Source organism: Flammeovirga agarivorans (assembly GCF_012641475.1).
GTDB classification, from domain to species: Bacteria; Bacteroidota; Bacteroidia; order Cytophagales; family Flammeovirgaceae; genus Flammeovirga; species Flammeovirga agarivorans.
The window spans coordinates 57,672-115,342 of sequence record NZ_JABAIL010000006.1; the positions used below are offsets into that span (position 1 = coordinate 57,672).

Consider the following 57,671-nt stretch of genomic DNA (forward strand, 5'->3'; position numbering starts at 1 on the left):
TATAACACCGGCAACTGAAATGCCAGGTACTACGACAATTGTTGTAGAAGCACAAAGTGGTGATCAGAAAACTTATACGGTAAACTTCGATTGGACGCCTGCTTCTGATGTCAACTTATTATCGGAAATTTATTTAAATGGTAATTCTATTGGTGGCTTCTCATCAAATAAAGATACTTATGAAGTAATGAGAAATTATGGTGTGACAGGGCTTCCAGGAGTTTCAGCAGATGCGTTAGATCCTTTTGCGACAGTAGGAGAACCTGTTACAGAAATAGAGTGGGAGTCAAACCAAAGAGCTATCGTATCTATTACGGTCACTCCTGAGGATGAAACAGCACCAAAGAAAACATATCAAGTAATTTTCAAATGGGAAGCACCAAATCAAGATGCTTCATTAAGTAGTTTAACAGTAGATTCAGAGTTGGTTACAGATTTTGATCCATCTGTAACGTCATATACTTTAACGTACCCATATGGGACAACCGATATTCCAACAATTGCAGGAGAAGTGAATGATGCGACAGCGAGTATCACATCGACAACTCAGGCAGAATCTTGGGGAGCAACAGCAACGATTGTAGTTCAAGCACAAGATCCAGATTTAGCAGCAACAACGTATTCGGTTACATTCAATCAAGAAGCACCAAATCAAGATGCTTCGTTAAGTAGTTTAACTGTAGATTCAGAGTTGATTACAGATTTTGATCCATCTGTAACGTCATATACTTTAACGTACCCATATGGGACAACCGATATTCCAACAATTGCAGGAGAAGTGAATGATGCGACAGCGAGTATCACATCGACAACTCAGGCAGAATCTTGGGGAGCAACAGCAACGATTGTAGTTCAAGCACAAGACCCAGATTTAGCAGCTACAACGTATTCAGTTACATTCAATCAAGAAGCACCGTCAACAGATGCTACTTTATCGACTCTAACTGTCAATGGTGAAGAGGTAACAGGTTTTGATCCTACTGTACATGAATATTCTATTGAATATGATTATAACACTACAGAAATTCCTACGTTAGCAGGTGTTGCCAATGATGATGAATCCCTTTCAGTTGAGATAGAACAAGCTACTGAAATGCCAGGTGTGGCTACAGTTACAGTTACGGCTCAGGACGGTACAACAGTAATAAGTTATACTGTAAATTATATATGGACTGCAGCTTCAACAGATGCCACATTAAGTGGAATTAGTGTTAATGAAGAGGCATTAGTAGGATTTGCTGTAGATAAGTTCGATTATGAAATGGTCTTACCTGTTGGTACTACAGAAGCACCAATTGTATCTGCAAACGTCAGTGACAGCAACGCTTCTATCGAAATTACTCAGGTAGATGGCACAGAGGGTGATGCCACTATTGTGGTTATAGCAGAAGATGCGACGACAACTAGTACATATACGATTAGCTTCTCTGTAGAAGAGGTAAAATCAGACAATGCTTCTTTAACAGCGATTATGATCGACGGAGAGGAAATATCAGATTTCTCTTCTGATGTATTTGAGTATGTAATTACATTAAATAACCTTCCTGAGATCACAGTGATTACTGAAGATGTTAATGCTACGGTAGAAGTTGAACAACCGGATAATTTTGGAGATATTGTAACTATAACGGTTACAGCGGAAGACGAGGTAACTCAATTAGTTTATACTTTACTAATTAACGAATTAATACCAACTTCAATTATTAATCTGGAGAACGAAATCAATGCTTATTCTAGTGCTTCAAATACACTGACTTTAAAATTTGCAAGAGGCTTTAATAATGATCTAGTAAGAGTAATACACTTAAACGGTCAAATTGCCTTCCAGCAAAAAGTTTCAGGGACATCGGCAAATATCACCAACCTTAAACAGGGTATTTATGTGGTACAAATAGCTGTAGGTAATGAAGTTTTTGTTAGAAAAGTGAAGATATAATAAATAGCGGGAGACGTTATTTATAGCGTCTCCCTACTTTTTTAAAACGGAAGTAACTAAACAAAAAAGATGAAAGATTTTTTTACTGATTTCAAAATAACCTGGATTACATTACTGACGTTATTGTCAATTAATGTATTCGGACAATCCAACTATCTCTACTTACAAAATTCACAAGTAGGTATTGGTAGCATCACAGAGACAGAAGGAGGTTTCTTATACCCCGAAAGCAGTGATCCATTAGGAGGAATCTGTCATAGTTTAATTGAGTTTAAAAGGAATAATGCTAATTTTAGCTATGTAAAAATTGATCTGAATGGTACTATCGATTTTTCATCTTCTAAGACTATCGATTTAAACCTATTAGTAAGTCAACCCAACACATCATTAACGAACAACACTTTAGTATGTGTACTTAGAAATAGCGGAGATACAGATACTGAAGTATTAACTTCTTCTCAAATTGGAGTGTTCAATGAATGGGAATCACACACTTTTGATTTTACAGATAAAGAACTACTGACTGATTATAATGAAGTTTATTTATACTTTATTTTTAACAGTGAAAACAATGAAGGTGATCAGCTAAGCTTTTATATCGGAGAAGTTAATGGACCAAGAGTTGAGCAAGATTTTCTTTCAACTACAGCAACTTCTTCTGAATCTGGAGATAGGGTTACTATCCATTTTAATGGTCATGATGGCATAGATAAAATTTACAATCCAACTTTTAAATTGTTTGATGCTTCTGACCAAGAATTATCCATCAAGCAAACACTAATTCATGATGATGCAATTGATTTATACTTAGAATCACCGATTGCATTTGGAGAAGATGTTACGTACAGTTTCACACAAGGTACAGTCATTACAACAGAAGGAGTGAAATTGTCATCATTTGAAGGAAAATCGGTTATCAATAACTCCGAATATGTTCCTGTTATCAACCTACTTTATAAGTTTGGAGAACCTTCTTTATTGACGATACCAAATCCGAATGGATTTACGTTAGACAAGAACTCAATAAATCCAGAAAACTCTTCTGAAAAGGTAGGTAAGTTTGTTAGAGGAGGGAACCCATGGGTCAATTTGGAATGGACAATTCCACAAGATTATCATTTTGACTTTTCTGAAACTAAACAATTTAGCATTGACTATTACTTCGAGGATATCAATAAGCCAGATTTAAACAAAGAAGTTACGTTAGGTTTTAGACTATACGATGAAGCGGGAGATAAAGTAGGTGAAATACGATTGGCTTCACAGACTGTAACATGCTTTGGGAATTGGGCTACATATACTTTTGATGTTTCTGTACTTTCAGAGGAGGTACGTAATCAAATCAAAGACTTACAATTCTATTTATCTCCGGGTGATGTAAATGGAGAGGGATTAACAGGTTATGTAAATAATGTGAGAGGTCCTAGAATTGTGGCCACGAATATCTTTACGGAAGTATCAACAGATAATAACGGAGAAGCAATATATTTAGATATGTACTCATCGGGTGCGATACAAACGATCACTAATCCAGATTTTACAGTAACGGCAGATGGAGAAGAGCAGACAATTGCTTCGATCTCGAATACCGATCATCAAATTGTTATTGAATTAGATAACCCTCTAGATCTAACAAAAGAGGTGCTTTTATCTTTTGATAATACGGCGGAAGCGATTACAGATAGCGATGGCTTGGAGTTAAATTCTTTTACAGGTGTTTCTGTGGAGGTACCAGAGGTAAATGTACCTATCATCGAGAATGATGTATTCTATTATTTTGATGACACCAATAATGATTTATTTAACCCGTTCAACACTAGTAACTTTACAAAAGAAGTAGTGGATAATCCCTACATTAATGATGTAGTACCAGATGCAAGAGTTACGAAAATTACAAGGGCAAAAGTATCTCATGGGAACACTAACTTTTATACTGTAAATAATGCATATATCAGAGGAGACCGAAATTTAGTCTTCAAAATGATGGTATACCAAGAAGATGATCTTCCAGAATTATCTTACAATGCTATTGGACTTGAATTATTGAATAGAACTGATAATTATGGTATCAAGGTAGAACCAAAAATCACAGCAAGAGGTCAGTGGATAGAATTAGTATTTGACTATTCTCAAATTACGGAAAATAGAGATTACAAAAATGATCCTGATAATCCAGCACCACCAGTAAGTGAATCTATTTACAATCGTTTCTCTATTACTTTCGGAGTGGATAATAATGACGATGAAAATAAAATTGATGGAGTGGTATATTACCTTACTAATTTCTATGGACCTCATGTACATTCAGAAAGTGATCCATCATTGTATGCATTATTTGCGGATGGTGAGTTGTTAGAAGGTTTATCAGATGGAATCAAAGAGTTTTCTGTTGAAGTACCTTCAGGAAGTGATGTTCCAGAAATAGAAGCAGTAGCCAATCATATGGATGCAAAAGTAGTGATTACTCCTGCGGCGGATTTATCTGGAGAAACAATAATTGATGTTATCGCACAAGATGGAACCACTACTGAACAATACAAAGTGAGCTTTGTGGAAGGACCTGCTTCTACGAATACAAATCTAAGTGAGATTAGTATCAATGACTTTGTTTTAACAACATTCGACCCTTCAATCAAAGAATACACTTTTACTTATCCTATTGAAACATCAATAGTACCAACCGTAGAAGCAACTGCAGAAGACAAAAATGCATCGTTTGTAATTGATCAACCTACTGAATTACCAGGAGTTACTGAGATTGTAGTGACAGCACAAGATGGGACTACTGAAGATACCTATACATTGAACTTTAATCTTCTACCGGCCTCAGATATTGCTACATTAAGTTCATTATCTTCAGGTGATTTGATTACAGATTTTGATCCCAACACTTTTGTCTATAATGTAGAACTACCATATGGTACGGAGGATATTCCTGAGTTAAACTCAGAAAAAGAAGATGATTTTGCAACAATAGTGATCCACCAAGCAACAGAACTTCCTGGAAGTGCTACTGTAGAGGTTACTGCTCAAAATGGAACGGAGAAAACATATACTGTAAACTTTTCAGTTGCTTTACCATCAACAGATGTATCAGTAGTAAGTATCGTATACTTAGGTTATGAATTTGAAGATTATAAGGAAGGGGTAGATAGTTATACATTATCATTACCTCATGGAAGTACTGAAGTACCAGAAATCACAGTTTTACCAAATTCTGAGGTAGCTACTTTGGTTACTGAAGTGGCCTCTTCTTTAGAAGAAACATCTACTTTTACAATTACAGCACAAGATGGAATCACTAAAAAAGTATTGACTTTTGATTTTGAGGTATTACCGCCAGCTTCTCAAGATGGTACATTGTCTTCAATTATGGTGAATGGTGAAGAAATCGAAAATTTTGATCCTTCAGTAACAGAATACGATGTAGTATTGGAATTAGGAACTACAGATGCTCCTGTTGTTTCTGGTCTTTTAAATGATGAAAAAGGATCCCTTACCATTGTACAGTCATCTACAGTAGATGGTCAATCTACACTAACGGTTCAACCTGAAGATATCTTCGTTGATGAAACGGTGTATACTATTCACTTTAGTGTACGACCTCCTTCAACAAATACCAATCTTGCGTCTATCACCTTAGATGGTGAACTGTTAGGAGACTTTTCAGTGGACATTTTTGATTATGTGATCGAGAGTGAAGATAATACAGTTCCTGAAGTTGAAGTTACTTTGGAAGATGAAAGAGGAAGCTACATTATTGTACAAGCTGGTAAAGCAGGAGCACCTGCAATTATTACAGTTACAGCAGAAGATCAAATTACACAGCAGACCTATACTGTATTTATTAAAAAATCAGCGGTCACTTCTACAGCTTTAAATTTTGAAAATGATGTGCAATTAGTAAGGCTATCTGCAACAAGTTTTGAAGTAGTATCACAGAAAAGCTTATCGGGTTGTCAGCTATTTATCCATGATCTTCAAGGTAAAGTTATTTATGCAGGAGAAATGGACGGACTACAAAAAGTGATTACCGATCTTCCATCAGCTATCCTTATTGTTAGGATTGTCAACCAAGATGGAGTATGGTTCAAGAAAATCAAGCTTTAATTGAAAAGAAGCATTAAAAAAATTATTCCGATGCAGTGAATACGGCTCATGTATGGAATATAGCTTAGAGAATAAATGGCGTACCATGTACTTGGTACGTCTTTTTTGTTTCCCACATTTCAGAATTAATATAAAAGCAACCTTTTGATATATTAAGAATACGGTCGAATTAAGTAAGATGATGATCTTGTTGAGGAATACACAATTCTATGCAAACAACTTAATTTTTTATGATAATGAAATGGGTGAAAAAAACGGTATTTCTTTGTATCGTTTTAGCATTAACAACAAATCTTCATGCTCAAACTTATGAGCAAATGGTATCGACCAAAAAAGAAGCATTAGATCACTTTAATGATGATAAGTTTGGTATGTTTATCCATTGGGGTATTTATTCAATTTTGGGCGGCGTTTACAAAGGTGAGAAGATAGACGATATGAAAAGCCCTGATCCTAAAGATGGAGCTTGGATACAGGCGACTGGAGAAATACCAAGAGCAGAATATGATCAATTAGTTAAGCAATTTAACCCTATCTTATTTGATGCAGATGAATACGTACAATTGATTAAAAATGCAGGCATGAAGTATTTAGTCATTACGGCTAAACATCATGATGGTTTTGCCTTATGGGATTCTAAAGTGAGTACATTTGATATGGGGAGTACCCCTTCTAAAAGAGATCTATTACAAGAACTTTATGATGCTTGTCAAAAGTATGGGGTAGACTTTGGATTATATTACTCTCACAATATTGACTGGCATGATGCATATGACTGTAACATTAAGCAATACTTGGATTTTAAAGGAGAAGTATGGCCAGAACCAGCAGATTTTACAGGAAAGAAAAGACGCACTATGGGTGCTAATTTATGGGATCCCAGTCCAAATACTTTCGATGATTATCTGTATAAAAAAGCCTACCCTCAAGTAGAAGAGTTGTTGACGAAATTCCCCAACTTGAAAATCATCTGGTACGACTTTGCCCACTTCTTAACTGCAGATCAAAGTTTTAAATTTTATCAGATGGTCTACAAACTAAATCCTAATGTGATAGTAACGGACAGGGTCGGAAATAATTTTGGCGATTTTAGAATACCGGGAGATAACAAAATTCCTTCAATAAAAGAAATGGGAGGAAAACCTTGGGAAACAGTAGGGACATTCAATAATTCTTGGGGTTATAAGTCATATGATAACGATTGGAAGTCTCCATATGAGTTAATTTATTGGATTACTGCAATCTCAAGCAGGGGAGGAAACTATATGTTGAATATTGGTCCCAAAGGTGATGGTACCATTCCAGAACAAAATGTAAAAATCCTTCATGCTATTGGCGAATGGATGAGCGTGAATGGAACAGCGATATATGGTACAAAAAGGTGGAAGGTAAGTAGAGAAGGAACAGCAGCAAAAAAGATGTTAGGAACAGGGCACCGAGAGACACATGGCTTCACTCAAAAGTTTACAACATCAGATTTCTGGTTTACAGCCAAAGGGAATAAAGTATATGTTATTGCTTTGGAAAGAGGAAAAGAGGCCCTAATCAAGAGTTTTGCAGAGGAAAATATACAACAGGTAAAACTGTTAGGACATCACAAAAAGTTCAGATGGAAACAGACAGAAGAAGGTCTTTCTATCGTACTTCCAAAAAACAAGAACAAACAAATTGGATATGCATTAGAAGTGACGCTTACTCAAGATGCAAAGCAAAAAGAACTAAAATAAAACAACTATACTTTAAGTAAACTATTGACTATGAAATTATTAATCACTCTTTTTATAACTGTTATTTCTGTGCATCTACTTAATGCACAGGATACTATTTATTATGATATCAATCTCCAACCTTTGAGTGGAAATAGTCAAAAGTCTACCTACTATTCCTTTCATAATGGAAAGAAGGTAGGTAACTTTTATCGTCATAACTTTTATTACCTAGACGGTTCATTATATCAGACTTGTTTTACAAAATCTCAGAAGGAAAAGTCGCCAAAAGAAGGTCAGTTTCAGTCATTCTACCCATCAGGAAATGTTCTTGAAGAAGGAATGTATGTAAAAGGGAAGAAGTACCTAAAATGGGCCAAATTTTTTAAAAATGGACAACCAGCTTTAGTTTATTCCATCAATTATGATGATAAAAAAGAAGACAATGGTTGGATAGAATATCATAGAGTTTGGGATAAAGAAGGTAATGAAACTGTAAAAAATGGAAAAGGTAATGCCAAGTTGTATAATGCTCAAGGTCAATTAATTGAGGAAGGTAAAATTACTCAATTGAAAAAAAGTGGGTTATGGGTAGGGTATTATCCTAATGGACAAAAGAAGTATGAAGAGATCTATAAAAAAGGAATTTTACAGCAAGGAACCTTTTGGGAATTAACTGGAAAAAGTGAAGTTTATGATGATCTAGCTTTTATTAAAAATAAGAGTATTCAATCAGAGAATAAAAAATATTATACCAAATACTTCAATGAAGTTCCTGTATACCATGAACATGTTTTTTGTTATTCTACCGTAGATAAGGAGAAAGCAGGGAAACTTACAAAAAATGAATTCTTCTATTTAGATGGAACAGTATATACACTCTTTTATTCTATCGAAAACACTTTCGAAGGACAATACCGTATGTATTATCCATCGGGTCAGTTAAAGGTAGAAGGCTTATATGAAAAAGGGAAAAAAGTAAATATTTGGAAGAGGTATTATCCTAATGGTCAAATTTATCAAGAGTACTCTATGAACTACAAAGATTATAAAGTACGTTTTCATAATGTATGGGAGGCTAGTGGAGTACAAACGGTAAAGGCAGGGGAAGGTCATGTCAAATTAATAAATGATGATGGGGTTTTGTATGAAGAAGGAGATGTTTCTAAGAAAAATAAACATGGTGTTTGGACGGGGTATTATGGCAATGGTGACAAATATTTTGTTGAAAAATACGACAATGGAAAGTTTCTCACTGGAGAATCATGGGATGAAAAAGGGAAACATTATTTGTATGATCAGTTATACGCTCTACCATCACCAAAAATTACTATGAAAGGATTGTATAAACGAATAGGTCAAGTGATGAAATACCCTTATATCGCAAAAATGAAAAACATTCAAGGTAAGGTGTATATAGAAATTTCTATTTCTTATGCTGGGGTAATGACAAATGCAAGAATAAAAAAAGGTATTCATCCTTCCTTAGATCAAGCAGCGTTAAGAACCATTAAAGAAATTAATGAAGATATAGAATGGTATCCAGGAATGAAAAAAGGAATTATTGAGAGCGAAAGTAAAATTGTCCTTCCGATCTCATTTAAACTAGGTGGTCATGTCAATTAATATATAACCACTCTAATAAAGACTAATAATAAAAAGCGAGAGGAACACCATCCTCTCGCTTTTTATGCACATTGTTTAATGATGTTTCAGGATATTAATTGTCGATTTTATGAGCACTGAATAGGCTAAAAGTGATAATGAAAGATTAGAACAAAGAAAAGAAACACCACTTGTACCACATTAATCAGAATATTAAGAGTATTGTAAACACAACAGAAATGAATGGTTATTGATTAATGATCTTTTGTGATATGAAATTTTTTTTATCTACTTTATTTTTACTACCCTTCTTGGCCTTTGCTCAAAAAGGTGAAGAGTCTATCTGGGATTTAAAAGCACTTTACAAAGCACCAGAGTTTGAAGAAACAACTTTAAAAAGTAAACCTAATGTCAAGAGTATTTTTTACAAAAGTATCAATTACGAAGGGCAGCCAACGAAGGTATATGCTTATTATGGCCTTCCAAAAACGGAAAAGCCAAAGAATGGTTATCCTGCTATAGTATTAATCCATGGCGGTGGAGGTACAGCAATGGAAGAATGGGTAGAAATTTGGAATAAGAAAGGATATGCTGCGATATCAATGGATTTAGAAGGGCATTTACCCTCTTTTCATCACAAAGATAGAGTAGGATTTGAAGGTAACGGCCCAAGTAGGGTTGGAGTGTTTCATGATAATGATAAACCATTAAAAGATCAGTGGTATTATCAAGCCGTTGCTCAAGTGATTATCGCAAATTCATTTTTAAGGAATTTAGACGATGTAGATGCCAATAAAATTGGAGTAACTGGAGTAAGTTGGGGAGGTATGTTAACCAGTACTGTAGCAGGTGTTGATCATCGGTTCAAATTTGCCATTCCAATTTATGGATGTGGCTTTCTAAATGGAACAGATGGCCATATGGGAAATCATTTTAGAAATGGAAATGATGCTTATAGAGAAAACCTCCTTAAGAATTTTGAAGGGCAGAAGTATTTACCGAAAGCAGAGATGCCAATACTGTTTATTAATGGATCCAATGATGCACATTTCCCAATTCCTGCTTCTGTTGCTTCATATAAAGCACCAAAATCAGATGCTTATTTGTATATTGTAGATGGATTAGGACATGGTCATCCGCCTGCTTGGAAAGTTCCAGAGTCTTATACTTTTGCTGATGCAATTGTAAATAATAAACCTTTTATGAAAATCCAGAAGACACAGTGGGATAATGGTATCATTACTGCTTCTGTAAAAAGTGCAGATATAGCCAATGTGATGGTTTATTATACGGAAGATACAGGAAAGTGGGGGGATAGAAAGTGGACAAAACTTCCAGCGAAATTTTCTGGTAAAAAAATCAAAGGAGAATTACCTTCTACAGCACAAGCGGCCTATTTTTTAGTTACTGACACTAACGGAATAACTTTAACATCTGAAGTAAAGATGAAGGAGTTAGAGAACTAAATAAATGACTTTTTAAACACTATTCGAAATGAACTACATAAGAAAAATACTACTCGTTATATTTACCCTCTTTATAGGAGGAAGTGTTTGGGGGCAATTACCCACACCTCAAGACCTTTGGAAAGATTTCGACCCCGACCAAGGTGATTTTAAAGAAGAAATTATCTACGAAGGAGTAAGAGAAGGAATATATTATAAGGATGCTTACATTTCTGCTTATGTAAATGGGGAGGAAGTTAGAGTGTATTGTAAATATGCAGTAAAAGACGGATTGAAAAAGGCACCTGCTCTATTAGATGTTCATGGATGGATGTCTCAACCACACATTGATATGAATTATGTCAATGATGGATGGGCGGTATTAGCACATGACTATTGTGGAAAAACAGGTGATAGACCTCACTATACAAAATACCCTGAGTCATTAAAGTATGGTAATATTGATAATAAAGAAGGTTATAGAATAAAAAATAAACTACCTGATGGTTCTTTAATCACAGACCCTAAGCAAACAGACGATTACTTATGGTATGTATTGCAGAGAAGAGCTTTAAGTTATTTGTATCAACAAAAAGAAATTGATACTGATAAAATTGGTGCCAAAGGTTACTCATATGGAGGAACCCTAATGTGGAACTTAGGTATGGACAAAAGAATTAAAGCTTTTGTAGCGTATTTTGGAATTGGTTATCTGCAATATTGGAGAAATAAGCAGGTGTGGCTCTACAATAATCCATATAAAGAACCAAGTAAGGATGCTGGAGATGAATTGTATTTATCAAGTATAGCACCACAGGCACATGCACCTTATATTCAAGCTCCTGCACTTTGGTTAAGTGGTACGAATGATCACCATGGAGGACATGAAAGAAGTGAGCAGATATTTAAATCTTTTCAAAAAGATATCCCTTGGGATTTTGCTTTACAGGCTAGAGGACATCACAATACTGAAAAGTTAGGTGATGATGCTAAAGTTTGGTTAGAAAAGTATGTAATGGGAACAAAACACTTTTGGCCAAAACGTCCAACTTCAAAAATAACATTGGATGATAAAGGTGTGCCTCAGTATACGATCACTCCATCAGATATAGAAAAAGTAAAAAACGTAAAAATATATTATGCGTTAAAAGATCCAGTAAGCTATACGAGGTCTTGGAGAGATACAGAAGCAAAGAAAGTTGGTAATTCTTGGGTAGCATCCTTACCCGTTTTAAATATCGATGATTATGTTTTTGCTTATTCGAACATTCATTACCAAGGTAATATTGTAATATCAGGTGACTTTGAAGCTGCAATTCCTTCAAAACTAGGAAACGCTATCGCTACAGATGAGTTATCTACTACAATGGAAGAGGAAGCTTGGACAAAAGTCGCTCAAGTAGAAGGTGTTGGTGGTATTATGGCGATAAGACCTTATGATAATAATCAAGGTACTGTCAATGAGAATTTCACTGATCCAAAATATGTTGCTCCTAAAGATGCCAATCTTAACTTCTTATTTTATTGTACTCAACCACAAAGTTTAAGTTTGGTAGTAAATGATCATTACAAATATGATTTGGAAATAACAGCATCAAACGAATGGCAACAAATCGAAGTTTTGGCATCTGATGTTCGTTATGGTGGGCAACCGTTAGGACAATGGTCAAAAACAAAGAAAATTGCGATTAGACCAAAAGAAGGGTCAGACCTTACTAAAGTATTATTCTCTAACTTTTCTTGGGAGAAGAAGACTATTGAAGAAATAAAAGCAGAAGCTAAGAAACAAGCAGAGGCCAATCAGATAAAAGGAAAACGTTTATACTTGACATCTAAAAATGCTGCCGAAAAAGATACTTATTGGAGGATTCTAGATGGTAAATCTGTCGATGGACAAGATCTGATGTGTAAAGGAAAACGTTATGATGAGGGATTAGGCGTACATGCACCATCTAAATTAACCTATGAAATTAAAGAAGGTTATAAGCATTTTTATGTAACACCATTAGCTTCAGAATCACACCATGGTAAACTGACGATGAAGATATATGTAGATGGTAATGAGGTATATAATAGTGGAGTAATTACTTCAACAAATCAAGAAATAGAAAAGTTTGATATTGATGTCAAAGGAAGTAAGTCTCTAACATTGGTTGTAGAAGAGGGAGAAAATAAAGGAGGAGACCACGCGAATTGGATTGAGCCGTTCTTTATTGTAGATGAAAGTGTTGAGATTGAATCCGCTGTGACAGAAAAAAAGTCTGAGACAAAAGTTGCGATATCTACTGTTGTAACTACTTCGGCAGCAAAAACAAGTATTGCCACTGAAGTTGAAAAGGGAACCCGTGTTTACCTGACGCAGGAAACAATGAAACCTGAAAGTACATCTTACTGGAAGGTAAATAATAACATGTCTGTTCGTGGTGAAAAACTAACAATGAATGGTAAAGTCTATGAAAAAGGCCTTGGTGTTCATGCTCCTTCTAAGATATCTTATGCTATTCCTTCTAAATCAAAGTATTTCTATGTAACACCTGGTGCAGACGATGCCCATACAGGAAGTGTTAGAATGCGTATTGAAGTAGATGGGAAAGAGATGTACAATTCAGGGTTGATTTCAACAAGAAAACAAGATCCAAAAATGCAGGCAATCGAAGTGGCTGGAGGACATACTTTAACATTGATTGTTGAAGACGATGGTGATAGAGGAGGAGACCATGCAGATTGGGCAGATGCTTTCTTTGTTGAAGGCAAAAAAGAATATCCTAAAAAGAAAATAGCAATCGTTCCTGAAACAGATAAAACAAGTAATGTGAAAGGGGATAAAGTATTTCTTACAAAAGAAATGGCGACTTCAACAGAATCTTTTTGGAGAGTGATGAATGATTTATCTATTGTTGGAAAGAAGATAAGTATTAATGGAGAAACCTATGAGAAAGGATTGGGTGTTCACTCTGACTCAAAAATTGTTTTTCCAATTAAGGACTCTTATAAATCGTTTGTTGTAACACCTGGTGCTAATGATTCACACCATGGTCTAATCCGTATGAGAATTCTTGTCGATGGTAATGAAGTATATAATAGTGGTCCTTTAAAAAGCAGTGACCAATCGCCTAAAGAGTTATTGCTTGATGTGAAAGGACGAAAAGAACTTACACTTATCGTTGATAAAGAAGATGACAATAATGGAGGAGATCATGCAAGTTGGGGTAATGCCTTTTTCCTTTTAACAGGAGGAGCAAAGTAATTACATCAAATACTAATAAATTTTGTTGACTACTTAATGAGCTAGCCTAAGTTTTAGGCTGGCTTTTTTTGTACAACATTTTATATCAGCTTCCTCTATCTTTAAATAGCACCTAACATAATACTACTATTAGTTGTGTTCTTATAATAATTATAAAATAGCATTACGCTCAGTTGTGAAGGTTGCTGATTAGTTGATTTACACTGAAATGCTTGTCATTTTGTTAATTAACCGCCTTATGTAAGATAAGAGCAAAAGAAAGATATACGCAAAGTAGCTTGGTAGGTTAAAAAAATGCAATTTACAATCGTTTAGAACGGGTTTTTTAATATCAACCTATTTTTTAGAGTAATAAACGACAAAGAAAAATGAACAGATTTATTCTACTTTTTATACTTCTTTGCTTTCAGATATCAGTCTTTGGAACTATAAAAAATACAAGATTCGACAGATTGTATGATATCCATGGATTGAACCAAAATACTGTTGCTTCATTACATCAAGATAAATCAGGATTTATTTGGATCGGTACACCTAATGGGTTGTTCAGATACAATGGGAATGAATTTAAATCATATATACATCAACCTGAAGATGACAATACATTAATTAGTAGTAGTGTCACCAATATATTCGAAGATAAGAACGAGCATTTATGGTTAATCACATCCAGTGGTTTATCTATTTTTGACTTAAATAAAGAGAAGTTTTATAACCCTGAAGATTTTAATAACTCGTTAAGACCAAAAGAAGAAATTTTAAAAATAGAACCACTGAACAAAGAGGAGTTATACTTATTATCTTCTGATAAATTATATCATATTACTATCAAGGAAGATTATAAATTAGAGTGGAAAGAAATTGCAGAGCTACAACGACCACATTTACAGTTCAGAAATTTTGCAGTAAATAAGGGGAAAGTCTATTTACAAACTCCTATCACTTTAGAAGTATATGATATTCAATCAGACGATACTATTAAAAAGTTATATGAAATAAAATGCGATATTGATTTACAATCTGATCGTATTTCTGCATTTACCATTAATCCTTATGATGACAAACTGTATCTTTCTACAAAATATTCATGCTTTGAATATGAGTTGAACTGGGAGAAGATCAAGCTGGTCAATAAAATTGATTCAGAGATTTTAGGTACAACAAACAATGAGGAACATACTATTAAAAGGTTGTCATTGGATAGAAATGGCATCTTATGGATTTATATGCTGACAGATGGTGTTATTGCTTTTGATATTAAGTCGAAAAAGGTGATCCATTTTAAAAATTCATTAGATGAGACATCGATTTCAAGCAATATTGTCAATGATATCCTGCTGGACTTATCTGGATTGTATTGGTTTGGTACAGGACATGGTGCCATTAGTATTTTGAACCCTAATAAAAAGCCTTTCTACCATATCTCTAATAACTATTACAAACCACAGAGTTTATCCTCCAACTTAGTCAATACGATTTATATCGATAAAAAACAGAAACTTTGGGTGGGTACTTTTGATAAAGGTTTAGATATTAGTACTAGTAAATACGTATTAGAAGATTCTGAGCAAGCGAGTTTCAAGAACTTTTTTAAAGATCAGACGATAAGTACGATCAAAGAATTTGATGATAAGATTTATGTCACTACCTCAACAGGCCTTTATATTTCAGATAGTAACCATAGTAAATTCCAACGTATCTTTCCTCAGAAATTTCCGAATAATGAGAAGAATTTTTTCGTAGAACTATTTGAGAAAATTGATGATAAGCTTTTGGTGTATGCTTACGGTCGTTTTACTATGATTGACATTAATACGCATAAAGTGGTGAAGATGCATAATAAAATCAAGAACATGGATCTTTTGGAGAAAAAGACGGTGATTCAGATGCATTATGATGGAAAAGATGGAGTGTATATTGGGACTGTAAAAGGGTTATACTACCTAAAAATCAATTCAGGTTCATATGAGGTAGCTGAAGCATTAACACCTAAAAGTACTAGCCTGAGTAAGAGTAGAATTTTTGTATTACATAAACCTAAAAATGAAGACAATACCTTATGGGTAGGAACTTTTGGCGATGGTTTATACAAATGTACTATTCAAAGAGGTAAGGTTGTCGATTATGAGTTATTCTCTCAAAAAGATGGCTTACCAGATAATGTAATTTACAGTATTGTGGAGGGTACCGGTAACTCATTATGGATCTCATCTGATGGTGGTATTGCTAAGCTTAACCCAGAAACAAGAGAGGTGAAAGTTTATGATGTAAGTGATGGTTTGCTAGCCAATAACTTTAGACGTTATGCATTCTTTAAAATGGAAGACGGTACAATACTTATGGGTAACTTAAGAGGTATCACAGCTTTTAACCCATTGGATATCAAAGATGATACAAATGTACCTAGACCTCAAATACTTAAACTAAAGATTAGAAATGAGGAGATCAACCCATTTCAAGAATATGACGGGTATACTTTATTGACCAATCCTATTTATAAAACGGATGAAATTACGATACCTTATACTCTAAATCAGATTACATTAGAATTTGGAGCAACCCAGTATAATGCTAAAAATAGCATTAGATTTTCTTACAGATTATTGGGAGTAGACAAGCAATGGATTAATGCTGATAAATTTCAGCAAAGTGCTAATTATGTTAAGCTTCCAAGTGGTGAATATACTTTTGAGTTAAAAGGGTATAATACAGACGGCATCGAAGGAAAAGAGATTAAGAGGCTTAAAATTAAAGTTTTAAAACCATGGTACTTAACCAACCTAGCTTATGTGATCTACTTGGCTATTGTTATTGCGATCATTTTGGGGGTAATCTTCTATTTAAGATATTTATTCGGTCTGAAACAGTCGATCTTATCTGAAAAGAAAGACAAGGAACATATCCGAGAGATTAACGAAGCAAAGCTAAAGTTCTTTACAAATATCAGTCATGAATTAAGAACTCCACTTACATTGATTTTAAGTCCTTTGGAAAAACTGACCTATGATAAAAAGTTGCCTCCAGAGCTTAAAGAATATGTTGAAAATATCAATACTAATGGACAACGTTTATTGAACTTGACCAACTCACTGATCGATTTTAGAAAAATTGGAGAAGGTGAGATGAAGATCTATCCAGTTTTCCATGATGTCGTTCCATTTGTCACTAAAACTGCGGAAGCTTTTAGCGATTATGCAGAGGATAAAAATATTGATTATCAGATTGATATCAGACATATTCCTATCAATGGCTGGATCGATAAAGGGACTATGGAAAGAATCTTATTTAACCTTTTATCGAATGCCTTTAAATACACTCCAAAAGGGGGGAAGGTCGTTTTTACTATCGATAAAATTGGAGATGAACTTCAACTGAAAGTCTCTGATAATGGTGTCGGAATGGATAAAGAAGAAGCAGATAAAATCTTTGATAGGTTCTATAGAGGAGATAACGAAGAAACTTTATTTGGAAGTAGTGGTATTGGTCTAAACCTTGTTCAGCAATTATTGAAACTTCATCATGGAGAGATTCATGTAGATAGTGCAAAAGGAAGAGGGAGTACATTTACAGTGAAACTTCCACTACTGCACCCTGAGTTCAATAAAACGAATATGGAACGAGGGCAAATTGAAGAGGCGAATACACCTCCTTCAGAAGTAAAGGAAGAAACGATCAAAAGTAAACATACATTACTTATCGTTGATGACAATACAGAAATCTTGAAATTGATCAAAGACCTGTTCCATCATGAGTACAATGTACATACTGCAGAAAATGGTATTGAAGGATTAGAATTATCCATGAAAACAACACCTGATGTTATTCTTTTGGATGTAAATATGCCAAAAATGAATGGCTACGAATTGGCAGAGAAGCTAAAAGAAAATGTGCAAACAAGCCATGTTCCGATTATCTTCTTAACAGCCATGAGTGACTTGGAGAGTAGAAAAAAAGCCTTAGAAAAAGGAGGACAATTACACATTGGTAAGCCGTTCTCTCCTTACTTATTAGAACTTCAGGTAAATAATATTATTAATCAGAAGAATAAGGAGAAAGAAATCTTGAAGAAGAACATCATCATGAGTGCAGATAAGGAAAAGGTACTCACAAAAGATGAACAGTTCTTAAAAGATATCAAACAGATTCTTGAAGACAACTACAATAACGATGAGTTTACCGTAGAAGAATTATCTGTAAAAGTAAACATGTCTTACATTCAGTTTTACAGAAAGTTTAAAACCGTAACAGGTATTACTGCCAACGAATATTTAAGGTTATACCGCTTAGAAAAAGCCTCTCATTTACTAAGTAATGATGAGAACATTACGGTTAGAGAAGTGATGTACAATGTAGGCTTTAATAGCCAGTCGTATTTCACTAAAGCTTTCAAGAAAGAATATGGTTTAACACCGGCTGAATTCAAGAAAACGAAGACAAGAGAAAAAGAAAACGTTTAATTCATTTCATTGGAAACATCTTAAAACCGAGTCGTCATATTAATAACAATGTGCATGGCTCGGCTTTTTTTTGTGTAATAGTTTGATATTCAGGTGATAGTATTCGATTCTTTGGTGTTTTATAACGATTCATTGTTTGCAATATCAAGACAATCATTTGATATTTTATTGATACCTCGAAAGTAAATAAGGGCATAAGTTTGTGTTAGTTAATTACTTAATATGCTTATGCAGCAATTTACTTTTTAAATACCATCACTATGAAACTATCTAATTTCGAGGTGAAATATCTTATTACTTTCTGGATACTATTATTCTCAACTTCTATAAACTTAGAAGCTCAATTACCTCCTCAATTATGGGATTTTGCAAATACAAATACACAAATGTATTTCCCAGATAAATTAGGCGTAACTGAAGAGTTTCACATTCATACCAATCATCACTTTTTACGTTTCAATGCCAAAAAATTAAAGTTGGTACAATTTAGAAGTAACGCTCCTTTTGAAAGAAATAGAGGAATGGAACGTCTACTGAGTAAGACAGATTTTGATATTCTATCGATGTACCTGGAATATAATGGCAGTAGGTATAAAGTAATAAGAGATGAAGCAAACCCAAGTTACTTAGGAGAATGGGTAGAAGGAGGTAAATTTTTTCAGAGACGATTTATCTCAGGGTTAAAATTAGAAGATGGGCCATTGTTTAAGTTTGGGTTAGAGATTGCTTCTTGGGCAGACGCTTTTGCTTTCACATTAACGTATGATGAAAACTTTATGCCTGAGGATGAAATGAAATTAATTATTGAGTTTGAGTTACCACAAGAACAATACAATCTTAGTAAGAAAAGCAAACATGAATTGCTGGTTTCAAGTACTAATGATTTGTATTGGAACGTAAAATCTGACCAAGTAGACAACTCCATAAAAATGGGAGGTGGGAAGATAAAAATAGAGGCACCACTCAAAAACCGTATGGTCTCAGCAATCTTTAGTTATGTACATCCTTTTCAAGAAAATGGTGGTATTAAAGTCACTGCAACTGATAGAAATAGTCCTTTTAATAATTTGAAAGTGAAGAAAGATACTATTCTACAAGCAACAGTTGTGTCTTTAAATGATAATATGCAGTCCAAATTTGGGATGGAACGTACACAACTTGTTTTGGAAAATACGACCAACAAAGTACAATTTGAACGATTGATATTTGAAAAATCAGAGACCGTAAAAGACATTACAGGCTGTTCGATCATTTTAAGAGATAAAGAAGGCTTCCCTACAGGTATTCCTATTCAATTATCAAAAAACTGGCATAACAACTATTATTCGAAATATATGGGACCATGGATTCGTGGTTTTACTATGGTAGCTATACCACCTAATAAAAGTGTTGAGCTAGAAATAAGCAGAGTATCAGGATATTGGGGTAGTTTACCAGCAGTATCTCATAGTCAACTTTCGTTGTGTGCCTGGGGAAATAAAACGGCCACTAGTCACCAATTATGGGAGGAAACAGCAGTAGGTGCATTTGGAGAAAGTATCTGTTATGAGCCAAATGGAGGTTTAACGAAATCTATGATTACAGATGTAAGGCCATTGTTTGTTAGAAGCACAGATAAAAATGTAGCCGCACCCAAAATGTATGATTGGACACCAAATGTTGGTGGAGGGGACTTTCTAAGGTACTATGATATGGAAGGTAACCTAAAGCAGATCAAACAGATGAAGGTTAACTACATCAGAAATTGCCCTAACCTGTCGGAAGTGGTCTATACTGGTAAAACAGAAAATGATGAAGCAGATTACAAGCTGACGACACATATCATCCGATCGAATGATTACCTAAGAGCATACTATCATGTTGAACTTACGGTCAATAAAACATTTGAATTCAGCCGTTTAGCAATTTCACAATTTGGATCAGAAACATATGCTTTCAGTCATGAAAATAACTTTGGCTATGGAAATGAATACGGCATCTTATTAGACATTGAAAACGAAAGAGATAAAACAGGATATTCAATCAAGAACATAGACGCTCCTGGCGCTGCACCTTGGGCCAGTATGCATAATGCAGAAAACCCAATGCCTGATAAATACGGAACTTGGGCGAATAGAGGGTTAGTATTAAGAGAATGGAAATCGATTATTGATGGCGAATTAGTAAAACCTCAATTTTCAACATTTGTACATTACAGTTCAAAGATCAAGAAGAATGTTACCTTGATAGAGTTGAATTTCCCACATGATATCAAAGCTTTAAATCAAGGCGATGTTATTGATGCAGTGATAGAGTTGTGCATTCTTCCTAATGAGCCCGATAGTTATTATGGAGACAACGAAAACTTTAAAGAGTTTATGAAAGAAGCCGCAAATACTTGGAAGCCGATGTTTAGAGAAGCCTACCAGAATACTCAGAAACTTAATATCAAAAAAGGGAAGTTAGTAAGAAGAACACCTCTAATGATTGATGCTGAAGATGATGAAGTAGTAGTAGATATTTCTAATGGTGTTGGCTATGTACCGGTGACTATTTCGAACATTTCTAACTACAAAAAATTTAGAGCGATCATTACAAAAAATGGTGATTTTATTAATCTAAAGGACCAAGAGAAGTTTGGCAACGATTATTGGCAAACAGATTACAACCCAGAATCTAAAACTTGGGAAGTAACTTACTCTATTCCTATGGATGATAACATTGAGCCCTAGTCTTACATTAGGGTATGAAATGTTCAAAAAAACCTTTATTTTTAAGCTATTCATTGATGATTATATCTCAATCTTTCATTATGTAGATTCATAACAAGAATTGTAAGCTAAGAGCAAAGGTTGTAAGATGAGAACACCTAAAATTGTAGTGTGAAAACAGTCTTATTAAGTCAATTCTTTTAAACAGAATGAAATGAAAAATAAAAACTTATTATTAGCCATATTTTTTATCATGGCACCAATAGTTTCTTTATTTGCACAAGACCAAATTCAGAAATTATTCAGATCTTCTACAGCCGTTTTTGATGTAGCAGAGTATGGAAAAAACACTCGCAGAATTGGAATGGCTCACAATCCTCAAACAGGAGATGTGGAAGTGACGACTATAGATACACCGTTCGGTAAGGCCAAACAAACAAAAGCATATTTTGAAGTTGATGGTAAATTTGGTTACGAACTTCATGTAAGAGAGTTAGAAAATTTAGATGCTTATACGATCCAAGCATTTTTCCATAACAAAAGTGAGGATAATACTTACCTAAGAGCCTTCGACTTGTTCAGTATGGATAGAAGTTTCGGTGGTCAAGTAGATTTATCTAAACCAGAAGATTGGTTAGTGACACCTCTTATGGAGCACCACCATGCTGAAACGTTGGCCGAAATGGACAAACGTTTTAAAGAAGTTGGTTTGTTTTATAATACGGCAACTGACAATTCATTCTTATTGGGACCAACTGGACCTGGAGATGCTCACTGTAATGTTCATGTTACTAAGCAAAAAATTCGTGCTATAGTACGTATGGACCAAGTATTGGTTGAGCCAGGTGAGGTAAGAAGAAGTGAGGAAATGATCTTCATTAAGGAAGATAAAGACAAAAATATTGATGTTTGGACAAAATGGGTAGCGATTACTCACAATGCTAAATTAGATAGGGATCCTGTATATGGTTGGTGTAGCTGGTACGATCGTACAACGAAAATCGACGAAGCACATGTAATGAATGTAACGAAAACGATTAAAGAGAATCCTAATACATTCGGTAGAGGAATTATTCAAATCGACGATGGTTATCAAAAAATGGATGGCGATTGGTCAGCAAATGAAAAATTCCCATCAGGAATGGCCAATGTTGCTAAAGAAATTAGAGCAATTGGTGCAACTCCAGGTGTTTGGTTTGCTCCTTTAATGATTAATCCTGAACATCCATTTGCGAAGGCTAACCCGGATGCCCTTCAGAAGAATGCAAAAGGTATTGAATCGTTCATGAACCCTAACCCTTTCCATCCTTCAGGAGCAAAGTGGTTAAACCCAACAAACGCAAAAGCCAAAGAATTCTTATTCAATATCATCAAAGATGCTAGAGATAGAGGATTCGGATATATCAAGATTGATTTTAATGGTATTGGAGCGGTATATGATAACCCTAAGTTAACAAGATTACAGACTTTCAGAGAGTTATATACTTTGTATAGAGAAGCAGCAGGTGATGATATGTATATCTTATCTTGTTTAGGTCAGCCAACTAGAGGTGTAATTGGTTTTATCGATGCCGCTAGAGTAGGTCCGGATTCTCACCCTGCTCATTTTAGTCACTGTTTAGAGTCAGTATTAAGATTCCAAATCTTCCATAAAGTGTGGTGGAATAACGACGCGGATGTATCTTACTTAGAATATAAGTTACCATCTCGTAGAGTAGGTCATACACCTCAGCAAGGTATGTGGCATACATGGCACAATACAGTAGCTTTAACAGGAGGTACTGCCATGATTTCTGAACCTATTGATGCTCCAGATGTAAAAGAGGTATGGAGAAATTATGAGATCATGCGCCCAGGAGTTATTGAACAAACTAAACTTTTAACGTTAGGGAAATCTCCAAATAATACGGTATTTGGTTTCACTGCTAAGAGAGAGTTTGGCGACTTTGGAGTATACAATCTTTATAACGTTGATAAAGAAAAAGAAAATGATGTAACGATTAATCTTGTAGAAGCAGGATTACCAAAAGATACAAAATGTGCAGTATATGACTTCTGGAAGAATGAGGTAGTTGGTTATGCAACGAATACATATACAGCTGAAAAATTATACTCAAATTCATCTCAATTAGTAAGATTTACACCAATTGAAGATGACAAACTAAAAGTTTTAGGATCTAATTTACACCTTTCAATTGGTGCGAACGAAATCACAAAATTAACAGTAAAAGGTAGCGGAGTGAAAGTAGAATTGTCAGATGCTGGAGCTCAAGAAGGTGATATTATCTTCTTCTCGAAAAAAGGAATTCAAGCAGGTAATGCTAAAAATTGTAAGATCAAGAACATTGAAAGCCTTGGTAACAATCTTTGGAAAGTAACATTATCTGAAAGAAAGTGGGATACGAAACAATCGTTCTCATTAAAGACAGTAGTAATGTAAGATCATTTCATATAAAAGTCTAAAGCATAAACCTATTTGGGTTTATGCTTTTTTTATTTTTGTAAATCACACTTTTATTTTTGATAAGTATATGAGAGCAAAAGAAAGTAAATTTTAAACCAATCCATCGATTCAAAAATCCGCATTTTTGTTATACGCCTTATTATTTAAATAAGAACCAGAAATGATTTTTTAAGACCATATGGGTCTGCTTTACCAAAATTACTTATTAGAGATCTTCACAATAGAATAAAACTTTCTAACTGAAATAAAATGAATGAATTTTACTTTTTAAATCGACATTCAAAAGGATGTCTTTACTTATTGGTATTACTTTTTTTTATATATAATACGACCTTCGCACAAAGTATAAATGACCAAAATCTACCGATTAACCTTCAGACTGTTACTTCTGATGTAGTTTTTGAAACAGGAAGGTTTTCGTTAACCATCAATAGTATTGGTGTGGTATCTTCTTTGAAAAAGAAAAACGGAAAGGAAGTTTTAAAAGCATATGATGGTTTTAACTTGGTATTTTCAGAAGGTAACACCAAATCATTAAACAAGTTTTATACATCAGGTGATAAATATATTTTTGCTACCAGCGATAGGAAGTATTATGCTACTTTTGAAATAAAAGAAACTTCCACTTACCTCGCATTTGACTTGGTTGATTTTTACGGTGATCTACCCCAAGGAACGTACTTAAAATTTACACTTTCTGCTGATGAGCACACCAAGGGAATGTGTTTTGATTATACAAATATTGATACCTACAAAGATACTCGCTACGAAACTCGATTTGAACATTTAAGAGATAGATATAAAGACAATTCACTTGGCGGTTTTATCTTGTATACCTTTGATAATGAGTCTGAAGAGGATGAAAGTATTATAAGAGCATGGGGAGAAGAGGCCATTCCACATCCTACGATAAGTGGGACTTGGAACTACGACGCAGCAAGACAGTGGATTGAGGATTGGAAAAAAATGTTTGAAGACCAAAGTGTGATGTATATTAGTCCTGAAAATGTGGAAGAATTAACCCAGTTCGAACCCTATTTAGAAATGGCTGATGTTACAACTGTCAATTTTTTTACTGACATGTGGCATGGAGGGTTTTGGCCGTACGACAAGTTAAATTGGGAAGTAGATGGCATCTTTGGTAGCCAAACAGCATTAAAAAGTTATTCCCAGCAACAACAACAGAAAGGAAGAAGTATCAATATTCATTATGTAAGTGGAGGTATAGGAAAAGGAGACCCATTATATGGAAAAGAAAATTTATCTGATGAGTTAGCTACTTGGGTAGAAGGTACGCTCCAACAAAATATCACCCAAGAGGAAAGTTCTATTTTATTCAAACCCAATAGAAATGATATAGCTGCACCGGAAAGTATTTATAATGCCTCTAATCATTTCGGTCACCTATCTATACCGTTAATGAGTTTCTTTAAATACCATTATCTAAAAATTGGAAAAGAATTAATAGAAGTAGATGCAATTACAACCCATGATGATGGTACTTGGGAATTCACAGTGAAAAATAGAGCCATCAATTCCACAGTGTCTTCGGAACATTCTCAAGGAGAAAAAGTAGAAGGAATTATGTTGGCCTACAATCAAGTGTATGTCCCAAATAATAATTCAGAACTATTTAAGACATTAACCACAAAGTATGCAGAACTCCTAAACGATTGCAGTATTTCTAATGCTTCATTTGACGGAGCGGAGATTCATGCATATGATGGTCAATGGGGATTTAGAAAATATGCTCAACAAGTATATGAGAAGTTGGACCACCCTGTTGTTGTTAGAACTTCCAATGGAAAAGAACCAGATGCAGGATATTTGGAATATAAAATCAATGAAACAAAAAAGTACTTGCAAGCACCTGTTGGTGATCATAACCAAGGGAGGCCTTCATTGAAACTAGAGAGAAACAGTACTACTAACAAAGGTGTTTATACTGCGGCTACTAATATTTTAGCGGCTCACTTTATGTTGGGAATACAAGCAGCATCTGGAGGTAGAAATTATTCTATTTTACGTCCAGATCCCATGTTTGGTATAACAATAGATGAATTAGAGACTTATGGTAAAACGGAGGAGTTGTTAGAATTACTTCCAAAATGGAAAGATGTAGGTAGTCGTTTAACTGATGAACAAAAGCAACGTATCCTTGATACTCATTATAATTACTTGGGTAATTTAAAAGCTTCAACAACGACATTTGAGCTTCGAGAAACGGCTGACAACTACCACTTGGTTCCCATACAAATGATGAGTCTAGACCCGAATACGATTTTAGATGATATTATCTCAAACCCTGTATTGCAGCGATTCCACATGAAACAGGAAGATGGTATGTATGTGCCAAAGGTAAATATGGCATTCGGTGATACGAAAGAATTGGACAATCAATACCATCAACAACAACCACAGTTTATTCTCAGAATATTGAGAGGAGAGGAACAAATTGTCAACCCTTATTTTGAAATAGGTGATAGCCAATTGATGGTCGAGACTACGTTATCTGCAGTAACGGATCATACGCAATATATTGAATATAGAGGGGGAGACCATGCCATTATTTATGATCAGAATTGGAATAAGATAAAAGAAGCGGAGGTAAAGATTGAAGGTGATTTTTATGCTAAAAATGGATATAATGAAGTGACTTTAGGTAGTGAGAATTCATCTACAGCAGCTGTTGAGTTACTTCTTTTTACCGAGGGGGAGGCGATTAGCTTAGTTAAACAAAATAATGATGCTCAGCTAAAAGATATCCTTGTCGATAAGATTTCAATTGAAGGGTTCTCTTCAGATCAAATAGAATATGATATCGAATTGCAGAAAGGAACGACAATGGTTCCTGAAGTAAGTGTTTTGTTATCAGATAACAATGCTTCGGCGACCATTTCTCAAGCAATAGGGTTACCCGGAACTACAGAAATTATCGTTTATGCTGAAAATGGTGTAGATAAATTGGAGTATACTGTTAACTTTACTGTGGATATGGGATCAGGTAATGCAAACCTGTCAGAATTGTATTTTGATGGCCTTATTTACAAAGAATTCGATCCTAATATTGAGGAATATAAAATAATTTTAGAAGAAAATCGTTTTCCTAATATAGATGTGTTTCTAGAAGATCAAACTTCAACATATGAGATTATAGGGGAGAACAAATTTGGAGAGACGATAAAAATTGTAGTGACTGCACAAGACGGAACAAACAAAACGTATTCTTTGGTACTATATTGGCAAGGTGCATTGAGTGCTTCAAATTGGAAAGATGAAGTATATGTTTACAAATCTAATCCAAGAACTTTGACAATTAAATCAAGTACAAATCTTCAAGGAAAAGAAGTCATTATATATGATATACATGGTAAGCTGATAGAGCAACAAACTTTATCAGGTAATCTGACTGAACTTACTATTTTGTCTAAAGGAATCTACCTTGTCCAAATTGTTGACAATCAGTTTAGAAATACATACAAAGTACTGTTTTAACATTTAAAATTAAAAAACGTAGGGGGAATTATTGGATATAAAAACAATAGAGATGATTGAAATGAACCGACAAAACACTTCTAACTCTTCCCCCTTGTTTTTAATTTATTGTACTTTCTCTTAGTATGATCTCAGTATCCATTACGACATGTTGGTGTTGATCCGCTTTTTCATAATCGAATAAAATTTCAACCGCTTTTTTACCCATTTCGAAAGATGGTTGCTTAATCGTTGAGAGCTTTGGAGAAGTATAGGTCGAAATAGGTTCATCTGCATATCCTATTATGGAAACATCATGAGGTACAGAAAGTCCTAATTCTTTAATGGTTTCTAAAACCACAAATGCCAAATAATCACTACAAGTAAAAATTGCTGTTGGGCGATTCTCTTTTTCAAAAGAAGCTTTAATCTCTTCTTTTAGTAATGCCTTATCATCAGAATTAATGATCAAAGAAGTATCCAATATCAATCCTTTTCGTTGAATGGCTTCCACATATCCCATATATCTATTAAAAGTTGTAGAAATGCCTTCTTCCCCTTTTACATGTAAAATTCTTTGGTGCCCTTTTTCTAGTAAGTGATTGACGGCCTTAAACGCACCATTAAAATCATCGGTGATTACTACAGAGGTATCGATATCTTCACAGATACGGTCCAATAAGACAATAGGTATTCCTAGGTTTCTAATTTCATTGAGGTAAGAGTAATCTTCTGTATCTTGTGATAAAGCAATAAGTAAACCATCCACTTTTGCATCCGACATTTGAAAACAAGTCCTTTTTTCTTGATCGTAATCTCGACCAGAACTTCCCACTAACATCTGATATCCCAATTCTCTGATTTTATCTTCGACGCCATGAAGCATTACCGAGAAGAAATTATGATTAAACTCTGGGATGACAACACCTACCGTTTTGGAGGATTGGTTTTGTAAGTTTCTGGCCACCATATTAGGTCGATAATTCCACTCTTTTGCTAAAGCTATGACCTTATTTCTCGTCTTCTCTGAGATGCGTTCTCCTCCATTCAAGGCCCTGGACACAGTTGTAGGAGTAACTCCTAATGCTTTGGCGATGTCCTTTATGGTTACTCTTTCTTTTCTCATGGTATTGCTTGCTACTTTATGAACTAAAAAATGTTGGTGGAAGTTGGTAAGCCCCTCAATTAAGTCCGATTATAAAACACAAATTACGCAATCACTTTTCTATTTCAAAAAAATCACCTTTGATTTTGACGCAGGACAAACGTTAAACTTTTTATCTTTAGGTGTCAACAATACATTTGTAACATCACAATAAACGATAAGCGAACACAATATCTTTTAAGGGAAATTGTGTCTAATATTACTCTGATGTACTTATGAAAAAGATAGATGCACACCATCATTTATGGAAGTATTCTCCTACGGAACATTCATGGATTGACGATTCCATGTCTGTATTAAAACAAGATTTTCTACCTCAAGATTTATGGCAAGAAATGTCAAAGGCAGGGTACGAAGGTTGCGTAGCAGTACAGGCAAGTCAGACAGAAAAAGAGACACAGTTTCTTCTTTCGGAAGCGAGTACAAATCCATTTATTTTAGGAGTTATTGGATGGGTCAATCTAAGTCATCATAATGTAAGAGAACGTTTAAATTATTTCTCTCAGTTCTCGGGATTTAAAGGGGTAAGACATGTCTTACAAGATGAGGAAGATGATCAGTTTATGTTAAGAGCAGAGTTTCTAAAAGGTATCGCCTGTTTAGAGGAGTTTGGCTTAACATACGATATTTTGATCTTTCCTAAGCATTTACCATATGCTGTTGAATTAGTAGAAAAATTCCCCAATCAACCTTTTGTGATTGATCATATTGCTAAACCAGAAATTAAAGACGGGAAGTTTGAGAATTGGGCAGACGATATGCATAAGATCGCTTCTTATAGCAATGTTCAATGTAAGCTTTCCGGAATGGTTACAGAGGCAGATTGGAACAATTGGACAGTAGAACAATTGCAACAATATATTGAAATAGTAGTAGATGCCTTTGGTGTAGATCGTGTGATGATTGGTTCGGATTGGCCTGTATGTAAACTAGCAGGTGAGTATACTGAAGTAATGCAAGTGGTAGAAAGTTACTTCACTAATGAAGAAGATAAAGAGAAAGTTCTAGGCGGTAATGCTGCCAAATTCTATGGACTTATCAATAAATCTGTAGACGTTATTTAACTAAAAATATAATGATCAATACTTTAACTAAGCCAACTTTTCTGGCAGATGTCTATAAAGACCATCCATCATTTTCACATGGAACTAGAATGGTACTAGGAACTTCAGGCCTTGGTGGTGTTTGGGGACCAGTAGATGAAAATGAATCTGTAGATCTAATTCTATATGCTTTAGAAAATGATATCTTATCGATGGATACTGCTCCATCATACAATAGAGCAGAAGAGTTTTTAGGAAAGGCTTTAAAGCAGTGGAAGGGTGAAAAACCATTTATCAGTACAAAAATTGGGAGACTTTTTGCTGAAAAGGCAGATGAATTTCATTTAGATTATTCTAGAGAGACCATGTTAAAAAGCATGGAAACAAGCTTAGAAAGGATAGGTGTTGATGCTGTAGATGTATTGTTTTTACATGAGCCTCATTTACTTCCTTATGATAAAAAAGATGATATCATTGAGACATTGTCGCTTATTAAAGAAAAAGGGTATGCGAAGAAAATTGGTGTGGGTGGAAATCCAGTGCCAGAGTTTTACCCATTCTTTGAGTCAGGACTGTTCGAAGTGGTTTCAGGGTTTATGAAAATGGATGCTTGTAATATGTCTGCATTTGAAAAAGACATTCCTTATTTCCAGAAGAACGATATACGCTATTATGCTGCTTCGGCCTTACACATGGGATTATTAGGTAGTCGATTTGAAAGACTTTGTGAAGAAAGACCTAATAACGAATGGATTTCAAACAGAGACGTTGATGTGGCTATTAAAGTAAAAGCAATTGCTGATCAATATGGAATCGATTTAGCGGGTATGTCACTACGTTATTTGATGTCTACAATTGAAGCAGACCGAATTGTAATTGGAGCTAGAAAAACAGAACAAATAAAAACAACAGTTGACTATTGGAAACAAGGTGGCTTGTCGGAAGAAATATTCAACAAAATCACAGACTGTATCTTTAACTAATTAATGAAATGAAAACAATAATTCTAAACAAACCAGGGTCTTTTGAGGTCAGTGAAATGGAATCACCTCAAGAAACTTTAAATAGCGGAGAGGCTCTAGTAAAAGTACATAGAGTAGGTATTTGTGGAACAGATTTACATGCCTATACGGGCAAGCAACCGTTCTTTACTTACCCTAGAATATTAGGTCACGAATTGGGTGTTGAAGTCATTGATATAGCTGAAGATGTAGATAATGTTGTTGTTGGTGATAAGTGTTCTGTAGAACCGTACTTCAACAAAACAGAAGACCATGCTGTAGAAAGAGGTTTTACGAATTGCGGAGAAAATATTTCTGTATTTGGAGTACATGAAGACGGAGGGATGAGAGAATATTTTAAAATCCCTGCTAAATACCTTCATGCTTCCAAATCTTTAAGTTATGATCAACTTGCATTAGTGGAGACATTGAGTATTGGTTGTCATGCGGTGAATAGAGCAAAAGTAACTGCAGAAGATACCGTAGTTGTTATTGGTGCCGGCCCTATTGGTATGGGTGCATGTCAGTTTGCGATGGCAGCAGGAGCAAAAACGGTGATGATGGATATTAACCAAGACCGTTTAGATTTCTGTAATAGAAATATTCAGGTAGACGGTACAGTTGAGGTACATCAGGAAGTTGCTGAAACGGAAAAAAGAATTAGAGCTCAGTTTGATGGTAATTTACCAACTGTCGTTATTGATGCGACGGGTAACAAACATTCAATGGCGAATACCTTACAGTATACAGCATCGGCAGGTAGAATAGTATTTGTTGGTTTATTCCCTGGAGATTTCTCTTTCCACGATCCCTATTTCCATAAAAAGGAATTAACGTTAATGGCAAGTAGAAATTCATTACCAGCAGATTTTGATCAAATCATTGAAATGATAGAGAAAAATCAAATTGATACTACACCATGGATCACTCACAAGGTCTTATTTACCGATATCGCTAACCACTTTGACAGTTGGTTAAAACCAGAAACTGGAGTTATCAAAGCAATGTTGACTTTATCATAAAACCGATAGGATTATCTTATCTCTACAATAAATGACATGAGTGAAATCACAATAAATAATATTGATTTAAATAAAGAGGAGCAGGTAGAAAAGCCTGCTCCCAATACCAAAGAAGAAAAGGTAGTAGAGAAAAAATACTTAGTACCTTTTGTCTTGATCACCAGCCTTTTTGCTTTATGGGGATTTGCCAATGACATCACAAATCCGATGGTTTCGGCTTTTAAAACAGTGATGGACATTTCGAACTTTAAAGCATCATTTGTTCAGTTTGCTTTTTATGGAGGGTACTTTACAATGGCACTTCCAGCGGCTATTTTAATAAAGAAATATTCGTATAAATCGGTGATTCTGATTGGAATGGGATTGTACGCTACAGGAACGCTTTTGTTTATTCCAGCAGCACAATTTCAGATGTTTGGTTTCTTTTTAGCTTCTTACTACATCCTTACTTTTGGTTTAGCGTTTTTAGAAACTACAGCTAATCCTCTCATCTTATCACTAGGGTCTAAGTCGACATCTACACAAAGATTAAACTTGGCTCAGGCATTTAATCCAATTGGATCACTTACAGGGATGTTTGTAGCACAGCAGTTTATTTTATCTAAGCTACAATCTGCCGAGAAATCAGCAGAAGGTAAATCATTATTTGCGACTTTACCAGAAGCAGAGCAAGCGATTATAAGATCACATGATTTGATGGTGATTAGAGACCCCTATGTAATGTTAGGTTTAGTGGTACTGATCATTGGGATAGTTATAGCAGTAACCAAAATTCCTTCCGAAAAGAAAAGAGAGGATAACTTTAGCTTAAAAGCAACCATCAATAGGTTATTAGATAATACTACATATAAAGAAGGCGTCATCGCTCAGATATTTTATGTAGGTGCACAAATTATGTGTTGGACATTTATCATCCAGTATGCGGAGAATCTTGGTTACTCAAAAGCAGAAGCTCAGTCTTTCAACATTATAGCTATGGTATTGTTCTTAACGGGTCGATTTGTAGCAACATTTATGATGAGATTTGTCTCTGCAGCACTTTTACTTTCCATTTTCGCTTTTGGTGGAGTAGCCTTAATGTGTGTAACGATCTTTGTTGGAGGTGATATTGGTTTGTATGCCTTGATTGGAACATCACTATTTATGTCGCTAATGTTCCCAACAATTTATGGAATAGCACTAGAAGGTTTGGATAATGATACAGAATTCGGTGCTGCAGGTTTAGTAATGGCCATTGTAGGTGGTGCACTTATGCCTCCAATTCAGGGAGCTATAGTAGATATGGGAGAGGTGATGGGACACCCATCAGTAAACATTTCATTTTTACTACCATTAGTATGCTTCTGCTTCATTTCAATCTTTGGTTATAGAAGGTTTATCTCTACAAAAAAATAAGACATGCAATTTAAAAGATATTGTAAAACACTTTCTCTTTCGGATAATCCAACGCTGATTGAAGAATATAAAAAAGTTCATGCGAAAGGTTATGCATGGAAGGAAATTACTGAAGGGATGAAAGAGGTCGGTATCCTCGATATGGAAATTTATATTCATAGCACCCAGTTATTTATGATCATGGATACGGTAGCGGATTTTGATCATGAAGAACAAATGAAAGTGTTGGCGACCAAGCCAAGGCAGTCTGAGTGGGAAAAGTTTGTTTCCCGATTCCAAGAAGCAGATGAAAACACAGATGCCGATGGAAAATGGGAGCTGATGGAACGCATCTATGAGTTAGAGCAAAAAGAAGATTACACTCCATTAGACGGGCAAGTAAAAGAAGTTTCTAAAATAGTAAAGGATACTCCTACTTCAATAGCAGAATAAAAACAACCATGGCAAAATTTTCAAGAATAGATGTAGTTTCTAAAATGAAAACTACGGTGATCGTTCCCGTTTTTTACAACGGTGATATTGAAACTACTCTAACGATTATCGATACAGCTTATAAAGCCGGAATCAGGGTTTTTGAATTTACCAATAGGGGAGAACAAGCGGATCAGATTTTCTCACAATTGATAAAAGTAGTGAGGAAAAATTATCCTGAATTAGCTTTGGGTATTGGATCAATTGTCGATGAAATTACAGCGGGAATATTTATTCAGAATGGTGCTGACTTTATCGTTTCTCCACTTTTTAACCCTGCTATTGCTAAGATTTGTAATCGAAGAAAAATTGCTTGGTTTCCGGGGTGTACAACAGTATCAGAAATATCAAATGCCCATGAATGTGGAGCAGAAGTAGTGAAAATTTTTCCTGCCAATAGTTTTGATGCTAAGAGCTTTATTAAGGGAGTTAAAGCACCTATGCCATGGACAGAAGTGATGCCAACAGGTGGTGTTTCCCCAACGGTAGAAAATATTAAAAGTTGGTTGGATGTAGGCGTAAGTTGTGTAGGAATTGGAGACAAACTTATTGTTAAAAATGACGATAGCACTTACGATCTGGAAGCTACCTATGTACGTCTAAAGTCACTTATGGAATTTGTCTCTGATTATAGAGGTATGACTTTGGGCATAACAGTGTAAGTAGATCCTATCTATTTTTTGAAAAACTTCACGAAGAAATAAAGAACTCAAGATGATGAATAAAGTACTAATGGTGCACCCCACAGACAATGTGATGGTCGCACTAAAAGATTTAGAAATCGCTGAAAATATTGAATTTGAAGGTCAAAAGATCACAACGACAAGTCCGGTAAAAAGTAAATTCAAATTTGCATTGAAAGATTTTGAGGTGGGTGATGAAGTGATCATGTATGGTGTTTTGGTTGGAAAAGTAACTCAACCTATCAAGAAAGGAGAAGCGCTTACAGTGGATAACGTAAAGCATGCTGCAAGTGATGTGGTGGTAAGAGATAGAAGAACGTCATGGACTAAACCCGATGTATCTGCTTTTGAAAACAGAACATTTATGGGGTATCATAGAAATGATGGACAAATCGGTACACAAAATATGTGGTTAGTTGTTCCATTGGTTTTCTGTGAAAATAGAAATGTCTTAGCAGCTAAAGAAATCTTGGAAGATAAATTAGGCTATTCAAAAGGGCGTGATTATGACCTTGACATTGATAGCCTATTACAAAAAATAGAAAATGGTTCTGAAGGTAATGCCATCTTAAACGATGATATCGTCATTCCTTTATCTGAACAAAAGAAGAACCGTGTCTTTAAAAATGTTGATGGTATCAAATTCCTTCTTCATGATGGAGGCTGCGGAGGTATTCGTCAAGATTCTGACACATTATGTCAACTATTGGCAGGGTACTTAAATAATCCAAATGTTGCGGGAGCTACTTTTCTAAGTTTAGGTTGTCAGAATGCACAGGTAGATATTCTTCAAGATGCAATCAAAAAGGTTAATCCTAAGTTTGATAAGCCTGTATTCTACGTGGAACAACAAAAGAGTGGAGCAGAATCTGATTTCATCTCCAATATTGTAAAATACACCATGGCAGGTCTTGTAGAGGCTAATAAAGTAGAACGTCAGCCAGCACCAATTTCAGCTTTAAGATTGGGCTTGGAATGTGGAGGATCTGATGGGTTCTCAGGCATCTCTGCGAATCCTGTAATAGGATATGTATCGGACATGTTGGTTGCATTAGGAGCATCTCCAATATTAGCAGAATTTCCAGAACTAAATGGTGTGGAACAAAGCCTAACAGACCGCTGTGTAGAAGAAAAAGATGCAAAGAGATTTGTGGACTTAATGGCAATCTACAAGCAAAGGGCTGAAGCCGTAGGTTCTGGGTTTGATGCCAACCCTTCTCCAGGTAATATCAAAGATGGATTAATTACTGATGCAATGAAATCTGCGGGAGCAGCCAAAAAAGGGGGTTCTTCTCCAATTGTAGAAGTATTGGATTATACAGAACAGGTAACAAAACCGGGTCTTAATCTACTTTGCACTCCAGGTAATGATGTAGAATCAACTACCGCTTTAGCGGGTTCTGGAGCGACCTTAATCACATTCAGTACAGGGTTGGGTACCCCAACAGGAAATCCTATTACTCCTGTTGTTAAGGTGTCTTCTAATTCCATTTTGGCAGAACGTATGAAAGATATTATTGATTTCAATACAGGTTCTGTAATTACAGGTGAAGATACAATTGCTACCAGAGCGGCCACTATGCTAGAGTACTTATTAGCAGTAGCTAGTGGAAAAGAAGAGACGAACTCAATGAGAATGCGTCATGATGATTTTATTCCTTGGAAGAGAGGAATCTCACTATAATATAATCTACTAAACCTCGAATATAAATTTCTATTACTTATGGAACTTAATAGAACAACTACCAACGTAAACGAACGCCCAATTAAAGTTCTCCAATTTGGAGAAGGAAATTTCTTGAGAGCATTTATCAATTGGATGATCCATGAGATGAATGAAAAAGCTGACTTTAATGCTGGAGTAGCTGTTGTACAGCCTATCGCTCAAGGGTTAGGGGAAATGTTGAAGGCTCAAGATGGGTTATATCATTTATTATTAAATGGTATTGAAAAAGGTAAATTGATCAACAAAAGAATGTTGGTGGATTGTATCCAAGAAGTAAATAACCCTTATGAGGATTATCAGGCGTTTATTCATTTGTCTGAAATTGAAACGTTAGAGTTTGTATTTTCTAATACAACAGAAGCAGGTATATCTTATAAAGAAGGAGACTTGTTAAATCAAGTGCAAGATAGTTTTCCTGGTAAACTAACGGCGTTTCTTCATCATCGTTTTGTACATTTCAATGGAGATAAAGACAAAGGTTTAGTAATCCTACCTTGCGAATTGATCGATAAGAATGGCGAAAAGTTAAAGGAAATTATTCTTCAATATGCAAAGGATTGGAACCTAGCGGATACATTTACAGATTGGTTAAATGAAGCCTGTACTTTCTATAATACTCTGGTAGATAGAATTGTACCGGGTTATCCTAAAGATAGAATTGCGGAGATCCAGAAAAGTATTGGATTTGAGGATAAACTAGTAGTTGAAGGTGAGCAATTTCACTTATTTGTTTTAGAAGGTGATCAGAAAATTAAAGAGCAATTGCCTTTTGAAAAAGCGGGATTGAATATAGTAGTGACAGATAACCAAGCACCTTACAGAGAAAGAAAAGTAAGAATTCTTAATGGAGCTCATACACTTATGGTTCCTGTAGGATTATTAGCTGGTATCGAAACGGTAAGAGAAAATCTTGAAAACGAACAAGTATGTCAGTTTATCGACAAAGCAATTTCTGAAGAGATTATTCCATCATTACCACCTGCGGAAGGAATTCTAGAATTTAAGGATGATGTATTGGATCGTTTTAGAAATCCATTTATCAAACACTACTTAAAAAGTATCTCTTTAAACTCATTCCCTAAGTTTAAAACAAGGGTATTGCCTTCTTTATTAGGATATTATGATCAAAAAGGGAGAGTGCCTAAGCATTTAGTAATGGCCTTAGCTGCTTTGATCAAATTATACGATCCAAATAATACCGTTGCTTTTGAACCACAAGATAATGCGGATGTAAAAGAGTTATTAAGCAAGGCTTGGGAAGAGTATGCTTCAAACTACAGCAACTTGGACAAGGTAGTGAAAAAGGTATTGTCTTACTCTAAACTATGGGAGCAAGATTTGAATGCGATTGCTCAATTGCATGAAGGTGTTACTCACTACTTGAGAGTGATCGACAATGAAGGTATTCAAGCAATATTAACGGAAGAATTATATGCTTAGTTAGTTGATGATGTGTGATGAAAATTAAGGGAGTCGGAAGGTTCCCTTATTTTTTCTGTATAAGAAATAGTTAGAGTTGCTTGGTTACTTAAGAGGAGTACTTTCAAGTAGCTTTCTTCTTGATTAATCCTGACATTATAGTCTTTATTTTGAAATGAAAGAACATAAAATAATAACATTAGGTGAGGTATTGATGAGACTTTCACCTATTCGAAATAAAAGGTTTGGCCAATCCAATGAGTACGAATCTTTTTTTGGTGGTGCTGAACTTAATGTCGCTGCATCATTGGGTAATTTTGGCTTAAATGTAAGTATGGCCACCGTTTTACCCTCACATGAGATAGGTAAGGAAGCACTGAATTATTTAAAACGTTATGATGTAAATACGACCCATGTCATCAGGAATAATGATAGGTTAGGTATTTATTTCACTGAAGCGGCTTCAATGCAAAGAGGAGGTAAAGTGATTTATGATCGAGCTTTTAGTGGCTTCTCTCAGCTTGCAATAGATAGCTTTGATTGGAATGATATCTTCCAAGATGCTACTTGGTTTCATTGGAGTGGTATTACTCCTGCCGTTTCCAAAAATGCAGCGCTTTTAACGAAAGTGGCCATTGAAAAAGCCTATGAAAAAGGGCTACGCATATCCATGGATTACAATTACCGTTCAAAGCTTTGGCAATGGGGTAAGAGCCATGAAGAAGTAATGCCGGAACTAATGGAGAAATGTCATGTGATGTCAGGAATACATCCAGATGTTGACCTATTAAAAGAAGAAGTAAGTGATTTGGATTTTGCATTATCTGGACAAGATATGATGAACAAATATCCTCATTGTAAAGTGGTCGTTTTCTCTTCTCGAGGAGTAATTTCAGCCAACCATCACACATGGCAGGGGGTACTCTACGATGGTAAAAAAGTATACCGTAGTAAACAGTATCAGCTGACACATATCGTAGATCGAATTGGAGGCGGAGATGCGTTTATGGCAGGCGTGATTTATGGTCTGCATGAATACGAGGGGAACTTACAAAGTTGTATTGATTTTGCAACTGCAGCTTCTGCTTTAAAACATGGAATTGATGGTGACTTTAATGCCATCACAAAAGAAGAAGTGGTACAAATGATCACTTCGGATAATGGATCAAAGGTGGAAAGGTAACCATGAAGGTCTCATAAAAAAGGGTCATTTATAGGATGGTTAAGACTACCATTACTGTAAATGATCCTTTTTCTTTTTTGGCTCCTTTTTGATGTTAGCAGCTACATATTTATTGAATATAAGGGGGTGTTTTTTATAGGGCTACTTTTAAATAATTTATTCTACAAGCATTGAAAAGGCCTTTCTTACCTTCACTTCATGATTATTTTATTCTAAAAAGTATGAGATTATTAAAGACATTATCCTTTTCAATTATCTGTGGTTTATTTTCTTGTCAGCAGACAATAACTAGCCAACAGACAATTAACCAAGAAGAGGAAACATATACGGAAGACTGGGAATCTTTAGCTAAAGCGAACAAATCACCTGAGTGGTACAAAGACGCAAAATTTGGTATTTATACTCACTGGGGACCTGTTTCAGGAGCCTTCGTGAATATGGATAAAAACGAATACCTTGGTGGCTGGCATGGCATGCTCATGTATGGTAAAGATGGATTGCCTAATTGGAAAACGGGAGAGTATCCTAAGAAGAAAGATGGAACTCCTGATCACAGTCCAACTTCGAATTATTTACATCATGTAGAGCAGTTTGGAGACCCAAAAGACTTTGGTTATAAATACCTCATCGAAAACTTTAAACCCACTGGATTTGATGCAGAGAAATGGGCTGAACTTTTTGAGAAATCAGGAGCAAAATTTGCCGGACCTGTCGCAATCCACCACGATAACTTTGCGATGTGGGATAGTAAAATGACAAGATGGAATTCGGTGAACTATGGAGGTGTAGATATTTCTAAAGAGTTGAAGAATTCTGTAGAGAAAAGAGGGATGAAGTTTATCGCTTCTTTCCACCATGCTTTTACTTGGAAGTATTTTATTCCTGCTCATGAATATGGAGGAATTTCACCAGAGGACTATGATTTATATACTACTCCTCATGGTTATGATAGCAATATGCCCACTAAAGAATATCATGATGAATGGTGGGCTAAGCTAAAAGAATATATTGACGATTATCAGCCAGATATCATTTGGTTCGATTGGTGGTTGGAAAATATGGACGAAAAGTACAGACAAAAATTCTTGTCTTACTATTACAACAAAGGAAAAGAATGGAACAAGGAAGTGGTAGTGATGTTTAAGGAAACTACTTTCCCAGAACCAACAGCCATCAGAGATTATGAAAGAGGCCGTCCTAACCAACCAAAAGAGGATGCGTGGGTGACAGATACTTCTCCAGGTACTTGGTTTTATAGATCGAATGCAAAATTTGTAGATACTAATGAATTGGTTGATATACTTATTGACATTGTTTCTAAAAATGGAAATATGTTGTTAAATGTTCCTCCAAATCCAGACGGTACAATCCCTCCTGAAATGGAAAACCTATTAACAGATATGGGACAATGGTTAGAAGTAAATGGTGAGGCAATCTATGGTACTCGTCCTTGGACGATTTTTGGTGAGGGTCCAACAAGAATTCCTGCCGGAGGTCACAAGATTGAAAGAAAGAAAATTGTATATAAAGCCAATGATATTCGTTTCACAAAGAAAAACAACAATGAGTTTTATGCTTTTGTGATGGATACACCTTCAGGTGATATAGTGATCGAGACGCTAAGTACTAGGTTCGGTATCTTAAACAATGCAATTGAAAAAATTCAATTAGTAGGTAGTGATGAACCTTTAAAATGGGAGCGAACAGATTTAGGAGTGGTAATTAAGAGACCATCTTCTTTCCCAACAAAATATGCACACGCATTTAAAATTCAATGTGAAGGTTATAAAGAAACAGACATTGGAGGAGATTTAGAGCAAGCATTGTAATGGATAATTTGTAATTAATTTATATAAGTAGAGCAAATTAAACTGACACAAACATTCTGATAAACTTAGAGGCAACAATAGTCTGTATTGGACTAATGTTGCCTCTTTTTTATCTATCTTTTTTCTAATACAAAAGAGTATTCTTTACCTCTTCTTTATTAGCTAAATAAAGTTGATGACACTCATCTATTATCAATAAATAAGCATATAATGACTGTTTAATATTATCTGCAATGTCCTCTAATTCTTCATCATTAAAGGCCTTTAGAGATTCAAGCCCTTTTTCAACATGATCAACATCCTCTTTGACATGAACTTTCAAAAAACTAAGTGAGTTATCATCGTATACATTATGTAGTAAATCGTATAACTCACTACCAACTGTAATAGCCAAGTATTCTAAAGCTATCTGATACCCCATCATAATATGATCACCATATAATAGTATTTTACCAAACTGGGCTTCATACATTGATTTGGTAGCGTGGACTGTTTTCAACGATTTATGATCAACTTTTAAGTTCATCAAATCATTTTGCGCTAAAATCTCATGACCGCTTTCTTCTTTTATGTGATGCATGATTTCGTCAAAAAAGTTTCTTCTTTTTTCGGGTGTTCTAGTAGCAGCGTATGCTAAAAGTTTCGTTGATAACTTTGCGTATTCATAAACTTGATGAAGGTAAAGAGCGTAGAAGTTGGGGTCAGTCCAAGGATAAGCTTTGTATTTCTGAGAGAAATAGCTTGTATGCAACTTCAATGTTTCTTCAATTTTACTCATAATAGATTGAAATTTAGTTTGTATTGGAATAATTAAATTACTTATTAATAGGGTGTTGGATAGGTTTATGGTTTTAGCTCCTAAATTATCCAAACTTAAACCTATAACAGCATATGTACTTTTTGTGAAAGATAGATTCTGGAGGAAAATTTTAACATTAAATTCTCTGATATACCTTTTAACAAGTATGGAGTTGACGAGAACATAACATCGATCTAGTTTTAATTGGTAACTTAATATAAAGGCATTATGAACTAGTATCATTAATAACTTGCTCGGTACTGTTGATTCGATCTTAAAGAAAGAATTAAATTCACAAAATGGTTTTTTATTTGAGTGAAGAAAATTTCTTAGTTCTTCATTATTAACACATTTATCCATAAAAAAAGTATCCTCTTTAGGAATACCATTACTACTGATATAAGACCTTAAACATTCGATTATTGGATAAACTTGAGAATTTTTTAAATCAGTATTGTAGAGGTTAATTTTTATCCCGCCAACTAATCTATTATGATGAAATAGACCTAATAGTAGGGCATTATAATCACATTCAAGGTAGTTGTATCCTTGATGAAATGATTTAGAATAAACATTAGCTTTTAAAGTATAGAACGATTTAAAAGATTGAAAGTCTTTGAGTAGCTTGATACAATAGTTGGAGTACATAAGTACTAATAGTAGTTTGCATTGAGTAAGTAATTAACACTCTAAATGTATGCAATAATTCTGTGATTGTATACAAATGCCAATGTTAATTTTATAATAATTTAAATTAACGAAAGTATGTGTAGTCAATAAGTGTGTTTCAGCTGTTTGATTTAAGGTATAAAATAATTTTCATCTTCCCCATTTGACCGAATGAAATACCCATCCTTTTTTTATCTTTCAATAAATTTTCAAAAAATAAATATCCTACTGTCATAATTGAGCTCTACTCTTGACTAATACAAGTGAAAGCAAAAACAAGTCAAGGAACGACAATGAATTCATTGTCATTTAAAAGTAAGCTCATGACTAATATTACTACTATGAATGTTGAAGCCAATCACAAGAACTTGCAGGATGTTGGTTCTGATCTTGAGAAGGTTTTTATGCGGGGATTGGAAGAAAACAAAGAAAAACTTCTTCGGGTATGCTCTGCATATGTCAATGATCATGAAGAAAAGAAAGACTTGTTCCAGGAGGTTTTAATTAATATCTGGAAGTCGATGAAGTCTTTTAAAGGCAACAGTGCAATTAGCACATGGATGTATCGGGTAACACTAAATGTGTGTATCAATACACAAACAAAGCTGTCCAAGAAAAAAAAGCAATTTATCAATATGGACAGTGTTCATTTATCTCAATATGAGAAGACATCGGATAAAGAAGAAGATCCCATGTTAGCATATCTGAGGAGCTGTATTAAAGTAATGAACGAAGCTGATAAAGCCGTCATTACTCTCTTCTTAGAGGAACTCCCATACAAGCAGATTGCAGAAATTACTGGTATTTCTGAGAACCATGTTGCTGTTAAGATCAAACGAATTAAAAAGAAATTATTACACTGTATTCAAGAAAAGTCATGCTAGAAAACGAGTTAAGTAGAATTTGGAAATCTTCATCGAAAGAAGAACAAATTAAGTTTGATAAATCACGATTGCTGATAGAAGTTCAGGCCAAAGTGGATGACTTTAATAAGCAGATGAAAATCTTATATATTCGAGAAGCATTAGGATCATTTATCGCTATTCCAATGTTTACATTCTATGCTTTTGTTGCCCCCTACATCCTTACAAAAGTAGCTTTTGGGTTGATCGCTCTTTGGGCAGTATTTATTTTGTTGGTGATAAAAAGGTCAAAAGCCAAAGTACCGGATCAATTTAACTTGAAGTATCTGGATTACCTTCAACAAACGAAAGCGTATTTAGAAGAGCAAAAGAAGTTTAGAGAAAATATTTTAACCTGGTACGTTTTACCGTTTGTGCTTTTTACTTGGTTAGGGCTGTTGGGTATTTATCAAGAAGACCCTGAAGCATTGGATACCCTTGCAATTATTGGGATTGGCTCTTTGGTGGTAGGTATAGTAATACACTATTTAAACTTAAGGTCTTCTAGAAAGGTAGTTGTTCCAAGATTAGAGAAAGTCAATACTTTAATTTCGACATTACAGGAATAGTAGTATAAAAGCGTCAAGAAATATTGAAAAATGGATTCTTGACGCTTATTTATTAGTCTTCAATATAAATGACTTCTCCGGACTCTAGCTGATAAGCAGTGCCTATCTTTTTACCTTTATCGCCATTCGTTTTCTTGTCTTGATTTTTAGATGGTGCATATTTAGAAATTTCTTTCCCCTTCTTGGTAATGATTTCCATTTCTTCCGTACCTGGATTTTTTACAATAGTGAAATCTTCATCCGAAAAAATCTCTTGCATATTAAAACGGGATACAAGGGCAACCATCAGTGCTACCGCAAATACCATGGCTACATCAAAAAGGTTCGCTACGGTAGATACTGGATCGATATCATCCTCATTATTCAAGAATGGATTGTTTCTTCTTCTCATTTTCTTCTTCCATTAAATCAATAATAAAAACCAATGTAGCGTAATCTTCCGCTAGCCATTTTTGTTGTACATTCTGAAGTACAAAACCAATACCTCCAATGATAAGTCCTACTACGGTAGTAGCAAAAGCCATTTGCATATTATTAGCCATAGAAGAAATATCTCCAGAAGAAAGGCCAACTAGGGCAGGACCCATTGGAATTAAAGTACCCATTAACCCAATGACAGGACCGAGTTTGGCTAAATTCTTTAAAACACCTAAAGTTTTACGACCTTGGGCTTCAAATTCAGCAACTACTCGTTCTCTTCGTACCAAGGAATCTTGAAAAGAGAAGATTTCAAGGATCACATCACCCAATTTTGAAGGGTTCTTAAATTGAGGAGTATTGAGGTTTTGCTTCAATTCCTGCAAATAGGGTTTCACCTCTTTTTTTTGCTTTAGACGTTGTAAAAAAGCATGATAATTTTCTCCTAATTTAATTAGAGAAACGATAAACATTGCGATTAAGGCAATGACGGTTGGAAACATCAAACCAGATGAAATCCAAAATAAAATTTTATTTACGTAATCCATGATTTCTTAATCTTGATATTAAATATCCTATGAAAACAACAATGAAGAACAACCCTATAATGACGAGTGATGACTGAATCTCGAAAGGGTTATTCTCTTGCTCATGAAGCTCTTGTGGGTTGAATAATGTAAAGGTGAAAAGTAATTGTAAAATGGTGAAAACGATAATGGTAATAGGTCTAAGTTGAAGTAATAACTTCTGGTTTCTGAGGGAGAAAAAGACACCAATGCCAATCAATATTAGCACAACAGCATAGATGAGTCCTACAGTTTTGAAACTCCAACCATGTACTTTATCAAAGACGACGATTTCCACAATTAATACTGTAATTACGGACGTGGCCTTCGGAACAAAAGCAAGAATTTCTTTGCCTTTACTAATGAAACTATTTTGCTCAAAACGTTTAATAGTGATCCCAAGTACTATTTCTACTAATTGAATGATCAAAAAGGTGGTGATCCATTTTTCTTCCAATAATTCATTTAACCAATAGTTTTTACTTTGGCTAATTAAAGTATTGAAAAATAGCAAAGTTGTTCCACCAATAATAAGATAACGTATGATCAACGGCAGCCACTGTGACTGCCATCGATCCAAAAACATCAAAACTAAATTGATAGAAAGAATAAGGAATATAATAGGTTCCATATCTACTTAGTTTTGTAATACACACCAATAATTATCATTAATAAAGCGATAACAGCTAAGGCAATTCCTAATTCAGAAGTGCTGAATGCTTCATCAATTTTTGAGACGTCTTGCTCTGTATCCTTTTGTATAACTTCTTTTTCTAGTTGTATTTGTTTCTTTTCCTCACTTTTTTGTTTTTCAGTGCTTCCTTCCCGAACATATTTCAGATTTTCTAAATAGTTTTCATTTAGTGTTTTATCTGTGGAGTTAGTGACAATGAAATCCTTTAATTTACTATTGTCACAAACAAATTCACTACATCCTGCATTATGCTTTTTGATCATTTCTTGATGAACTTCAACAAGCTTTTCTATCTGTTCTTTTGAAGCTTCCCAATATCCTTTTCTAATCGTTTCCAGCATAACTGCAGTAACCTCTTCAAGAGCATATGGATTCTCTCTTTCAAAGAATTTTTGAGTATTTAGTTTGTATTTATCTTCTACAAGTACGTCCATTAAGTCATCCCAAAGGTGGTTATCAATTTCATTGGGTTTCATCACATTCCATCCATAGGTATTGCGGATGGTTTCTGCCATATTTTCTGCACTAGTCGCTCCTTCTTTCATCATTCCCTTTAGATATTTAGGATTTAATAGAGTAGAACGAGCTTCAACCATTAATGCTTCTTTCACTCCTTGAATCTTTACATTATTGGCATTTCTGTAATCATTAAAATAAGCATCAGGGTCCTTTCCGGTAGTGTGTCTTACAGCCATACTTAATCCACCCATAAACTCATAAACATGGTCTAAGCTTAACCCACCCCATGTATTACTTTGGCGAGGCTGTACGACAACATCTGTATTTTGAAGAGCTGCTTCAAAAATGCCTTCTGCAAACTCTCCCCAGTTTTCTTCTCCATACACTGCACCCATGTTATTAATATAGGTTGTGGCAATATCTTCTTCTGTTTCCCATCGGTCACCCTTTTCTACTAACCCCATAATGTTGGTACCATAGATGCCATTGACACCACCAAATACACGTTCAGATGCAAATTGCTGTGCTTTTTGAGGAGACATTCCCTTCTCTTTTAAGAACTTCTCAGCATCTGCAACACCTTCCTTCACAAAGTTGGTCACGATATCATCAGCATTTGAAGCCAATCGAACAGCTTTATTGATCAAGAACATTCTTGAAGCTGCTAAGTCTCTAAATTGCCCAGCAGTTTGTACAACAACATCTACTCTCGGACGCTTTAATTCTTCAGATGGAATCAATTGCACATCCATAACTTTCCCAAAAGGTCCTCTTACAGGTTCGATACCCAGTAAATAGAAAATTTCAGCTAAGGTAGCTCCTTCGGTTTCTATAAAACTTCCAGCCCAAAGAGTGAAACTCACTTTCTTTGGATATTCACCATTTTTTTGGAAATGTTGATCTAATAGTTTTTGTCCCAATGATTTTCCTATCTCCCAAGATTCTTTGGTAGGTGTTGCTTCCGCGTCGATAGAATATAAATTTCTACCAGTAGGTACTCCATTTGGATTGGAGATAGGGTCCCCGCCAGAAGTTGGTTGAATATGTCCCCCCTTTATACCATTCACTAAAGCCAATTGCTCCAAGGTGGTACTATTCTTTAGGTTTTCTTTTGATTGAACTAAAGAGTTTAAACCATTTAATACATTCTGAATATTCTGCACATAAAGCATTTCCTTACGTAATTGAGTGCTTTTCTTTTGCTCAGCAGCTCTTTTCTCTAGGAGTTCTTCTTTAGGAATATCAAGTTTCTTTTTCACTTGTGATGCACCACTTTTCCCATCTACTTTTTTCTTTTTCTTGGCAGTATGAGAATGTTTTGTATGGCTTTGTTTGGCCTCCCAAGCCAGAAGCTTATCCGTTCTTTTCTGATTGATAAATTTCGCTTGTGCTTTTTCTACTGATATCCTATTGGATAAGAGTTGATGAAGTACTTTTTTGGCTGGCTGTCTATAGTTTTTATCAAAATATCGAGCATTGTCTATGTCTTTTTGTTGAGCAATTCCATCTGATACATCCAATTGAGCAAGACTATAAGCGATAGGATCTAAAGACATTAAAAGAGAAGTTTCATTCAATTGCTTTGCTGTGAAAGGTCTTCCTAAACTGTAAAGTCCATTGGCCACTTTTGAATTAGCAATTTCTTCCACATACTGTGATATACGGAAAAGTGTACTATCTGTCACCTGATCTTTAAAATTTAGACCTAAGTCCTCGTCAAGTTTCATTTTTTGTGCTATCTCAACGACTGACTTTTTATATTTCTCTTTGAGATTAATATTTTCAACACTATAGTACTTATCTAATTTTTCCTCTAGAACTTTTAGCTCATTGTAAACTTCACCTTCAGTAAATGGAGCTGTAAGGTGAGTAACCGTTGTAGCATAACTTCTTCTTTTAGCAATGATGCCTTCTCCAATATTACTGACCGTATAAATGTAAAAATGCGGTGTACTTCCAATCATGGCATCACTCCAATCGTTAGAAGATAAACCAACTTGTTTTCCAGGTGTAAATTCTAAGCTACCATGGGTACCAAAATGAATAATTGCATCGGCCTCAAATTGATTTTTGGTCCATAGGTAAGAAGCAATATATGGGTGGGGAGGAGCAGCCTTTGCACCATGTACTAATTTAAAACTATCATCACCTAGGCCAGGCATAGGTTGTGGTAGTAAAACAACATTACCAAAATCTAATCTTGATACAGCAATGTAGGCATTCTCTTTCTCCCTTACAGAAAGGTAGTCTCCGGGAGCTTCTCCAAATTTCTTAACTACTTCATTGTAGGCCGTTGACGTTAAATCTTTATTCACCCATTGATGGTACTTCGTAGTATCTACTAATGCAGGGTCTGCATTTTCAATAAAGTCATCAAATTTACCTTTAGCATAAGGCCCTAATACCAATCCATTCTTTTGAATCATTTGGTGAAACTCAGCCTCATTTTTTGGTAAGTTATCTACTTTAAACCCTTGCTTTTTTAGCATTAATAGGGTGTTGTATAATGATTGTTCTACTTCTAAATTAGCTGCAACCATGGCATTCATACCAGGTCCTTTAAAGTAATAGATTGCAATCTTTTGTTCTTCTTTTGGTTTTTGTTTTAGGTCGATATAGTTTTTACACATATCGGCTAAGCGTTCTATTCTCTCAGGAATTCCTTTGAATTTTAAGAAACCCGATTCGTCTTTCATTTCCACTGCAAAAGCATAAGGGGCAACAGCACCGTCTAATTCAGGTAGAACAACACTCATACTTAACATGCCTCCGGACATCCCTTTCTGAGAGTTTTCCCATTCTTCTTTCTTTTGAAATATACTTAAAGGTGAAAGTACAGGGATATTTTGCTCTTTTAACCATTGGCTCACATCTTCTCTGGTATGACCGGCTAAACGCCCATGTGGTAGATACACTACAAGATCTGGGTTCACCTCCTTTAACATAGAGATTCTTTTTCTATGTGCAGTGATTGTAATAACATTTAGGCCTTTTGCAAATAAGGCGTTTTGAAGCTCAAAAATATGTTCTGGGTTAGCATTAAAAGGGCCAGGAACACTGGTTAATAGGGCAACTGTAGGTTGAGCATCGTTGTATTTTTGCTCTTCTTTTTGAGTAGCAATGACCTGATCTAATGACGTAAAAGCTTTTGTCGTTCCCATGCTTAAATAAGCATCTTCAGGGATGATCACAGGTGCTTCTACCTCAGGTTTAAACCATGCTTTTTTATCAATATTCACTCTCGAATAATTGAGCATCTGATGATAATTTTCTTCACCGCCATTATCTAAATATTCATTGATAGCTATTGATGATACGGAGTCTATATTACTTAGAATATTATAGTCATCATTGTTAGAGGCATAAACATAAACTTTTGTTCCCATGTGGCCAGCTTTCATTAAGGCCATTTGTTCATCTGCAGAAAGTGATAAACCACGTCCAAAAATATAAATCACATCATAGCTGGATGCATCATCTATATCTTTTTTGGAAAGTGTATTGATCTTAATCCAATCGCTATCATTTACTTTATTAATCTTGGATAGCTGAAATTCAGAAAAGTCGATAAAAGCAATTTGAGTACTACTTACTTGGAACCTGTAATACAAAAATGCTAGTACAGTGATAATAAAAATACCACTAAACCGTAAGATTTTTTTCTTGTTCATGAAAATGACAGTATTAACCTGCAGAAGTTGTTTGTAAAGAAACTCCTTGAACCGAAGCCCAAGGAGTTAGGAACTGAATTTATTACTACACTCTAATTATTTTATCAACTGATATTCAAAAGTTGGATAGCCATTCTGACCATCTTTTGAGTAAGTAAGGAATCTTAATTTGTAGTGGTTACCTTCTTCATCATTTACTAAGAAAGTAATATGACTGTACACTTTGTAAACTCCACTGCTATGTGGCTTTTGGATATGAAACCACTCTTTACCAATGACATCACCTTGGGTTGTGAATTCATGATCAGCAACATTATTAGCATCAACTTCTTCGAAGTTACTGTCTTCTATAGTAAGAAGGTTAATTTGCTCTGCAGGGTCATCATTAGGTTCTAGATCTGGGTAGTTAGAGCTAATAGCACCTGTTACATTACCATTTTGGTTGATGATTACAGAAGCAGATAATCTCATAATATCACAGTTTACACCTGGGATAGCAGCATCACCCATTGTAAAACAAGGAGCACCTGTTCTTACTGTTACAGGAGTGACAACTAAGTCCCAATTAGCTGGCTCAATGTCATTGATAGTGTTATCAATCATCGAGAAATAAACAAAACCAGCTGTTTTTTCTACAGTAACAGTTTGTTCATTATCACCATTTAAGTCTGCATATTTAAGGACTGCTTGAGAAGATGAATTTTCAGAAATGATAAACTTCTTAAAACCTAATGCTTTACCAAGACCATTGATACCTAAGTCAAGGATATATGGTGTATTTAATTCAAAATCGTTACCGTTCCATGCTGTAGATGAAAGGTCTCCTGTTTCATCATCATATAAATATTGTAAACCTGTAGCACTTTCTTCGTTGATGGCTTCAAAATCAGATTCTACAGGAAAGGCAAGAGCTACTTTTTTCCCTGTGTTTGATTTAATAACACCATCCTGATCAAAAGCTAATTCCCAAGCATTTACTTCAACGGTAGTTGTAGTACCCGCATTAAGATCAACAAATACCTGATTTGAAAGTTGGTTAGTTAACTCTGCTGTTACAATGTCTCTTTCCACATCATCATCTTCAGGAGTAGTTGTATTGTCGTTCTCTTGGTTACATGAGAACATAGAGGACACTAACATCCCGATAAAGAAAGTTTGTTTTAATGATTTCATCTTTGATTTAAATTAAAATTGATATCCCAGTTTTAGAAATAATGTCGTACCGTAATTAATAGGTCTTTCACCTGTTCCTATTCTTGATAAGATTCCTTTTGAACCATCACCATAGATATTTACAGTGGTCACATTCAATAAATTTTTAGCACCCACAGTCGCCAACAACTTCTGGTTAAAGAAGGGTTTAGTGAATGTGAGGTCCAATAAATTATAGGAGTCTAAAGTTTGAGTACCCACAGTGCCATCAGCATTTTTTGCAAACTCAGCATATGGGCTGTTGTATTTGTAAAATAAGTTGACCCTTGTATCCCATTTTCTAATGAGGTAGCTACTTCTTAATGTGATTTCATAGCTATTAAAAAATTGATCTGAAGCTTCAGAACCAGATCTGGCAAGGAAACTAAATCCGGGATCGAAGGTAAACCTCGATTTGTATTCTGTGGAAAGATTGACTGAAAAGCCTGTAGATACGAAGTTTTCTATATTTTCATATGTTCTAACTACAGGTGTATTCTCAGGTACATCTGGAGGTAATAAAGACCTATCCATCTCTACCATTTCTATTTTATTTGTAATATTATTATAGAATAGATTGGTATTAATTGACCATTTCAACTCATTATAATTTTGAGCATAAGTTGTTTGAAAATTGAAATTATCACCTACTTCTGGAGACAGATCAGGGTTACCTACTATGTAATGGTTTTGGTCCTGCATTAGATAAAACATCTCTCGCATAGAAGGAGCTCTATACCCTTTGCCATAGCTAAATCTATATTGCCAATTTTCAGAGGGTTTGTATAACAAATTGAATGAAGGAACAACAGGCACATCCATTCCTAAAAACTGTACAGTGCCATTTTTAAAGTAGGTATTATAGGTATATCTAAAGGCAGATTGAAAGGCCCAATCTTCCGATATTTGCCATTTATAAGCCGTATATAATGAATATTCATCATAGCCATTGGCCTCTTCTTCATTCACTCTTCCTCCTGATGCCTTATTGATATTCGCTTCGTATCCGACGACCCAAGTGGAGTTATAATTACCAATATCAGACAAAATATAACTACCTCTAGATGTGGCAGTGAAGAAAGAAGTGGTATCATGATCCGCTTCGTTTTCACTTAACCATTCCATATTATAATCAAGGTCCCTAACAAATTTCTGGGTTTGTTGTTCATAATAAGAAATGCCATTCATGACTTGGATTTGACTTCTATCGCTTAACGCAGCTTCAACATTAATCCCTCCATTAATACGATGCGTAGTAAATTCATTGTCTCTTGCCATATGACTTACCTTTTGGATTTTAGAGTTCAATCCAAGTTGAGGCTCTCCCAATCCTTCTGCTTGCTCATAAAATTGTTGATAGAAACCAGCAATAGATACATCCTTAATCTGCTGTTTTAATCGAACATTTCCATAGTATTGTTCTTTTGGTCTCCAGAACTTTCCTCTTTTTTCTGAATCTAAATCATACCCTAGGAACTGATTTCTTCCACCACTAACAGCTAGTGATGTATTTTCCCAACCTTTTCTAACATTAAAATCTGCATTGAACGAACCAACGGTCTCAGCGTAAGTATTGATACCTCCTTTCCAAGGTTCATCAGTTTCAGGTTTCTTAGAAATCATATTGATAGTACCCGCTAGTGCATTACTTCCGTATTGTACAGATAATGGACCTTCCACCACTTCAATTCTTTCTATATCATTTAAATTCAATTGATTAAGGTCAAAGTCATCACCACTACCGTTGACTAAAGGAAGACCATCAATAAGCATCTTTACATTAACTCCAGACAAGCCGTTAAGTATAATTCTGCTTCCTAATACATTATCGTGAATGATCTTAATATTTTGTTGTTGCTCAAGTAGATCGCTCATATTTACAGCACCTCTAGCTTCGATTTCAGCAACTCCAATACGCTTTACCTGAAATAATGAAGCGGATGCAGTGGTAGGGGTGAAACCGCCAGTGACAACAACTTCATCCAACTCATCCACAGTTTCATGCATTTGGAATTGATATCCTTCATTAGGTTTGATGGTAAAGTAGAGATCTTCGAAACCTAAATAATGAATATAGATACTGGTTTTAGTATCCACTGAATTAGCAACAGTACCGTTACTATCTGTAATACCAATTAATTTATTACTTTTTAGCTCAACAATATTAACCCCAACAAGTGGTTGATTATGTTGATCAATTATTTGTATCGATTTAATTTTTGATTGTGAATAACAATAATTACTATACGAAATCAAAAGCATTTGTATAATAATAAATTGTAATACTAATTTTTGTATTGAATTAGATTTCATTTTATATATGCGACAGTATCGCATTATTGATGTAAATTTTTTTGTTGGTACTAATTAATTGCTATGATTGTTAAGTTCTAGCTCATTACACATGACATGATTTGAAAATTACTTAAGGATAATATAAAAAGATAGTTGCACTTAATAATCGAGAGCAAATATAAGCGTATTGTTTTAGTTTTTGCAATAGTGTCGCAAAAAGTTTTTTAATAAATATTTATAACAATTTATTTTGACTAAGAATTTGAGATTAAGTTGTTGATAGTCATGTATTAATAAAAAAGTCACTTCTTATCTTAGATGATAAAAAGTGACTTTTTTACTTGGTTGATCTTATGTTTTATTGAATAACAATTTTTTTAACTGTCTGTTCAGTGGGAGTGGTAATACGTAAGATGTATGTGCCTCTAACTAAATGATCAAGAAGCAACGTATAATTATCTCCTTCAAAAGAGTCTGATTGGAGTAATTGCCCATGAATATTGAGTAACTCAAATGTAGTATGATTATTTAGTGGCACTTTTATAAATACTTTTCCGTCATTTACCGGATTTGGATAGATGGAAATTTCACTAATTTCTTCAGGACTAATTTGTCGCGAATTCGAAGTAGAAGAGGCCCAAGCTGCCCAACTATTTAAGTTAAAACCACTGCCTACAACTGTAAATCGAATAACATGTTGACCACTACTTAGATTAATATTTCTAAGGTGCATAGTTTGGAATGTTTGCCATCCACCTGTATTTGGAACCGATAGATTTCCTGTTACATCAGTACCATCAACACTAACCTTTATAGAGGCGTTATCAGAAGTACTAGCAACCCTAGGGAAGAAGTCGTAATCGTTTGCAGTTGAGACATTGACCGTATATTCTAACCATTCGGTAGCATCCATCCAACCAATATTAAATCCGCCGCCTTGGTCAGAACAGCTTTCAATATCTACAGCATCACTTCTGTATAAACCTCCTTGATTGGCAGGAGTGATATCATGAAAGGCCACACCTTCTCCTCCTGTATCATAATCTTCTGCTTCCACTCTTCCTGGAATAGCATGAGGTGTTCCACCATAAGGTGCTTGTACAACCATCGGAGTAACACTAATATTATTAATTTGATCTGTATCAATATTCTGAGTCCAATTTGAGCTTACAGGTCTGATACTCGCTTTGATCACATATCCGCTACCCACAGCAGGTGCAGTGCCAAGATCAATAGATAATGTAGTGATACCACTTCCAGCATTAACAGTTTGTACTTTTTGTCCTAACCAACTTGTTGAAGACCAGAACTCTGTCACAATATCTCTAGTAGTGTTTGCAGTATAAGATAGTTGTACATCTACTTTCGTATCACTCATAATGCTAGACGGAGGGTTCACCACTGAGATGGATTCATTTTCAACGATGTCTTGATCATATTTACTCACTTCTAAAATTACAGAACTGATATGTCCACCATTATCTGGGAAAGTGACCGAAATGGTATTATTTGCTTGTAGTAAGCTCATATTTACAGGTATCTCAATCACACCAAAAAAGTCATCTCTATTTGCCTGGTCATATCCTTTCCAATTATCAGGTACAGAGATCGTAGTATTATTAATTTTAACTACGGGTTTCTTCGATTTATTATGTTTACGTCCAATACCAAGGTGTAAGGAAGCGTATCCAGTACCTGTAGTAATTCCATTAAAAGAGAAGTCAATAGCAGTATTAGCATTAATATATTGTAAGTGCTTGCTCGTATAGTATTTTTTGTCTCTTACAACATTATCAAATTGAATAGTGTTAGTAAACTGATATTCAAATACCACAGTCTCTCCTGAGATTAAATCTACAGAACTTGGAGAACTACCTAAATTGGTGATACTCATTTGAGGGGCAGAGTTGTCATATATTCTTAAAGCCTTTTTTGTGATAGACTGTAAACCACCTAGCCCTTCTATAAAATTTAAAGCAACACTTTGTGTGTTATCGTCCAAGTTGTTAAGTGCGATATAAAGGTTTTTTCCATTGACAAAACCTTGTGCCTGAATATCTGGATTGCTAGTATTTACTTGTATTCTTTGTCCACTAACATTTTTCCATAGTTCATAGAAGTGAATCTTAGGAGAATACTTCCAACCTGCTACTGTAGGTTGACCTAAATTTGTAGGAATAAATAAAGCGGCTCCGTATGGTTGATAATTGTTAGCTGCCGTTAAATGCCATGTAGACTTATCAGTAATAAAAGGAATAGAAATGTCAATCTTATTCTCTCTGTCTAATAAGTTGAACAACATGTGGTTGATTCCTCTAACAGTTTGAATACTCTCAATATCAGTATAACTGTCTCCATAACCTGAAGCAATTGCTCCGTATTCGGTAATTGCATGAGGTTTTACAGTACCCCATTTAGCATAACTATAGGTTTCAATTAAATCAAGAATAGCTTCACTATTACTCCCTGATCTTTTATTGTTTTGTCCTGTTACATTGACACCGTCGTATAAATGAGTAGAAAAACCATCCATATCAGCCCCTGCAACATCCATAAACATTTTCATGTTTTCATTCCAGTGTGAAAAATCTTGAATTTCTAAAGATGGCCAAGCTGCAGAATAACCAATCACTTTCATGTTACTAAGTGCCGATGTTTCATGTACTTTTTTACCAATAGCCGAAAACACTTCAGCCATTTGTCGTTTAATACGATCTTCTTCTGCAAGATTCCATCCTCCTGAATAAAAATCTTTAGCATGAACAAATGGTTCGTTCATGGGTTCAAAAAACATCGGTCGATCTGAGTCTGCCACGATATCTTTATAATATTCAACGACCCAGTTGGCCGCTGCATTGGCATCTAACCCGTCCTTAAAAATATTACCAGGGTGTTCTGTTGCAACAAAGCGGTTAACAGGTTTAGTATTATTGTTACCCGGTTGCCCTTGTGGATAACTTCCAACAGGATTTCCTTTGCTTTTTGAATAGGAGAAAGGGCCCCAGAAACCTCTACTTGGAGAGACATTATAGTCACTGTAGAATTGATCGAGTTCTGCATCCGACCAATTCGAATGGAGGTTGAAAAACTTCGTTCGGTCCAGTGAAGAGGTTCCTCCAACATACCGCTGGATCTTGTGATTTATACTTACAGTGTTCTGTCCATCGGCTTCTTGAAGTAGCAAGGTGAAGAGAAGCGTTAGAAAAATTGAAGTGTAGTGTGCTGGTCTGAGATAATAAATATTATTCATAAGTATTTAATATGTAGTTGGTTAAGTAATAATTCGAAAATCAATCTAGTTTTTGAAGAGCGTTCTTATTAGAAAAAAAATGTTGAAATAAGTGGGGTGAATTTTTTAGAGGAATAAAATAGGAGTTAGATCGAAGGTACAAATCAAATACCCCCTATATAGGACTGAATTATTAAGGGAAAAAACTTTAAGGATCCATAAATTTCTTCTCAAACAATAATAAGTAGCAACTCTAAACTGATTTTATAAATGAAAACATACATTCTTCAATTCGTTATTTTATTAAATCTGACTTATGCTGTTTCAGCACAAAACCTAACGATTCCTCCCAAAAATTATGTGGATACAGTAGACATCGCAATGTCTGTAAATAGAAGTTCTGATAAACTTCCATTGTCTGACCAAGGCAACTCGGGGGAGTGGAAGTTACTAAAGAAGTTTTCTGACGAGTTTGATAAAGATAAGATCAACGAAAAAAGATGGTATCCCAATAATCCAAAATGGAAAGGAAGACAGCCTACTTATTTTCATGGGTCAAACGTTTCTATCGAAAATGGTGAGGCAGTGTTTAGAGTCAATAAACATGGCAATGAAAAATTACCGGAAGGATACACTCATACTTCAGGTTTTATCAAAAGTAAAAATAAGTTCTTATACGGCTATTTTGAAGCTGAAATGAAATTGATGAATGCCCCTTGGGTGTCAGGTTTTTGGATGACTAATGTAAGCAAAGATTGGTGGACAGAAATTGATATATGCGAGAATGCACCTGGATTATCATACAATAGAAATGATCTGAATTCTAACATACATGTATTTAGGGCACCGGAAGATCAAGGCAATGTGAAAGAGCATTTTTCGAGAACAAAGAAATTTTACATTCCATTAGAGCTTCAAGACGACTATCATGTTTGGGGTTTAGAATGGACAGAAGAATACATCCGATTCTATATTGATGGAGTATTATTTAGAGAAGCAAAAAACACTCATTGGCATCAACCTTTAGAAGTAAACTTCAATAATGAATCGAACAAATGGTTTGGGGCTATTCCTGACGATAATCGACTTGATGGTGAATTTCATGTAAAGTATTTCAGAGTTTGGGAAAGTAAGTCCACTTCTAAAGCTAAGTAAAAATGCAATTTAAAAAACTATTCCTTCTTCTTGTCTTGTGTCAATTATTGAGTTGTAGCAATAAGTCGGACCTTACCAAAAAGAGTACACTCAATCAGAAATCGACATTAGGGTTAACTTCTGAGCGAGAACATGAAATAAGAGAAAAAGTAGAAGACATGTTAGATACGATGTCTTTGTCTACTAAAGTAAAAACTTTGGTTGGAGAGTCATCAACACCTTTATTAAAACACGGAGAAGCTATTTCTGGCTATAATATAAAAGGAGCAACCACCTTACCACAACAAATAGGAATCTCTTGTTCTTGGAACCCTGAGTTATTGAAAACGAATACAGGATATACCTCAAGAATGATGAGATCTTTAGGAACAACTTTGGCACTTTCTCCAATGTTGGATGTAAGTAGAAATGCCAAATGGGGTAGAATGGAAGAAAGCTTTGGAGAATCAGAGTATCTTACAGCTAGAATGGGTTTGGCTTTTATAAATGGAATGCAAACGGATGATCTAAGCAAAGGCGTAGCGACAACTACTAAACATTTTGCGGGTTATGGTGGAAAGAACCAAAACGATTACGAATTTTTAGAAGAAATATTAATGCCACATGAAGTGGCAGTACGTTTAGGTAATACGCAATCACTAATGCCTGGCTATCATGCCTATAAAAATATTCCTGCTCACGCTTCTTCTTTCCTTCTAAAGGATATTTTGAGAGAAAAGTGGGAGTATGACGGTATTGTAGTATCAGATTATTTTGCGGTAAAACAGATCTTTACTTCTTACAATTATGCAAAAAATAAACTAGATGCATTGGTTATTGCTTTAAAGAACGGGGTTGATTTAGAAATACCTTTTGGAGATTGTTACCAGCTTATACCGGAAGCTTTAGAAAAGAACTTGATTACGATGGAGGAGGTCAATACTTCTGTACGCCGTATTCTAACATTGAAATGTCGTTTAGGTTTATTGGATGAACCTTTGATAA

At 35.0% G+C, this 57,671-nt stretch carries 33 protein-coding genes (2 of these 33 cut by a window edge); 24 read left to right on the forward strand and 9 right to left on the reverse strand.

Annotation, left to right across the window (positions count from 1 at the left end; genetic code table 11):
- The 10 genes from HGP29_RS19120 to HGP29_RS19165 form a co-directional block, all read left to right on the forward strand.
- Positions 1–1,936: the 3' portion of a T9SS type A sorting domain-containing protein gene (locus tag HGP29_RS19120; RefSeq protein WP_168884030.1), read on the forward strand. Its footprint begins 2,645 nt before the window's first position; only the last 1,936 of its 4,581 coding nucleotides appear in the window; the start codon falls outside the window, past its left edge; the stop codon is at positions 1,934–1,936.
- Positions 1,937–2,005: 69 nt separating this feature from the next.
- Positions 2,006–6,046 carry a cadherin-like beta sandwich domain-containing protein gene (locus HGP29_RS19125; RefSeq protein ID WP_168884031.1) on the forward strand — a complete coding sequence of 1,347 codons (4,041 nt, stop codon included), beginning with the start codon at positions 2,006–2,008 and terminating at the stop codon, positions 6,044–6,046.
- A 236-nt stretch (positions 6,047–6,282) separates the two neighbouring features.
- Positions 6,283–7,773, forward strand: a complete 1,491-nt coding sequence (locus tag HGP29_RS19130; protein ID WP_168884032.1) for an alpha-L-fucosidase — start codon at positions 6,283–6,285, stop codon at positions 7,771–7,773.
- A gap of 30 nt (positions 7,774–7,803) precedes the next feature.
- Positions 7,804–9,378: an energy transducer TonB gene (locus tag HGP29_RS19135; protein ID WP_168884033.1), complete on the forward strand. Its 1,575-nt coding sequence runs from the start codon at positions 7,804–7,806 to the stop codon at positions 9,376–9,378.
- Positions 9,379–9,629: 251 nt separating this feature from the next.
- Positions 9,630–10,823, forward strand: coding sequence for an alpha/beta hydrolase family protein (locus HGP29_RS19140; RefSeq protein ID WP_168884034.1), 1,194 nt, complete (start codon positions 9,630–9,632; stop codon positions 10,821–10,823).
- A gap of 28 nt (positions 10,824–10,851) precedes the next feature.
- Positions 10,852–14,049 carry an NPCBM/NEW2 domain-containing protein gene (locus tag HGP29_RS19145; RefSeq protein WP_168884035.1) on the forward strand — a complete coding sequence of 1,066 codons (3,198 nt, stop codon included), beginning with the start codon at positions 10,852–10,854 and terminating at the stop codon, positions 14,047–14,049.
- Positions 14,050–14,417: 368 nt separating this feature from the next.
- Entirely contained in the window at positions 14,418–18,506 is a 4,089-nt protein-coding gene (locus HGP29_RS19150) for a hybrid sensor histidine kinase/response regulator transcription factor (RefSeq protein ID WP_168884036.1), read from the forward strand.
- Positions 18,507–18,766: 260 nt separating this feature from the next.
- Positions 18,767–21,217 (forward strand): hypothetical protein, encoded by a 2,451-nt coding sequence (locus tag HGP29_RS19155; protein ID WP_168884037.1) that lies wholly within the window; start codon positions 18,767–18,769, stop codon positions 21,215–21,217.
- 193 nt (positions 21,218–21,410) lie between these two features.
- On the forward strand, positions 21,411–23,636 hold the full coding sequence (locus tag HGP29_RS19160) for a glycoside hydrolase family 36 protein (RefSeq protein WP_168884038.1): 2,226 nt from the start codon (positions 21,411–21,413) through the stop codon (positions 23,634–23,636).
- Positions 23,637–23,909: 273 nt separating this feature from the next.
- Positions 23,910–27,155 (forward strand): T9SS type A sorting domain-containing protein, encoded by a 3,246-nt coding sequence (locus tag HGP29_RS19165; RefSeq protein ID WP_168884039.1) that lies wholly within the window; start codon positions 23,910–23,912, stop codon positions 27,153–27,155.
- Positions 27,156–27,255: 100 nt separating this feature from the next.
- Here HGP29_RS19165 and HGP29_RS19170 read toward each other — a convergent pair whose 3' ends face one another.
- Entirely contained in the window at positions 27,256–28,260 is a 1,005-nt protein-coding gene (locus HGP29_RS19170) for a LacI family DNA-binding transcriptional regulator (RefSeq protein WP_168884040.1), read from the reverse strand.
- A 254-nt stretch (positions 28,261–28,514) separates the two neighbouring features.
- Here HGP29_RS19170 and HGP29_RS19175 point away from each other — a divergent pair, with 254 nt between their 5' ends.
- The 10 genes from HGP29_RS19175 to HGP29_RS19220 all read left to right on the forward strand — a co-directional run bounded on the left by HGP29_RS19175 (position 28,515) and on the right by HGP29_RS19220 (position 40,071).
- The gene (locus tag HGP29_RS19175; RefSeq protein WP_168884041.1) at positions 28,515–29,363 is read left to right on the forward strand and encodes an amidohydrolase family protein; all 849 of its coding nucleotides are present in this window, start codon (positions 28,515–28,517) and stop codon (positions 29,361–29,363) included.
- Between the two features lie 11 nt (positions 29,364–29,374).
- Entirely contained in the window at positions 29,375–30,325 is a 951-nt protein-coding gene (locus tag HGP29_RS19180; protein WP_168884042.1) for an aldo/keto reductase, read from the forward strand.
- Between the two features lie 8 nt (positions 30,326–30,333).
- The gene (locus tag HGP29_RS19185; protein ID WP_168884043.1) at positions 30,334–31,365 is read left to right on the forward strand and encodes a zinc-binding alcohol dehydrogenase family protein; all 1,032 of its coding nucleotides are present in this window, start codon (positions 30,334–30,336) and stop codon (positions 31,363–31,365) included.
- Positions 31,366–31,401: 36 nt separating this feature from the next.
- Entirely contained in the window at positions 31,402–32,760 is a 1,359-nt protein-coding gene (gene fucP / locus HGP29_RS19190; protein WP_168884044.1) for an L-fucose:H+ symporter permease, read from the forward strand.
- 3 nt (positions 32,761–32,763) lie between these two features.
- Entirely contained in the window at positions 32,764–33,192 is a 429-nt protein-coding gene (locus HGP29_RS19195) for an L-rhamnose mutarotase (RefSeq protein WP_168884045.1), read from the forward strand.
- Between the two features lie 8 nt (positions 33,193–33,200).
- Positions 33,201–33,893: a bifunctional 4-hydroxy-2-oxoglutarate aldolase/2-dehydro-3-deoxy-phosphogluconate aldolase gene (locus HGP29_RS19200; RefSeq protein ID WP_168884046.1), complete on the forward strand. Its 693-nt coding sequence runs from the start codon at positions 33,201–33,203 to the stop codon at positions 33,891–33,893.
- 52 nt (positions 33,894–33,945) lie between these two features.
- On the forward strand, positions 33,946–35,598 hold the full coding sequence (locus tag HGP29_RS19205) for a UxaA family hydrolase (RefSeq protein ID WP_168884047.1): 1,653 nt from the start codon (positions 33,946–33,948) through the stop codon (positions 35,596–35,598).
- Between the two features lie 39 nt (positions 35,599–35,637).
- Entirely contained in the window at positions 35,638–37,080 is a 1,443-nt protein-coding gene (locus HGP29_RS19210; protein ID WP_168884048.1) for a tagaturonate reductase, read from the forward strand.
- A 154-nt stretch (positions 37,081–37,234) separates the two neighbouring features.
- Positions 37,235–38,242 (forward strand): sugar kinase, encoded by a 1,008-nt coding sequence (locus tag HGP29_RS19215; RefSeq protein WP_168884049.1) that lies wholly within the window; start codon positions 37,235–37,237, stop codon positions 38,240–38,242.
- 221 nt (positions 38,243–38,463) lie between these two features.
- The gene (locus HGP29_RS19220; RefSeq protein ID WP_168884050.1) at positions 38,464–40,071 is read left to right on the forward strand and encodes an alpha-L-fucosidase; all 1,608 of its coding nucleotides are present in this window, start codon (positions 38,464–38,466) and stop codon (positions 40,069–40,071) included.
- A gap of 124 nt (positions 40,072–40,195) precedes the next feature.
- Here HGP29_RS19220 and HGP29_RS19225 read toward each other — a convergent pair whose 3' ends face one another.
- Positions 40,196–40,849, reverse strand: coding sequence for an iron-containing redox enzyme family protein (locus HGP29_RS19225; protein WP_168884051.1), 654 nt, complete (start codon positions 40,847–40,849; stop codon positions 40,196–40,198).
- A gap of 1,013 nt (positions 40,850–41,862) precedes the next feature.
- On the opposite strand from HGP29_RS19225, the gene HGP29_RS19230 reads away from it, so the two are divergent.
- Together HGP29_RS19230 and HGP29_RS19235 are read left to right on the forward strand one after the other, a co-directional pair.
- Complete coding sequence (locus tag HGP29_RS19230) at positions 41,863–42,423, forward strand: RNA polymerase sigma factor (RefSeq protein ID WP_235958330.1); 561 nt, start codon at positions 41,863–41,865, stop codon at positions 42,421–42,423.
- Positions 42,417–43,010, forward strand: a complete 594-nt coding sequence (locus HGP29_RS19235; RefSeq protein ID WP_168884052.1) for a hypothetical protein — start codon at positions 42,417–42,419, stop codon at positions 43,008–43,010. Before HGP29_RS19230 ends, HGP29_RS19235 begins: the two co-directional genes overlap by 7 nt.
- 52 nt (positions 43,011–43,062) lie before the next feature.
- Here the strand turns inward: HGP29_RS19235 and HGP29_RS19240 are convergent, their stop codons facing one another.
- The 7 genes from HGP29_RS19240 to HGP29_RS19270 all read right to left on the reverse strand — a co-directional run bounded on the left by HGP29_RS19240 (position 43,063) and on the right by HGP29_RS19270 (position 55,553).
- Positions 43,063–43,401, reverse strand: a complete 339-nt coding sequence (locus HGP29_RS19240) for a DUF2149 domain-containing protein (RefSeq protein ID WP_168884053.1) — start codon at positions 43,399–43,401, stop codon at positions 43,063–43,065.
- A complete protein-coding gene (locus tag HGP29_RS19245) occupies positions 43,370–43,975 on the reverse strand; it encodes a MotA/TolQ/ExbB proton channel family protein (RefSeq protein WP_168884054.1) in 606 nt (201 codons plus the stop codon). Before HGP29_RS19245 ends, HGP29_RS19240 begins: the two co-directional genes overlap by 32 nt.
- Entirely contained in the window at positions 43,959–44,624 is a 666-nt protein-coding gene (locus HGP29_RS19250) for a hypothetical protein (RefSeq protein WP_168884055.1), read from the reverse strand. The genes HGP29_RS19245 and HGP29_RS19250 overlap by 17 nt, the downstream gene beginning before the upstream one ends.
- Positions 44,625–44,626: 2 nt before the next feature.
- Entirely contained in the window at positions 44,627–48,817 is a 4,191-nt protein-coding gene (locus HGP29_RS19255) for a cobaltochelatase subunit CobN (RefSeq protein ID WP_168884056.1), read from the reverse strand.
- 96 nt (positions 48,818–48,913) lie between these two features.
- On the reverse strand, positions 48,914–49,990 hold the full coding sequence (locus HGP29_RS19260; RefSeq protein WP_168884057.1) for an HmuY family protein: 1,077 nt from the start codon (positions 49,988–49,990) through the stop codon (positions 48,914–48,916).
- Positions 49,991–50,002: 12 nt separating this feature from the next.
- Positions 50,003–52,321, reverse strand: a complete 2,319-nt coding sequence (locus HGP29_RS19265; RefSeq protein ID WP_211093343.1) for a TonB-dependent receptor — start codon at positions 52,319–52,321, stop codon at positions 50,003–50,005.
- 340 nt (positions 52,322–52,661) lie between these two features.
- Positions 52,662–55,553 (reverse strand): carbohydrate-binding protein, encoded by a 2,892-nt coding sequence (locus HGP29_RS19270; RefSeq protein ID WP_168884059.1) that lies wholly within the window; start codon positions 55,551–55,553, stop codon positions 52,662–52,664.
- Between the two features lie 249 nt (positions 55,554–55,802).
- Here HGP29_RS19270 and HGP29_RS19275 point away from each other — a divergent pair, with 249 nt between their 5' ends.
- Complete coding sequence (locus HGP29_RS19275) at positions 55,803–56,687, forward strand: family 16 glycosylhydrolase (protein WP_168884060.1); 885 nt, start codon at positions 55,803–55,805, stop codon at positions 56,685–56,687.
- A gap of 2 nt (positions 56,688–56,689) precedes the next feature.
- Positions 56,690–57,671 carry the 5' end (the start) of a glycoside hydrolase family 3 N-terminal domain-containing protein gene (locus tag HGP29_RS19280; protein WP_168884061.1) on the forward strand. It continues 1,241 nt past the right edge of the window, so the window shows 982 of its 2,223 coding nt (coding positions 1–982); it begins with the start codon at positions 56,690–56,692; its stop codon lies off the right edge, out of view.

What these genes read in the sequence shown, in the direction of transcription:
- HGP29_RS19125 (WP_168884031.1), top strand. Translation starts at nt 2,006, where the DNA reads ATGAAAGATTTTTTTACTGATTTCAAAATAACCTGGATTACATTACTG.
- HGP29_RS19130 (WP_168884032.1), top strand. Translation starts at nt 6,283, where the DNA reads ATGAAATGGGTGAAAAAAACGGTATTTCTTTGTATCGTTTTAGCATTA.
- HGP29_RS19135 (WP_168884033.1), top strand. Translation starts at nt 7,804, where the DNA reads ATGAAATTATTAATCACTCTTTTTATAACTGTTATTTCTGTGCATCTA.
- HGP29_RS19140 (WP_168884034.1), top strand. Translation starts at nt 9,630, where the DNA reads ATGAAATTTTTTTTATCTACTTTATTTTTACTACCCTTCTTGGCCTTT.
- HGP29_RS19145 (WP_168884035.1), top strand. Translation starts at nt 10,852, where the DNA reads ATGAACTACATAAGAAAAATACTACTCGTTATATTTACCCTCTTTATA.
- HGP29_RS19150 (WP_168884036.1), top strand. Translation starts at nt 14,418, where the DNA reads ATGAACAGATTTATTCTACTTTTTATACTTCTTTGCTTTCAGATATCA.
- HGP29_RS19155 (WP_168884037.1), top strand. Translation starts at nt 18,767, where the DNA reads ATGAAACTATCTAATTTCGAGGTGAAATATCTTATTACTTTCTGGATA.
- HGP29_RS19160 (WP_168884038.1), top strand. Translation starts at nt 21,411, where the DNA reads ATGAAAAATAAAAACTTATTATTAGCCATATTTTTTATCATGGCACCA.
- HGP29_RS19165 (WP_168884039.1), top strand. Translation starts at nt 23,910, where the DNA reads ATGAATGAATTTTACTTTTTAAATCGACATTCAAAAGGATGTCTTTAC.
- HGP29_RS19170 (WP_168884040.1), bottom strand. Translation starts at nt 28,260, where the DNA reads ATGAGAAAAGAAAGAGTAACCATAAAGGACATCGCCAAAGCATTAGGA.
- HGP29_RS19175 (WP_168884041.1), top strand. Translation starts at nt 28,515, where the DNA reads ATGAAAAAGATAGATGCACACCATCATTTATGGAAGTATTCTCCTACG.
- HGP29_RS19180 (WP_168884042.1), top strand. Translation starts at nt 29,375, where the DNA reads ATGATCAATACTTTAACTAAGCCAACTTTTCTGGCAGATGTCTATAAA.
- HGP29_RS19185 (WP_168884043.1), top strand. Translation starts at nt 30,334, where the DNA reads ATGAAAACAATAATTCTAAACAAACCAGGGTCTTTTGAGGTCAGTGAA.
- fucP (WP_168884044.1), top strand. Translation starts at nt 31,402, where the DNA reads ATGAGTGAAATCACAATAAATAATATTGATTTAAATAAAGAGGAGCAG.
- HGP29_RS19195 (WP_168884045.1), top strand. Translation starts at nt 32,764, where the DNA reads ATGCAATTTAAAAGATATTGTAAAACACTTTCTCTTTCGGATAATCCA.
- HGP29_RS19200 (WP_168884046.1), top strand. Translation starts at nt 33,201, where the DNA reads ATGGCAAAATTTTCAAGAATAGATGTAGTTTCTAAAATGAAAACTACG.
- HGP29_RS19205 (WP_168884047.1), top strand. Translation starts at nt 33,946, where the DNA reads ATGATGAATAAAGTACTAATGGTGCACCCCACAGACAATGTGATGGTC.
- HGP29_RS19210 (WP_168884048.1), top strand. Translation starts at nt 35,638, where the DNA reads ATGGAACTTAATAGAACAACTACCAACGTAAACGAACGCCCAATTAAA.
- HGP29_RS19215 (WP_168884049.1), top strand. Translation starts at nt 37,235, where the DNA reads ATGAAAGAACATAAAATAATAACATTAGGTGAGGTATTGATGAGACTT.
- HGP29_RS19220 (WP_168884050.1), top strand. Translation starts at nt 38,464, where the DNA reads ATGAGATTATTAAAGACATTATCCTTTTCAATTATCTGTGGTTTATTT.
- HGP29_RS19225 (WP_168884051.1), bottom strand. Translation starts at nt 40,849, where the DNA reads ATGAGTAAAATTGAAGAAACATTGAAGTTGCATACAAGCTATTTCTCT.
- HGP29_RS19230 (WP_235958330.1), top strand. Translation starts at nt 41,863, where the DNA reads ATGACTAATATTACTACTATGAATGTTGAAGCCAATCACAAGAACTTG.
- HGP29_RS19235 (WP_168884052.1), top strand. Translation starts at nt 42,417, where the DNA reads ATGCTAGAAAACGAGTTAAGTAGAATTTGGAAATCTTCATCGAAAGAA.
- HGP29_RS19240 (WP_168884053.1), bottom strand. Translation starts at nt 43,401, where the DNA reads ATGAGAAGAAGAAACAATCCATTCTTGAATAATGAGGATGATATCGAT.
- HGP29_RS19245 (WP_168884054.1), bottom strand. Translation starts at nt 43,975, where the DNA reads ATGGATTACGTAAATAAAATTTTATTTTGGATTTCATCTGGTTTGATG.
- HGP29_RS19250 (WP_168884055.1), bottom strand. Translation starts at nt 44,624, where the DNA reads ATGGAACCTATTATATTCCTTATTCTTTCTATCAATTTAGTTTTGATG.
- HGP29_RS19255 (WP_168884056.1), bottom strand. Translation starts at nt 48,817, where the DNA reads ATGAACAAGAAAAAAATCTTACGGTTTAGTGGTATTTTTATTATCACT.
- HGP29_RS19260 (WP_168884057.1), bottom strand. Translation starts at nt 49,990, where the DNA reads ATGAAATCATTAAAACAAACTTTCTTTATCGGGATGTTAGTGTCCTCT.
- HGP29_RS19265 (WP_211093343.1), bottom strand. Translation starts at nt 52,321, where the DNA reads ATGAAATCTAATTCAATACAAAAATTAGTATTACAATTTATTATTATA.
- HGP29_RS19270 (WP_168884059.1), bottom strand. Translation starts at nt 55,553, where the DNA reads ATGAATAATATTTATTATCTCAGACCAGCACACTACACTTCAATTTTT.
- HGP29_RS19275 (WP_168884060.1), top strand. Translation starts at nt 55,803, where the DNA reads ATGAAAACATACATTCTTCAATTCGTTATTTTATTAAATCTGACTTAT.